Genomic DNA, 57,671 nt, shown 5'->3' on the forward strand with positions numbered 1-57,671 from the left:
CGAACCGGCCTCGTGCCAGTATCGTCACATGACATCGTCATGGCTGTAGGCCTTGCTGCTATCCAGAAAGGCCAATCCGTCCCCGGTTATGCCGCCATCAGCAAGGTGACCGCGCAACAGCGCTTACGAGCGACGAAAGTCGGATGGGCACCAGGCAGCAGATACCCAAAACTCATATCCTGGCGGCGCTCTATCGAACGATACATAAGTACGGCGTGAAGGCCGCGGATTGTGCGGTTTGGGGTGAGTGCGGCCAGTGCGGTGCGGTGGGCGGCGCGTCAGCGGAATCCGGGAAAGCCCGCGGCCAAACCACAGGGCGGTGACACGCGCTCAGCCGCGACCGAGGCCAAGGCAGTGCGGATCTGGGCGCTGTACGAAGCGGCGTTCGATATCACCCTTGCCGAATTGCGCGTGGCGCTGGCCGACGAGGGGATCGCGGTGGCGGTATCGACGCTGTGGCGGTTCTTTGCGCGCCACGGGCATATGCGCAAAAAGAGACCGGCCATGCGCAGGCACAGGATCGCCCCGACGTTCTGAGCGCCCGCGAGGCCTGGTTCGACGGCCAGCTCGACCTTGACCCGGAAAAGCTGGTCTTCGTCGACGAAACCGGTGCCAGCACGAAGATGGCGCGCCGCTACGGACGTGCCCCGCGTGGACAGCGGCTGCGCATGGCCGTGCCGCACGGCCACTGGAAGACAATTACCTTCGTCGGGGGCTTGCGGCTGTCGGGCATGACCGCCCCGCTCGTGATCGATAGCCCGATGACCGGGGCGTGGTTCGCAGCCTGGGTCGCCCAGGTGCTCGTTCCGACGCTGAAAACCCGGCGATGTCGTGATCCTCGACCACCTGCCTGCCCACAAGAGCGCTGCGGCTCGAACGGCGATCGAGGAACGTAGTGCCCGGCTGCTCTTCCTTCCGCCCTATTCGTCCGACTTCAACCCGATCGAAAACGCCTCTGCCAAGCTGAAAGCGCTCCCGTGTAGAGCCTGGCCCATAGTGTATTCTTCCACTCGCTTGCGGATAATGCACCATCAATCGCCGGGACCAAACATCGGGTTGCGCCACGCGAATGCGAGGAACTGGGACTCCTCGGCCTTGCTGAAATTGTCGTCCGCCTCAACAATAAGAGTTCGGCGACCATCCCGTAGTCTCGGCCCCCAGGCCATACCCTCAAGATTGTCGATTTTACGACCCTGATACCGCTCCGGCAGGTCGAGCAGCACCGCGCGGGTCATTGGGACAGCCGGGCAGGATGTCAGTGCTGGACAGGACAGGATATCGGTCGTTCGATCGGCGATGCCCGACAGAACGATCCTGGCCATGACGCCCTTGCGCGCATCAAAGGGAAGGATGCGCTCGATCGACAAAAAATGCCGGTCGTCGATCGCCAGCAACTCGGATACGCTATATCGCCCGCCGGGTACCTCATACAGATATTGATGAAGCGGCTTGCCGCTCTTCGGGTCGAAGCTGGTCAGCCGGTGGCGCATGACCGTGTTGGATTCGCCATCGGCCTGGTCGTCCTGATAGGCGGGTGCCTCGTTAATCGCGTAGACTGTGCCCTGCGGCCCGACCGCCAGTCCTTCGATCACCCCGTTTGACACCGCGCCGAGCGTTCGGTTGTCGTCGTAGAGATACGCAGCCGGCAGCGAAAAGCGGCGCAGGATGCGTCCCGTCGCATCGCTCTCATAGATGGCGGGTTGAACGCGCCGGGCGGGGTCGGCACTCCAAGTCCCCTCCGACGACCAATAGACGTTGTTTCCACGGGCATGACGAATAGCCTCGGGGTCGACCACCGAGCGATCGGTGGGGAATGGCGTGCCATGGGCGTCACGCAGCGACACCTGCCCGTTCAACCGCACCCGCATCCGGTGGCGCACCGGATCGAGCGTGATCGACAGCCGGTAAAAGCGTGGCGGCCGTCCGTCGCCCTTGTCGTCCGAAATGGCAAGATAGTCACCGCCAGGCAGGCGGTCGAGCCCGGACAATCCACCCACCGCGATGCCCTGAAGGCGAGTGTCATGGGGGATCGCCGTCATGCCAATCAGTGTCAGCTCCGGGACCTTGGCCTGCTCCGCCATGGAGGATGCTTGCACGAACCCGGCCGCCAGCATCGCCACCACACCCCGTATCGTCTTGCGCGTCATCATCTGTTCCCCCGCCTCATGACCAAAATCCGGACGCAACGGGGCTTTCGCGCCGTTGCGTCCGGGCCGTTCCGTTTCGAAGACTGTATCAGAACTGGAAATGGACGCTTGCGATCAGCGTGCGCGGATTGCCGAAATTGAAGAAGCCGCCATTGCTCGTGGCCGTGCCCAGATTGGAAAAATAGGCCTTGTTGAGCAGGTTGACGACGTTCAGCTGGATATAGGTCTTTTTCAGGCCGACCCAGTCCATGCCGATCTGGGCATCCAGATCAACCAGCGTATAGCCCGCCGCCTTCACGTCGTTGACATCGGTCACGAAGCGGTCGCCGACATGCTTGGCCGACAGTCCGATCACGCCGAACGGCAGGTTGACCTGCGCCCGGCCGCCATATTGCCAGTTGGGCGTATCGACCAACGACTTGCCCTTCGTCGCAATGGCCACTTTGCCGGTCGCGGCGTTCATGACATCGTCCTTCAGCGTGGCGGTCATGTAAGACGTGAAGCCGTAGAGCGACAGCCATTTGGTCGGACTGATCGACAGCGAGGCATCGATGCCCTTGCTGTCGACCGCGCCGACATTGCGGGCGGTGCTGATCGTCCCGCCGCCCTCTACCGGGGTAGTCACGTTGACGATGCGATTGTCGTAATGGATGTACCAGCCGCCCAGCTGCGCCTGCGCGATCCCCATGGTGTAGCGAAGACCGAGATCATAGGAGTCGGTCCGCTCGGGCCTTGCCTCATCGCCGAGCGGGCGAACGACCTTGTCGTCATAGGCATAGACTTCGGTGCTCGGCGCAGAGAAGCCCTTGGTATAGCTGCTGAACAGGCTGAGCACCGGCGTCATCTGCCAGGTCAGGCCGACATTGGGCAGGAGCGCGCGATATTCCTTGATGCGACCCGTATAGGGCGGCGCGAATTTCGCGGTCCGGCTGTCGGCCTGGACCTGCGCCTGGGTCTGCGACGTACAATAGGCTTCGTTGCTGCTGCCCGGAATAGTGTAGCAGTAATTGTTCATGTTGCGCCGGAACAGTGCGGCGCGCAGGCCAACCGTCAGCGATAGGGAATCGTCGAATGGCTTGCCGCGATATTCGCCCGACAGCTGATGCAGGATCGAATAGGTCAGGCGATGGCGCTTGTTGAGCCCATGACCGGCTGCATCCAGCATCGCATGGGGATTGCTGACATCGCTCGTGCTGAAGGGCAGCCAGGGCGTACCATCGGGGCGCAGATAGCTGGCCTCGCCAGTCTGCAGCGTCCGGGCGCGATCCCAGGTATAGGCCAGGCGCAGAAGGTTGTTCGGATCGATATCATACCGTAGGCCCGCGATCGCGATCAGGCGGTTGGTCAGGGTATTGGACGGGTAATAGGCGCGGACATAGTCCAGCGTATCGCCATCGCCGTTGAGATCGCGGCCTTTGGCAACGCCCGCCCCGATACGCCCGAACTGGTTGCCATTGGCTCCCTTCGCGCCCGCATTGGCATCGCTTTCGGCAAACACCGTCGAGCCGCCGCCATTGGCGCGGGTATAGGTATAGCCGCCATCCAACGAGAAGGTCACGCGGTCCGTCAGGGTGAACAGACTGTTGAATCGGAGATTGCCGGTATCGACCGGGTTCAGGCCGATCTGCCGCGTATTGGTGCAGCTCGATCGGTCGTCCTGTACCGTGCCGTTCGCGGCCTGAAGCTGCGACGGAAGCGCACAGATGGGGCTTTTAAGATAGCTGTTGCTCTGGTCGGCGAACAGCTTGTCGAACTGGGCACGGGTCAGGTCGACCCGAACCGGCCCGTTCGTGGATGCCGGATAGGGATTGCCGAGCACGCTGTTGATGTTGGCGAGCGAGGGCGTGCCATAGCCGTTGTTGCGATGTTGGTACCAGAAGCCGGCAAGGGACAGGAAGTCCTTGCCACCCAGAGGCTGATAGATCCGCGCATTATATTGGCTCTTGCGGACATTGGCGTAGCGATAGAGATCGTAGCTCTGGCTGCTGGCCGAAACCCAGGCGCGCGTTCCGCTGGACGTCAGATCACCCGTGTTGATCAGGCCGAAGACGCGGTTCATGTTGCCGCTGCCATGCGAATAGACCGCCGTCGCGCTCATTGCCTCGGTCGGCAGGATCGTGCGGTAATTGACCGTACCGCCCGCCGCGCTGGCTGTCGGCGAGTCCACATCGGTCGACCCGAAATTGACGTTGACCGATTGGACCAGTTCGGGATCGATCTGCTGGTTGGCATAGATGGCATAATTGCCCGCATCGTTGAGCGGCAGGCCGTCAAAGGTAAAGGCGATGCGGCTGGCGTCGAAGCCGCGCATGCGAATGCCGCCGCCATTGCCGCCATAAGGGTCGCCCGCGACATAGTTGACGCCGGGCACCAGGTTGATCGCGTTGAAGATCGACTGTCCCGGCACGGTGTGCTCGATATAGTCCTGCGTCACGATCGCACGCGCCTTGGGCGAGTTGGGCAGTTCCATGACCACGGACTTGCGCACCCGCTGGGCCGTCACGACGACATCGTCCTTGGCCTGATCTTCGGCGGCGATTGTGCCAGCCGTCTGGGCAAGTGCCATTTGGGGGATCAGGGCGCACAGGCAAACGCCACCGATACCGGCCAAGCCGGTCCAGTTCTTGTTCAACTATTCCTCCATGGGAGATTTGGGAGAAGGTCTCCTTATGACCAAGGTTTTTCACATATGTGACAATGTTCACATGCAAATGTGATCGAGCTGAGGCGTCTGCGCTTTCAGCACGCCTGCGCCATCTGACCTGATGGAATCCGGTCAACCCCAGCAGGCCGCCATCGTCCGAACGAACGCCTGCTCCCGGAAGGTACGAGTGTGAGCGTGAATGATCTTTTCTGGATCATGCCGCAGCGAAAGGGCAGGAAGCCCCCCCGACGACATCAATGTGGCAGAGTGGAGGTGTTACACCGCTGAGGGAGACGTCCCTGTCAGAGGTTGCCACGACCGGTCTGGATATCGTCGAACAAGATTTCTACGCGCATGGTCTTGCGCGTCGCAACTGGCTGCCAACTATCGCGTGATATGCGATCTGATGCTGCGGCTCAGCGCACGTTTCTGTCAGTTTGACGTGTTGGCACCCAACACGTCGCCCGCCACCGGCGGCGTTGTTGTTTACGGCATACGCCACCAGTTGCCGAAACATTCATCCGCAGGCTGAATGAGCCGCAAACTGTTCATCTGAAAGCGGGGAATAATCATATACCCGCTCCGGGCCTTCGCCTTCATTCAGGCAGAACGGCGGTTTCAGGCAGCACGACCCGCCGCCCCGTTTGACAAAGGCTTCCCGGCCCTGGTTATCCAGATGCGACCCTCGCGTCCCAGAAGCAGCGGGATGGACATGGCAATTGCCATGCCCATCCCTCGGGGCGATCCGTGACTTGATAATGCCGGAGGCTGATCGCGTTACGCCTTCAGACCCTTCGCCATGTTCAGATGCGCCGTCACGGTCGGGATCAAATCGCTTGCGAAGCTCTTGAGCGCCGGGGCGTCACCCGTCGCCGCATACCCCTTCAGCGCATCCAGCGTCTGCTGGTGGCCCGATGTCTGGGCCGCGATATAGGCCTGGTCGAAGGCGGTCCCCTTCAGCGACTTCAACTGGTCCAGTGTGGCCTGCTGCTGCGCGTTCAGCGTCGCGTCCGGTGTGAGCGCCGGCGTCATCCCGGCGGACAACGCCTTCAGCTTCGCGGTCGAGCCGGTATGGGCGTCGATCATCTTCTGCGCATAGGACTTCACCGAGGCCGAGGCACCATTGGTCAGCGCGAGCCTGGACGTCTCGATCTCGAAGGCGTCGCTCGCCGCGGCCGTGTTCACGAAGCTCTGCGCCGCGCCCATGGCGGGGGTTTGCGCCGGGGCGGGCGCGGACGCGTCCGCCTGGTTGTACGTATCGGCACTGTTCATCGCGGCGGTCGACGCATTGTCCTGCTTCTGGCCACAGGCGGCCAGCGCAAGCAGGGCAGTGGTGGCGATGAGGGTCGAACGGATAGTCATGGCAAACCCCTGAAAAGACGACACAGATGCTGTCTAAGCGTCTGTCGGGCGATGACGTTCCCGCACCGCCCGTCTCGCCGGGAGAGTGGACCCGCAGCGCGCTTGCGTCGTTGAAGCGGACATCGTCGCATCCGACCAGCGAAGGAACCATCCGATGAGCATTTTCGGCAATATCCTGAACAAGATATTCCACCATGGCAGCAAGGCCGAAGCCGCGCCTGCGCCGTCACCCACTCCGGCCCAGGCGCAACCCGCACCGGCCGCGGCTGCCGAACCGGCTCAGGCTCCCGCCGCCGTCCCGACCCCGGCGGCGCAGAATGTCGATGTCGGCGCGGTCCTGTCGGAAATGGCATCGATGAAGGGCGGCGGGGGCAATTATCAAAGCTCGATCGTCGATCTGCTGAAGCTGCTCGATCTGGATTCGAGCCTGTCGGCGCGCAAGGAACTGGCCAACGAACTGGGCGTGCATGCCGCCGAGGACGGCTCGGCCGAGCAGAATATTGCGCTTCACAAGGCGGTGATGGCCAAGCTGGCCGAAAATGGCGGGATCGTGCCCGACAGTCTGCGCAACTAAAATGACGGACAGAGGGCGGCGGCCCGAGCGACCGCCGCCCCCTTTTCGTCAGTCCCGGAACAGCAGAGGCGCCATCGCCTGAAGGCTGCGCCGCCACGTCTGGAATTCGTGGCCCGTATCGGGTGAGACGTAGAAGACGTTCCTGATCCCCGCCGCCGTCAGTCGGCCGCATTCGCGCGTGGATCGCTGCGCGGGCCACCGGGCGGGCCGCTGCGACCACCCTCCAGTTCACGGCTGCCGAAGCTGACGAAGGTCAATTTCACCTTGTCACGATAGCCCGGCCACGCCTTCACATCGTCGGGCGCCACGGTCCCGCCGCTCAGCAGGCCGATATAGGCGAAACGATCGAGATGCCTGGGGGCGATCAGCTTGGTCTCGAAGCCGCCCATCGACAGCCCGGCCATGGCGCGGTGGCGCTGGTCGGACAGGGTGCGATAATGGCCGTCGACATAGGGGATCAGTTCGTCCAGCAGCACGGTCTGAAACGGGCGGATGTCGAAACTCGCCAATCCGCCGGGCGCACCGGGGCGGATGTCGTTGGTCATGCCATAGGTCATGACGATCAGGAACGGGCGCGTCTTTCCGGCCGCGATCAGATTGTCCATGATGAGGTTGGCATGGCCCTGGTTGGACCAGGCCGTCTCGTCCTCGCCCCAGCCATGCTGGAGATACAGCACCGGAAAACGATCGCGCGTGTTCCGGTCATAGCCGGGCGGTGTGTAGACAAAGGCGCGTCGCTGCGTCCCCGTGCTGGGCGAGGGGAACAGGATCCGTTCGACCCGGCCATGCGGCACATCCTTCAGCGCATAGAAGTCCGCGTCATGCGCCGGGATCTCGATGCCGCTCTCCCAGCGGGTCGAGCCATAGAAGTTCAGCGTCCCGGGATCGTTGAAGGTGCCGCCATCGACCGTCAGGTGGTAATAATGAAATCCTTCGTCGAGTGGTCCCTCCGACGTTCCGGTCCAGCTGCCGTCGGGGCCTTTGCTCAGTATGGTGCCGCCGCGTCCGCCCAGGCCCAGGCTGACCTTTACCGTCCTGGCATCGGGAGCGGTGATGCGGAAACGCGCATAGCCCTGCGAATTGACCTGTGGATAGGACTGGCCCGGCTGGTTGAGCGACGAGGGACGGAAATCCTCGATCACCGCCGATGGGCTGGTCGGCGGCGTGGTCTGAGCAGGGGCCATGGATGTGGCCGTCATCGCCGTTATGGCAGCCGCCAGCAGGATCTTCATCGATCGTCCTCCCTCGTCATCCGTTGGTTCATTTCGACCATGCCGGAGCCGATATGGTGCCGTTTATGACCGGACCAGACAAGGCGCACCGGAAGAAGATGATGAGAAGACAGTGGCTTGTAGATGAAATCCTTTGCGGTGCCGCCAGGCCCGGCGATGGGATGATAGCGCGGACATCCCGGCCCATGGGCCGACCGCCGTCGTCCATGTGGTAGAAGACTACCAACCATTCCCGCAAAAATACCAGGAACGGCTTAATCTATCATAAGTTGTACCCGGCCAGATCGGTCGCATCCTTGCCGCCGGTCGCATGGGAGCAACCGGATGGCCAAGATCCTCGCAAGCATCGGCATCGCGCTCGTCGCGGTGGCATGCACCCCGCCTTCGACGCGGATCGCCACCGGGCTGGAGCGCTATGGCCTCGACAGCCAGCGTTCCACCTGTGTCGGCCAGCGGCTGGAGCGCAACCTGTCGCTGGGGCAGCTGCAACAGCTGGGCAATGCCGCTGCGGCCTATCGCCGTGACGATCCCAATCCCGGCCAGTTGACCGCAGGGGATCTGATCCGGGTCGCGGGCGAGATCAAGGACCCCAAGATCGCGCTGGAAGTCGGCAAGGCGGCCGCCACCTGCGGCGTGGCTCCCTGACACCCTTTCCCTTTCATTTTCGGAGACGAACGATGAACAAGCATGAACTGCACGGCAATGCGCGCCATTTCGGTGGCAAGGTGGAAAAGGCGATCGGCGATGCGGTCGACAGCCGCGACTGGAAGGTGGCGGGCGTCACCGATCAGGTCGCGGGCAGCGCCGAGCATCTGTTCGGTCGTGCCCAGTCGGTCGCGGGCGAGGTCGCCGACGCGACGCCCAGCCTGATCGAGGACGCGCGCGAGCGGATCGGCGACGCCACCGATCGCTCGGTCGCGGCCGCGCGTCGCGGCTCGGAAAAGGCCGTGGATGCGGTGCGCGCCAATAACGGCAATAACGGCGTGGTCTGGGCCATCGCCGCGGCGCTGGGCGGCTATGCGCTCGCCGCGCTGATCCACGGACGCCGGGACTAAGGGCTGGCGCCTTGGCCCCCTCGCTCGCCACCCTGCGGGACACCGTCGACCTCCGGCACCTGCGACAGATCGTCGCGGGGCTGGACGAGGGGGTGATCCTGGTCGATCCCGACCAGAGCCTGCTCTGGGCGAACGATGCCGCGCTGGCGATGCACGGGGTCGAGCGCCTGGAGCAGCTGGGCCGCACGGTGGACGAGTATCGCAGCCGCTTCCGCCTGCGCTACCGCAACAACCACCGGCTGGAGGCCGACGACTATCCGGTCGAGCGGGTCGCGGCGGGCGAGTCCTTTTCCGAGGTCGTGGTCGAGGTCGCGGTCGAGGGCGAGAAGGACCCGCGCTGGGTCCATCAGGTGCGCAGCCTGGTCCTGAACGATCGCGATGACGGCGAGCCGACCTGCGTCGTCCTGGTCATTCAGGACGTCACCGCCCGCTATGAGGCGGAGGACCGGTTCGAACAGTCGTTCAATGCCAACCCGGCGCCTGCGATCATCTGTCGCCTGGCCGATCTGCGCTTCGTCAAGGTCAACCAGGGCTTTGTAGAGATGACAGGCTATGCCCGCGATCAGATATTGTGCCGCACCGTCTATGACATCGACGTGCTGCGCGGGGCCGAGCGGCAGGAACTGGCGAAGGAGCGTCTGGCCGAGGGGCGGACGATTCCGCAGATGGAGGCGGAACTGGCGCTGCCGGGCGGCGGGACCAAGCTGGTCATCGTGGCGGGCCAGCCGATCGACATGGGCGACGAGCCCTGCATGTTGTTCACCTTCGCCGATCTGGAGCCGCGCCGAAAGGCCGAGTCGGCGCTGCGCCATAGCGAGGAGCGGTTCACCCGCACCTTCCAGATGGCGCCGGTGCCGATGGCGATCGGCGCGCGCGACGGCCATGTGCTGTGCGAGGTCAATGCCAGCTTCGCCGAACTGACCGGATATGGCACGACCGAGATCATCGGGCGCTCGCTGGCGGATGTCGGGCTGTGGGCGAACGACGCGGCCCAGGTCGAGATCGAAGCGGCGATCGACGATGGCCGCGACCTGCGCGGGGTCGAGGCGCGGATCGTCGCCAAGGACGGCGGGTGCAGCGACTGTCTGGTGTCGACCGAGCTGATCACGCTGGGCGGCGATACCTGCGTCCTCTGGGCATTTCAGGACATCACCCAGCGCAAGGCGACCGAGCTGGAGCTGGTCGAGGCGATCGACGCGGTGATGAAGGATACCAGCTGGTTCAGCCGGTCGATCATGGACAAGCTGGCCCGGTTGCGCGCGCCGCAGGACGAACTGGGCGGCGCGAGCCTGGACGACCTGACCGCACGCGAGCGCGAGGTGCTGGGCCTGATCTGCCGGGGCATGGACGACAAGAGCATCGCGCGGGCGTTGGGCGTGTCGGGCAATACCGTGCGCAACCATGTCGCGCGCATCTACGCCAAGATCAGCGTGAACCGCCGTACCGCCGCCGCCGCCTGGGCGCATGCCCGCGGCTTCGATGGCGAGGGTGTGCTGGGGCGACGGGAGATGCCGTCATGACGGACAAGACTTTCAAGGATCCGGTCGATCGCGTGCGTCACGCCAAGGGTGCGGCACGCGAGACGATCGGGAAGCTGATCGGCGACGACACCGCCATCAGTCAGGGGCGCAAGGAACAGGAGGCGGCGGCCCGGCCCAAAACGGCCGGTCCCGCCCAAGAACCGAAAGAACAGGAGTGAATATGGCTACGCATGTAACGCCCGGCTATGCGCCGGTGGAAGAGGGGGCGATCGTCCGCGGGACCCGTCGCATTTCGTGGGGCGCGATCTTTGCCGGTGTGGTGATCGCCGTCGCGGTCCAGCTGGTGATGGGCATTCTTGGCACCGGCATCGGCCTGTCGATGGTCGATCCGGTCCAGGGTTCGACGCCTGGCGCGGCGGGCTTCGGCATCGGCGCGGGAATCTACTGGCTGATCACCACGATCGTCGCGCTGGGCGCGGGCGGCTATGCCGCGGCGCGCATGTCGGGCGTGACCGAGAAGTTCGACGCGCTGGTCCATGGGCTGGTCGTGTGGGGCGTCACGCTGATCCTGACTCTGTATCTGCTGACCTCGGCGGTCGGCGGGATCATCGGTGGTGCGTTCCGTACCCTGGGTTCGGTCGCGGGGGCCGCCGGTTCGACCGTGGGCGCCGCTGCTCCCAAGGTGGCGCAGGTTGCCGGTGTCGATGAAACCGACGTGCGTGCCGAGGCCGCCAAGTATCTGACCGACACGCCCGCCGATCCGGCGCAGATGACCCCGGAACAGGCGCAGAAGGAAATCGCCAAGCAACTGCCCGCCATGGCGCGTGGTGGTGCGGATGGCGCACGGGCCGAATCGCGCGTGGTCGACATCGTCGCCGCGCAGCGCAAGATCAGCCGTGACCAGGCCCAGGCCCAGGTGAATCAGGCCAAGGCCGATTTCGTCCAGACCAAGAACGAAGCCGTCGCCCAGGCCAAGCAGGCCGCCGATGCCGCCGCCGGGGCCGGTGCGAAGACCTCGTTCATCCTGGTGCTTGCGCTGCTGATCGGTGCCGGTGCCTCCGCCTTTGGTGCAACGGCGGCCAGCCGCCGTCGTCTGCGCTGAGTGCCCGCGGCGGGCCAGCGTATCAGGCCCGCCGCCCCCCCTTTTTTGGAAGAGGAGATCGTCATGACCAGGAAGATCGCTCTGGGTGCTACCCTGTTCGCCGTGCTGACCCTGTCGGCCTGCAACACCGTGAACGGCGCGGGCCGCGACCTGCGCTCGGCCGGTGCGGCCGTGTCCGACGCCTCGGGCCAGGACAAGCCGAAGAAGTAACGGGACCGGGCAGGGGCGTGAGTCCCTGCCAATCCTCCCCGGAACGGGGAGGGGGACCATGCGAAGCATGGTGGAGGGGGCGTGCCGCGAGGTGCGCCCTTTACCGCATCCCCCCTCCACCACCGCTGCGCGGCGGTCCCCCTCCCCGTACCGGGGAGGATTTTCTTTGCCCCTCCGGCGCCTCATCCGCCTCGACCAGTTCGACCACCTCGAACCGATACCCCACCCAACCCCGCTGCCGCACCGCCTGTGCCATGGCGGCATCGTTTGCCATCGCCGCCTTGCGCGACTTGGCGTGGCCCCAGAACACTTCGGTCTTGCCGCCGCCCAGATCGGCGACGATCCGCCAATAGTGGGTAAAGGGCTGCGATGTCGGGCCGATCGTCTTCACATAGCCATCGGGCATCGTCGCGATCAGATAACGGTTCCTGCGTGCCATGCCGCCGCCATAGCGCAAGGACGCCGCGACCTCATCCCGCTTGACGCCCGCTTCGACCTCGGCTTAGCGATACGACGCCGGAATGATCCGGCGATATGATCGCGCCGGTTCTCCCGACAAGGGAGATTAAAAGGGAACACGGTGAGGGGGCTTGGCTCCCCAAATCCGCGGCTGTCCCTGCAACTGTAAGCGGTGAGCGGTGATGCACGGATCGGCCTTTTCGGGCGATCCAGCCACTGGGGCAACCTGGGAAGGCGCATTCGTCCGCGATGACCCGTGAGCCAGGAGACCTGCCGGCGTCAGGTCGCTCATGCCCGGTCCAGGGGATGGTCGAGGCTAGGTCTGTTCCGACGAGCGACGCCATAAGTGGCGGAGGCGCATGGGTGGCCCTGTGGAATGCGGAAAACGGCGTGCCGCACGCTGGGCACCCGGCCGTTCGGCAACGATCGGAAGGCCTCGGCTTGTTCGCGACAAGGCGCTATGAGTAATAAAATGATATATCATAACAGATTCGGACAGGTTCCTCTGGTCCTGTGGGGTGGCGTGGCGCTTCTGCTGGGGGCGACCGAGGCAAGGGCGCAAAAGGCCGAGGAGCAGGGGGGCAATGCCACCGTGCTGGTGATCGGCACGCGGGGGAAACAGGCGCTCGACACGCCCAATGCCACCGGCAGTCGCCTGGGCCTGACACCGCTGGAGACGCCTGCGAGCATCGCTTCGCTCGATGGCGGGACGATCCGTGCGCGCGGCGACTTGTCGATCGTCGAGGCGGAGACGCGCGCGCCCGGCCTGTCTAGCGTCGCCGATCCGGGCAATGGCGGCACCGCGCTCGCCGCGCGGGGCTTTTCGGGGCAGGGATCGGTGCTGCAACTGGTCGATGGCGTGCGGCTGTTCCCGGCGGCGGGGACGATCACCTTTCCGACCGACCCCTGGATGGTCGAGCGGATCGACGTGCTGGGCGGTCCCGCCTCAGTCCTCTACGGGCAGGGCGCGCTGGGCGGCGCGGTGAATGTCGTGATGCGCGCGCCGACCGCCCAGACCCATGGCCAGGCCGAGATCGGCTATGGCGCACAGGATAGCTTTCGTGCCGCCGCCGGGCTGGGCGGGCCGCTGACCCCGACGCTCGGCTACCGTGTGGATGCCAGCTATCGCCGGTCGGACGGTTATGTCGACCGGGGCCGGTCGGAGAGTGTCGCGCTGTCGGGCACGCTGCGCTGGACGCCGACCTCGACGCTGGCGGTAACGGTTCGCGGCGATCATGGCGATCAGCGGCCCATGGCCTATTTCGGCACCCCGCTGATCGACGGGCGGCTCGATCTACGGGTGCGGGATCGCAACTATAATGTCGGCGATGGGCGGATGCGGTTCCGCGACGACCGCGCCTCGATCCGGGTGGACTGGATGCCGAGCGCCTCGGTCAGTCTGTCCAACATTGCCTATCTGCTGACCAGCGACCGTTTCTGGCGCAATCTGGAAAGCTATTGCTGGGTGGGTGCGAGTGGCGCGTGCGCGGACGGATCGACCGGCACGCCGGGGACGATCCGGCGGAGCAGCAATTACGGCATCCGTCATGACCTGACCCAATGGGGCGATCAGGCCAGCGCGACGTGGCGCACCGGGATCGCACCCGGCGTTGCCAATGCGCTGGTCGTCGGGGTGGATGCCAATCTGGTCCGCTTCACCCATGAGAACGACTTCGACTCGGTCGGACAGGTCGATGCGGTCGATCCCTTCGCCTTCGACCCCGGCCGTTTCCTGGATACGCAAGGGATCGCCCCGCGCTACCGCACCCGCACCACCGCGCTGGCGGTGTTTGCCGAGGACCGGGTGACGCTCGGCCCGAAATGGTCGGTGGTCGGCGGCGTGCGCTATGAGGTGGATAATGTCCGTCGCTGGACCGTCGCCACGCCCGACCGCTTCGTGCTGGAAAAGACCTTCCGCAACGCGACGTGGCGTGCGGGGCTGGTCTATCAGCCGGTGCCGACCCTGTCGTTCTATGCCCAATATGCCACCGGCGTCGATCCGCTGGGCACCCTGACCACCGTGTCGACCGGGCAGGTGCAGTTCAGCAATGCGCGCGGCCATCAGGTCGAGGCGGGGGCGAAATGGCTTTTCGCGAACGGCCACGGCACCGCGACGCTGGCGGCGTACCGCATCGTCAAGACGGGGCTGCTCGCCCAACGTACGCTGTCGAGCCCGGTCGAGCAGGTCGGCCAGCGCTCCTCCCAAGGCGTGGAGGCTGCGGTGACGTTCGATCTGCCGCAGGGCTTCGGGATCGATGCCAACGGCACGCTGCTGGATGCGCGGTTCGACGATTTCCGCTCCGGCGGCGTCGATTATACCGGCCGGACTCCGCCCAACGTGCCCGAGGCGCTGGCCAATCTCTGGCTGCGCTGGGATGCCTCGGCGAAGGTGCAGGCGCGCGCCGGGCTGCGTTATGTCGGGCGACGCTTCTCCGACAATGGAGAGGCATTCCGCATTCCCGGTTATGCGACGGTGGACACGAGCCTGTCCTATGCCCTGACGCCACATCTGGCGGTCGATGTGCGCGTCTATAACCTGTTCGACAAGGCCTATGCCGTCACCGCATACGGCGACCAGCAATGGATATTGGGCCGCCCGCGTGCGCTGGACATCGGCGTTCGTGCCGGGTTCTGATCGGCCTTGGGGGAAGGCGGCCCTGCGGCTTGCCTTCCTCACCCATCGCTGGGTCGGGATCGTCACCTGCCTGTTCTTCGCCATGTGGTTCGGAAGCGGGCTGGTGATGCTCTATGTTCCCTATCCCTCGCTCACACCGGCAGAGATTTGGCAGGGCGCGCAGCCGATCGACTGGGTACGCGTCGGGCAGCCTCCGATGGTGCCGGATGCCCGGCGGATCACGCTGGAAATGCGCGACGCGGCGCCGGTCTGGCGGATCGAGAGCCCTGACGGCGACACCCGCATCCTGTCGGCGGAGGGCGGCGCGGTCGCCCCTGTCGATGCGACGCTGGCCGCACGCGTCGCGACCCGCTTCGCCGGACCGGTTCGCCAGGTCGAGCGGATCGCCGACGATCAATGGACGGTGGCGGGCGGATTCGACCGGCATCGCCCCTTGTGGAAGGTTGCGCTGGCCGATGCGGCCGGGACCGAACTCTATATCTCCAGCCTGACCGGGCAGCCGGTGCAGCGGACGACGCGGGTGCAGCGCCTGTGGAACTGGCTGGGCTCGGTGCCGCACTGGATCTACCCGACCATCCTGCGTCGCGACCGCGAGGCTTGGCGGCAGGCGGTGATGTGGATCGCCGGACCCTGCATCGCGGTCGCGCTGACCGGCCTGTGGATCGGCATATGGCGGCTGCGCGCCGGGCGGCGGCGCTATCGGGGCGGGCGGATGACGCCCTATCGCGGCTGGATGCTGTGGCATCACGTCAGCGGGCTGGCAGGTGGCGTGATGCTGACCACCTGGATCGTCAGCGGCTGGCTGTCGGTCGATCCGGGCCACGCCTTTGCCGGGGGTGAGGCGCCTGCGGCGGTGATGGGGACCTATGCCGGGCGGGCCGGGGAGCTGCACGACCTTGCCCGGCTGGCCCGGATCGTGCCGGATGCGCGCACCGTCGAGTGGAGCGGGGACGCCGGGTTCGCGCGGATCGCGATCGACCGCGCCTCGCCGCATCCGCGCTGGCTGGAGCAGGCGACGCTGGCCCCCGCCCGGGCGGGTGATGCGTCGCGCGCCGCCATGCTGGTGCCCGGTGGACGGCGGGTGGCGCGCGAATGGCTGGCGCGGCCCGACTTCTACTGGACCGACGCGACGCGATTGCCGGTCTGGCGGTTGCGGTTCGACGATGCGGCGGCGACCTGGCTCTATATCGATCCGATGAGCGGTGCGCTGGTCGAGCGGCAGGATCGCACGCGGCGCGCCTATCGCTGGGTTTATACGCTGCTCCACACCTGGGACTGGCCGTGGCTGACCGCGCATTATTGGGTCTGGACCGGCTGGATGTGGCTCTGGTCGCTGGCCGGGCTGGTCCTTTCGATCAGCGGTGTCGTGCTTGGGCAGCGGCGGTTGCGCCGCCCCGCGCGCGGGAAAGGGTGAAAAGCGCGCCATCGGGGTTGGCGTCTTGCGTCCGGCCCGCTTAAGTGGACGGCATGTGGCAACTCTACCAATTTCCGCTCTGTCCCTTTTCGCGCAAGGTCCGGCTGCTGCTGGGCGAGAAGGGCGTCGGATACGAATTGGTCCGCGAATCGCCGTGGCAGCGGCGCGACGAGTTCCTCGACATGAATCCCGCCGGGCAGACCCCGGTGATGGTCGATGAGGAGCGCGGCGTGTTGCTGGTCGACTCGATGGCGATCTCGGAATATTTCGAGGAGACGGTCGAGAAGTCGGCGATGATCAACGGCACCGCCGTCGGCCGCGCCGAGATCCGGCGGCTGGTGACGTGGTTCGATACGCATTTCTATCAGGACGTGACCGGCCCGCTGCTCCACGAACGCATGGTCAAGCGCGTCGCGCGCACCGGCAGCCCGGACGCCAAGGGGCTGCGCGAGGCGATGAAGGCCGCCGTCGGCCATCTCGACTATACCGATTATCTGCTCGACCATCGCAACTGGCTGGGCGGCGCGACGATGAGCCTGGCCGATCTGGCGGCGGCGGCGCAGATTTCGGTCGCCGATTATCTGGGCGGCATCGACTGGAAGGGGCATGAGCAGACCGCGCGCTGGTATCGGGGGCTGAAGAGCCGCCCCTCCTTCCGCCCGCTGCTGTCCGAGCGGATGGAGATGGTCACGCCGCCGTCGCATTACGACAATGTCGACTTCTGACGCGCCTGCCGAGCGGATCGGGATCGAGGATTTCCTGGCGGTCGACATCCGCGTCGGCACCGTCATTGCCGCCGAGCCTTTCCCGGAGGCGCGCAAGCCCGCGATCAAGCTGACCATCGACTTCGGCGAGGGGATCGGTGTGAAGCGGTCCTCGGCGCAGATCACCCGGCATTATACGCCGGAAACGCTGGTCGGGCGGCAGGTGGCGGCGGTGGTCAACTTTCCGCCGCGCCAGATCGGGCCGATGATGTCCGAGGTTTTGACGCTGGGCTTTCCCGATGCGCAAGGGGAGGTGGTGTTGATCGCGCCGGATTTGGCGGTGCCCAATGGGGGGCGGTTGTTCTGAGGGTTTCCCTTGGCCTTCGACTTCGCTCAGGCGGAACGGCGCTAGGTACAAAACCCCGTTCAGCCTGAGCGAAGTCGAAGCCCACGCACCATCCCCTGTTAGCCTTAACATTACCCCTTGCACCCCAAGCCCCAAGGCGTACCATCCCCGTCCAACCGTAGGGACATAACCCACGGAGGACAGGAGGGGATATGACATCCAAACGCTGGGCCAGCCATGCACTGGCCGCTTTGCTAACGCTCTCGGTAGCGTCACCCGCCATGGCGCAGGCCGACAAGATGGCTCCGATCGCCATACCCGCGCAGCCGACCGCCATCCCGCTGAACACCGGGCCGCTGCCGGGTGCCAAGAACAAGGAAAGCTGGCACAGCCAGTATAACAGCGTCTTCGCCCGCAACGTGACCGAGGCGACGCTCACCCCCTTCCTGCCCGATCCCGCCAAGGCGACCGGCGCCGCCGTCATCGTCGCGCCCGGCGGCGGTTTCCGTACCCTTTCGATGCAGAATGAAGGCTGGGACGTGGCCAAGGCACTGGCCGATCGCGGCATCGCCGCCTTCGTCCTGAAATACCGGCTGAACCAGACGCCCGCCGACATGGCCGCGTTCGAAAAGTCGATGGCGGCGATGTTCTCCAGCGTGGCGCGCCCCGCCGCACGGCCGAACCCCGAGGACGCGTTGAAGGGCCTCGCGCCCCAGATCGCTGATTCCCGCGCCGCCTTCGCCCTGGTCCGCCAGCGTGCGGGCGAGTGGAAGGTCGATCCGACCCGCGTCGGCATGGTCGGCTTTTCGGCGGGCGCGATGCTGACGGTCGCCACGGTGCTCGACGGTCAGGCCAAGCCCGCCTTTATCGGCGACATCTATGGCCCGCTCCAGCCGATGACGGTGCCCGCCGACGCGCCGCCGATGTTCGCCGCGATCGCCGCCGACGATCCACTGTTCGCAGGGAAAGGCTTCGGCCTGATCGACCAGTGGATAGCCGCGAAGAAGCCGGTCGAGTTCCACCTTTATGGTCGGGGCGGGCACGGCTTCGGCATGTATCCGAAGAAGACGACCAGCACCGGCTGGTTTGACGCCTTTTACAAGTGGATCGTGATGGAAGGGTTTTTGAAGGCCAAATAATCCTCCCCGGTACGGGGAGGGGGACCGCCCGCAGGGCGGTGGAGGGGGTTTTCCACATAGGACGTACCTTGTGGCGATCCCCCTCCACCATGCTTCGCATGGTCCCCCTCCCCTTGCAGGGGAGGAATTTTCTTAATCCAGGCTCTTCGAGGCCTGCTCGAACAGGTCCTTCGACAGGCCCGGCGTCTCGACGATCCGCACCAGTTCGGCGCGCATCAGTGCGGAGCGCCTGGCGTCGAAGCGACGCCAGCGGCCGAGCGGCGGCAACAGCTTGGCGGCGGTCTGCGGGTTGAGCCGGTCGAGCGCGATCAGCTGATCCGCCAGGAAGCGATAGCCCGAGCCGTCGGCGGCGTTGAACGCACGCTGGTTCACCCCGAACGCCCCCAGCACCGCGCGCGCCCGATTGGGATTGGCGAGCGTGAAGTCGGGATGCCGGACCAGCCGCTCGACCACCGCGCCGGTGTCGCTGCGCGACGACAGCGCCTGGGTCTGGAACCATTTGTCGAGGACCAGCCCGTTACCGGCATAACGCGCATGGAAACACGCCAGCGCTTCCTCGCGCTCGGGCGCGTCGGAATGGACCAGCGTCGTCAGCGCTGCCTGCCGGTCGGTCATGTTGTCCGCCGTCTCGAACTGCGCGAAGGCCAGCGCGGCGGCGTCTTCCGCACCGCTGGCCGCGATATAGCCGAGCGCGACGTTGCGCAGGCGCCGCCGCCCCTTGGCCTCGGGCGAATAGACGTAAGGCCCCTGCGCCAGTTCGGCATAAAGCCGCCGCCAGGTCGGCAGCAGCGCCTGGCCCAGTTGCGTGCGCAGCGCCTCGCGCGCGGCATGGATCGCGTCCGGGTCGACCGTGGCGAGCTGGTCGCCGATGAAATTCTCCGACGGCAACAGCACGGCCTCGGCGAGGAAGGCCAGCTCCAGCCCCTCGGCCTCCAGCGTGCGGGTGACGGCGTCGATCACCGCCCGCCCCTTCATCTCGCCATGGATCGTGCCCGCGACCAGCGTGTCGAGCATCAGCTGCTGCATCGCCTCATAGCGGGCAAAGGGGTCGTCGTCATGCGCGGACAGGAAGGCGAGGTCTTCGGCCGTGCGATCGCTCTCGACCACGATGGGGGCGGAAAAGCCGCGATTGATCGACAGGATGGGACGTTCGGTGATGGCCTCGAACACGATCGTCTCGGCCGCCTGGTCGAGCAGGATCAGCGTCTCGTCGGTCAGCGGGCGGCCGGTCTCCGCACCGAACAGCCGGACCTTGAGCGGCAGCAGCATCGGCTGCTTCACGCTCTGCCCCGGCGTGGCGGGGACATGCTGGGCCAGGCGCAGCTCGGCGCGGCCGCCGCCGGGCTCGTGGGACAGGCCTGCCGAGACGCGCGGCGTCCCCGCCTGGGAATACCAGAGGCGGAATTGCGACAGGTCGACGCCGCCCGCTTCCTCCATGCAGGCGACGAAATCCTCGCAGGTCGCGGCCGTGCCGTCGAAGCGGCTGAAATACAGGTCGGTCGCGGCGCGGAACTTCACCGGGCCGAGCATGGTGGCCATCATGCGGATCAGCTCGGCGCCCTTGTTGTAGATGGTCGCCGTGTAGAAATTGCTGATCTCGATATAGCTTTCCGGGCGCACCGGATGGGCGAGCGGGCCGGAATCCTCGGGGAACTGGCTGGCGCGAAGCCCGCGCACATCCTCGATCCGCTTGACCGCCGCCGATCCCTGGTCGGCGGAGAAACACTGGTCGCGATAGACGGTGAAGCCTTCCTTGAGGCTCAGCTGGAACCAGTCGCGGCAGGTGATCCGGTTGCCCGACCAGTTGTGGAAATATTCATGCGCGACGACGGCGGCGATCGCGTCGTAATCGTAATCGGTCGCGGTGTCGGGGTCGGCCAGGATGTAGCGGCTGTTGAAGATGTTCAGCCCCTTATTCTCCATCGCGCCGAAGTTGAAATCGTCCACCGCGACGATGTTGAACACGTCCAGATCATATTCCCGGCCATAGACCCGCTCGTCCCACGCCATGGAGAGCTTCAGCGCATGGAGCGCATGGTCGGTCTTGGGCAGGTCGGCGGCGCGGACCCAGATGCCCAGTTGCACCTCGCGCCCGCCCATCGTGGTGAAGGTCGACGCATTGACCGCCAAGTCGCCCGCGACCAGCGCGAACAGATAGGATGGCTTGGGGAAGGGGTCGTGCCACTCGGCCCAATGCGTGCCGTCGTCATTCTCGCCATTCGCCACCGGATCGCCATTGGCGAGCAGCACCGGGTAGCGCAGCCGGTCCGCCGTCATCCGCACCCGGTAGACGCTCAGCACATCGGGCCGGTCGGGGAACCAGGTGATGCGGCGAAACCCTTCCGCCTCGCACTGGGTGCAGAGGTTTCCCCCCGAGGCATAAAGGCCCATGAGCTGGGTGTTGCTCTCGGGCGCGATCGACACCTCGGTCTCGACGACATGGCTATCGCCGGTCAGCGGCACGACCAGCTGTTCGCCCTCGATCCGCCAGTCGTTGACGGCGACGCCGTCGACCTTGACCGACAGCGGCGTCTGGCCAGCGCCGTCGAGCCGCAGGGGTTCGTCATGCGCGCCGCTGCGCGTGACGGTCAGCGCGGCGCGGACACGGGTGTCGGCGGGGTCGAGCGCGAAGTCCAGCGTGATCTGCGGCACCTCCCAGGCGGGGGGGCTGTAATCCTCGCGCCGGATGGCGGCGGGGGTGGTGCTGGGCTGGGCGGCGCTGCGCTGAATGTCCATCACGCGAATATAGCCGGGCGGGACCGCCGCGACCACCGGGCTGGTCAGGAAAAACCGGACCGCGTGTCCTGGGCGGGATCGACAATCAGATATGCCCATCTTCCCCTCTCCCCTCATCGAGGGGAGAGGGTTGCGCAGACTTGGCCTTTGCGAAAGCAAAGGCTTAGTCGGAGCTGGGTGAGGGGTGCAGCGCTCGCTTGCCGAGCGCGCGAGCCAAAGGCTCGCTCAACCCCTCACCCAAGCTGCGCTAGCCAGCAAGGCTGGCAAGCTCCGCTAACCCTCTCCCCTATCCAGGGGAGAGGGAAAATGGGGGCAGCCTAGATGGCACTCCGCCCTAAGCGGGGTTGATCGGCCAAGATGGCGTGATACGCCTATGCCACACCATTTCCCCGAAAGGTCCTGCATGTCGCGTATGACGGCTCTGCTGCCGCTGCTTCTCTTGTCCACCGCCGCGATCGCGCATGATCACGATCACCTGCCTTATCAAACCACTGGCACCGCGCCGGTCGAGGCGAAGGCGACGCGCAGCCCGGCCGAACGCAACGCCGTCATCACAGCGCCTCTCCCCGAGGATCAGGCCGCGATGAAGGCGCATGTCATGTTCCTGGCGTCGGACGCGATGGCCGGACGCGAGGCGGGGACCCGCGACTATGACATCGCCGCGCAATATGTCGCCGCGCAATTCTATGCGGCGGGCTTGCGGCCCGGCGGTGACCAGGGCGGCTATCTGCAGAAGGTGCCGCTGGTCGCGTACAATGTCGCCGACAAGGGCAGCGCCTTGTGGACCCCGGCGGGGGGCCAGGCACAGGAACTGGTCTTCGGCGAGGACTTCGTGCCATCGCCCGTGCCCAACGCGAAGGAAACCAGCCTGTCGGCGCCGGTCGTCTTTGTCGGTTACGGCATCGATGCCGCGCAATATGGCCTGATCGATTACAAGGGCGTCGATGTGCGCGGCAAGATCGTCGCCTTCGTCCCCGGTACGCCGGCAGGGCTGGGCGGCGAGGAGCGCGCCTTTTTCGGGTCGGCGGCGAACAAGGCCTCGCTGGCGGCGGCGCGCGGCGCGGTCGGTGCGATCCAGGTCGACATGCCCCGCGCCGGAGGACGGCAGCGGCCCTTCGCCTCGCTGGCCCGCTATTACAATGCGCCGCGCGTGACCTGGGCGAACCCGGACGGCACCGCGCATGCCATGACGCCGACGACCCCGGTGCTCGGCACCCTGTCGCAGGCGGGCGCGGCCAAGCTGTTCGGCAAGGGCTGGGACGCGGAGATGAAGGCCGCCGCCGCGCCGAAGCCGCGCTACACCCCGCTGGTCGCCAAGGGCACGCTGACCGTCGCCACCAAGACCAGCTTCAAGCCGATGGACAGCAGCAATATCGTCGGCCTGATCCCCGGCAGCGACCCCAAGTTGAAGAACGAGGTCGTCGTCCTGTCCGCGCATCTCGACCATATCGGCACCAACGAAGGGGGCGAGGGCGACCGGATCAACAACGGCGCGCTCGACAATGCGATCGGCATCGCCAGCCTGATCGAGGAGGCCAAGCGCTTCAAGGCCGCCACCCCGCCCAAGCGCACCGTCCTGTTCCTGGCGGTGACGGCGGAGGAGAAGGGGCTGGTCGGCTCCGACTATTTCGCCAACCACCCGACCGTGCCGTTGAAATCGATCGTCGCCGACGTCAATCTCGACATGCCGATCCTGACCTACAAGTTCGAGGATATGGTGGTGTTCGGCGCGGACCGCTCGACCCTGGGGCCGATCGTGCGCAAGGCGGTGGCGGCGATGGACCTGCCCGTCTCACCCGATCCGATGCCCGAGGAAGGCATTTTCGTCCGCTCCGACCATTTCCGCTTCGTGCAGAAGGGCATTCCCTCGGTCTTCCTGTGGCCGGGCCAGAAGGGACCGGGCAAGGCCGCGGTCGAGGATTTCATGAGCCACCGCTATCACCGGGTCGGCGACGAGATCGACCAGGGCATCGACTGGAGCCAGGGGCCGCGCTTCGTCAGCGTGAACTACGCCATCGCGCGCGAGATCGCCGACGCGCCCGAGCGGCCGGTGTGGAACAAGGGCGATTATTTCGGCACGCTCTACAAGGGACCGATGGCGGGCAAGTGAACAAGCCTCGGGCTTGGCACCAAATCCCCCAACCCCCGCTCGGGATAGACTTCGGCGCATAGCGCCGAAGTCGGAGGCCATGCGGGACCGCTGGTACATGTGCTTCGACTGCGCTCAGCACGAACGGAGATTGAGGCGATAGGCGGTTCATCATGGACGGAGACCAAAATCCCCTCCATCCGTTCAGCCTGAGCGAAGTCGAAGGCCACGCGGAAACGCTGGTATGTGCACTTCGACTTCGCTCAGTGCGAACGGAGGTTGGGTTGGTGGTCATGATGACGGCAGGCAGTTTCGAGGTATGAGCCGTTTGTTCGTCTTCGGCATGGGCTATGCCGCGGGTCATCTGGCGGCGTTGCTGGAAGGGCGTGGCTGGTCTGTGGCGGGGACGACCCGTGACGGGCGCGGCGGCACGCTTCGCTTCGACGATCGGGAACGGGTGGAGGCGGAGATCGCCGCCGCCACGCATATCCTGTCCTCCGTCCCGCCTGAGGGCGAGGTCGATCCGGTTCTCGTCACCTATGGCGTACAACTGGCCAAGTCGGACGCGTGGCTCGGCTATCTGTCCTCGACCGGCGTTTATGGTGACGCGAAGGGCGCATGGGTGGACGAAACCGCGCCTATCGGCTCGGGACGGCGCGCGGCGCGGGCGGCGGCGGATGCGGATTGGCAGGCCTTGGGCGCGCGGGTGTTCCGGCTGCCCGGCATCTATGGCCCCGGCCGCTCGCCGATCGACCGGGTTCGTGCCGGTCGCGCGCACCGGGTCGGCCTGCCCGGACAGGTGTTCAGCCGGGTGCATATCGCCGACATCGTCTCGGGCGTGATCGCCGGGTTCGACGGTCCGGCGGGCGCGTACAACCTCTCCGACGATTTCCCGTGCGATCAGGACGCGGTGGTGTCCTACGCCGCCACGCTCGCCGGACTGCCGCCGCCACCGCTGGTGCCGCTGGAGAGCCTGTCGGCGGCGGCGCGTGGTTTCTATGCCGAGAACCGGCGGGTGGCGAACGGCAAAGCCAAGCGGGTGCTGAACTGGCGTCCGCGCTATCCCGATTACCGGTTGGGCCTGCGCGCCTTGAGCGCGATGACCAGCCCGGCCGCCGTCACCGCCGCCCCCGCGCCCGCCAGCAGCGACCAGCGATAACCCTCGAACACCGTCGACAGGCTCATCGCGATGACCGGCACGATGACGCTGGAATAGGCCGCCTTGGCCGGGCCGATCGCGCGCAGCACCCGGTAATAGAGCGGGAAGGCCAGCGCCGAGGCGAACAGGCCGAGATAGAGGATGCCCAGCACATAGCCGGTGCGCATCTCGAACACCGGCGGCCCGTTCAGGCTATAGGCGATGACCGCATCCAGTGCCGAGCCGATCAGCATCGCGACGCTGAGGGTCGCGTGCATCGGGAAGCGCTTGGCGGTCCTGGTCGCCTGCATGACGTTCGCCGTGGAGGCGGACAGGATCGCCACGATGGTCAGCGCGATGCCGGTCAGCGCGCGGGCTGGCCCCGCCGGATCGACCCGCGCCTCGTGAACGAACAGCAGTGCTGCCCCCGCCATCGCGATGGCCGAGCCGACCAGCAGCTGCCGCCCCATGCGCTGCCCCAGGAACAGGCGCGCGAACCCGGCATTGGGGATCAGCAGCATCGCAAACACGACCGCGACCAGCCCGGAGGTGATGTAGCCCTCCGCATGATAGACGAAGTTGAAATTCAGGACGAACTGGAACAGCCCGATTCCGGCGGCGAACAGGAGGCCGGTGGTGCCCAGCCGGAAACTCTCCCGCTTGGCCAGCGCGAAGGCGCCCATGGCGAGGCCACCGACCAGGAAGCGATAGCTGACCGACCAGGTGGCGGGCACGACCGAAATCTGGTCGCGGATGACCAGCCAGGTCGATCCCCAGATCAGCGTGACGATCGCAAAGGGGATCAGGACGGCGGCGCGGGTCGAGCGGGGGGCGGTGTCGAACTCGCTCACAGTTTGGAGATCGCGTCGGCGAGACGGGCGACATGGTGCGCGTTGGTGTCCCAGGCGGTGACGAGCCGGATTTCACCCTCCGCCCAGTCATAGAAATCGAAGCCCTGTGCGCGGAGCGTCGCCGCTTCCTCCGGCGTGGCGCGCAGGAAGACCTCGTTCGCCTCTACGGCATGGACCAGACGCTCACCCGCCGCCTCGGCCAGTCGCTCGGCACAGGCATTGGCGAGCGCGCCGTTGGCGATCCACAGGTCGTTCTCGACCATCGCCAGCACCTGTGCCGCCAGATAGCGTCCCTTGGACATCAACAGCCCGGCGCGCTTGCGGCGGCGGCGGGTGGCGTCGGCGAGGCCGGGCTTGAAGAAGACCAAAGCCTCGGCACTCATCGCGCCATTCTTGACGAAGCCGAAGGACAGCGCGTCGACGCCCGACTGCCAGGTCAGCGCGGCGGGCGTGCAGCCCAGCCGCGCCACCGCATTGGCGAAGCGCGCGCCGTCCATGTGGAAGCTCAGGCCCCGCTCCTTCGCCAGTGCGCCGATCGCGGCGACCTCCTCGGGGTTGTAGACCCGACCATATTCGGTGGCGTTGGTGATCGACACGGCGTGCGGCTGGACCCGGTGGACGTCGTTGGCGATGGCGTCGATCAGGATGCGGATCGTGCCGGGGGTCAGCTTGGCCCCCTCGCCATCGGCCAGCATCAGCTTGGCGCCGTGCGTGTAGAATTCGGGTGCGCCGCCCTCGTCATTCTGGATATGCGAGTCGCGGTGGCAGACCACGCCGCCATAGGGCGGGCAGAGCGCGGCCAGCGCCAGGCAGTTGGCGGCGGTGCCGGTGGGCACCCACAACACCTCCACCTCGGTGCCGAACAGCTCGGACAGGCGCCCGTCCAGTGCCCTGGACCAGCGGTCGCCGTCATAGGCGGTGTCCATCTGGTCGGCACCGGCGATGGCCTCCATCACCCTGGGATGGATACGGGCGGCATTGTCCGAGAAAAAGCGCATGGCCCATGCGTTTGGGGGAGGCGGCAGAACAGGTCAACACCGCTCCCCCATATGGTGCGTCAGTGTGGCGCAAGGCCCAGTTCGACGCCGGTCTTGTCGTGCAGTGCGAAGCGGTCGACCAGGTCGGCGCTCGCCTGGTTATAGCCGATCACCTCGACGCTGGCGCCGTCGCGGCGCAGTCGCGCGACGATCTTGTCGAGCGCACCCACGCCCGAAATGTCCCAGAAATGCGCCGCCGACACGTCGATCACGACATCGCGGCCCGGCTCGGCCTGGAAAGCGCGGGTGAAGCGGTCGACCGAGGCGAAGAAGATTTGCCCCGTGACCCGGTAGCGGATCGTGCCCGCATCCTCGGTCCGTTCGACCGCGAACAGGCGGCGGACCTTTCCGGCAAAGAAGATGCCCGACAGTAGCACGCCCGCAGCCACGCCCTTCGCCAGATCATGGGTCAGGACGACCACCGCCACCGTGACCAGCATGACCACCGAGGAGGTCGGCGGATGGCGGCGCAGGTTCGGGATTGAGTTCCAGCTGAACGTGCCGATCGACACCATCACCATGACGGCGACCAGCGCGGGCATCGGAATACGCCCCACAAAGGGGCCAAGCCCGGCGAGCAGGATCAGCAGCACGACACCGGCGGTCAGAGTCGACAGCCGCTTGCGCCCGCCGGAGGTGACGTTGATGACCGACTGGCCGATCATCGCGCAGCCGCCCATGCCACCGACCAAAGCGGCGGCGATGTTGGCGCCGCCCTGTCCCATGCATTCGCGACGCTTGTCGCTGTCGCTGTCGGTCATGTCGTCGACGATCTGCGCGGTCAGCAGCGATTCGAGCAGGCCGACGGCGGCCATGGTCAGCGAATAGGGCAGGATGATGCGCAGCGTTTCCCATGTCAGGGGCACGTTGGGCAGGACCAGGCTGGGCAGCCCTTCGGGCAGGCGGCCCATGTCGCCGACCGTGCGCACCGGCAGGCCCATGGCGATGCTGACCGCCGCCAGCACCAGGATCACGACCAGCGGCGAGGGGACGGCCTTGGTCACGCGCGGCAAGAGGTAGATGATGGCGAGCCCCCCTGCGACCATCGCATAGCTGTGCCATGTCACCCCGGTCAGCTGCGGCAGCTGCGCCATGAAGATCAGGATGGCGAGCGCATTGACGAAGCCGGTGATGACCGAGCGCGACACGAACTGCATCACGAGGTCGAGGCGCAGCAGTCCCGCGCCGATCTGGATGACGCCCATCAGGATCGTTGCGGCGAACAGATACTCGACACCATGCTCGCGGACCAGCGGCACGACGACGACCGCCACTGCGGCGGTCGCGGCGGAGATCATCGCAGGCCGCCCGCCGGTGAAGGAAATGACGATCGCGATCGCGACCGACGCATAGAGCCCGACGCGCGGATCGACGCCCGAGATGATCGAAAAGCCGATCGCCTCGGGGATCAGCGCGAGGGCGACGACCAGTCCGGCGAGCACGTCGCGGCCAGCTTCGCCCGGGCTCGTGAACCATTGGGTTCGATAGGTTTGAACAGTCATGGAATACCAGAATTTCGCGCATGGCGACGCGCTCCCTGAAGACAGGAGCGGGGATAGGGCCATGCATTCTGTTGTCCGGCGGATCGGCGGCCGGAATAGCCACCCGGAATTTCACCGGGTCCTTGCGAATGACCGCGCGTTTAACGGGGAAGGGGTGGGCAGGGCAAGCCCCTTCCGGCTCACCGTTTTTGTTCGCACAGAGGCGCGGAGGACGCGAGAGAGCGATCGACATTCCTCCCCTGCAAGGGGAGGTGGCAGGCCGAAGGCCTGACGGAGGGGTGTAGCCGTTGGTCAGGTGGGACTGCACTCACCCCTGCCGACACCCCTCCACCATCCTGCGGATGGTCCCCCTCCCCTTACAGGGGAGGAATTGAGCAGATCGCTTCTCTGCGTCCTCCGCGCTTCTGCGCGAACCCGATCATCTTCGCGTCATCGCGGCTTCGCGCGAAGAAGGATGGATCCCGCGAAGTCGCGACGGCGCGAAGAGAGATAAGACGCCTCCCGTCCGAAAGCGTACCCTATTCCTCTTCGTCGCGCTCGTCGGGCGGGCGGCGATCCTCCGGGGGCGGACCGGCACGGTCGGGGCGGCGGCGGCCGGGGCCGACGGTGATCGAGCCATCGTCGCCGGTGCGTACGTCCAGGCCCAGGCCCTGGATGATCTCACCGACCGGATCGCTTTCGGTCGGGATCATCTCCTCGTCCATGCCATTGGAGATGGCGTCGGGATCGACCTCTTCCTGCACCACGGGTGCGGCGACCGGCGGGATGTCGAGCGCGGACTGCATGAAGGCGCGCCAGATGCGCGCGGGGACGCCGCCGCCCGACAGGCCGGGATTGGGTGTGTTGTCATCATTGCCGACCCACACGCCGACCACCAGATCGCGCGCGAAGCCGACGAACAGCGCGTCGCGCGAATCCTGCGTCGTCCCCGTCTTGCCATAGGCATCTACGGTCAGCAGCGCCTGCCGCCCCGTGCCCGTCTTGATCGAGGAGGACAGCAGGTCGAGCATCCCGTCATGCACCGCCGAGGAGAAGCCGGTCTTGCGCTCGGTCAGCGACTGGTACCAGCCCTTGTCCTTGACGTCGTTCAGCCCGCGCGCGGCGACCGGATAGCTTTCATTGGCGACCGCGGCATAAGCGGCGGTCAGCTCCAGCAGGCTGACGGTCGAGGTGCCGAGGCCGATGGTCGCCTCGTTCGGGATCGGCGTGGTGATGCCCAGGTCGCGCGCCGCCTTGATAACTGACTTCACGCCGACCGCCTGGGTCAGCCGCGCCGCCGCCACGTTGGACGAGCGGGCGAACGCCTGGCGCAGCGTGATCTTGCCCAGATAGCGGCCATCGCTGTTGCGCGGCTTCCACCCGGCGATATCGACCGGCTCGTCCTCGATGGTCGAGTCCGGCGTCATGCCCGAGCGCAAGGCGGCGAGATAGACGAACAGTTTGAAGGCCGAACCCGGCTGGCGCCGCGCCTGGGTCGCGCGGTTGAACGGACTCTTGGAATAATCCTTGCCGCCGACCATCGCGACGACGCGGCCGTCGGGGCGCATCGCGACCAGTGCGACCTGCGCCTGGTTCAGCCCGGCGCTGCGCACCGTACGCTCGGCGATCCGCTGGAGCCGGGGGTTGAGGGTCGTCTGGACGGTCGCCTCGGTCTTGATCTCGCCCGCCTGGTCGCGCGCCTCGGGGAGCACCCAGTCGGCGAAATAGGTGCCGCTGGGCAGGGTCTCGGGCCGCGAGGCGAGGACGCGCTGCGGCTGGACGGCATCGGCCTCCGCCTTGGTCAGGAAGCCCGCATCCTCCATCGCCGCGACGACGACCGCCTGCCGGGCGCGGGCGCCCTTCAAATTGGTGGTGGGCGCGAGGCGCGAGGGGGCCTTGACCAGCCCGGCCAGCATCGCGGCCTGGCCGATGTTCAGCTTGTCCGGCGTCCGGCCGAAATAATGTTTCGACGCGGCGGTGATGCCGTACACATTGTCGCCGAAATAGACGTTGGACAGATAGCGCGACAGGATCTCGTCCTTGGTCAGCCACGCCTCCAGCCAGAAGGCGATCATCGCCTCGCGGATCTTGCGGCCTGCGGTGCGGTCGGAATCGAGGAACGCGTTCTTCGCCAGCTGCTGGGTGATGGTCGATCCGCCCTCGCGCACCCCGCCCGAGCCGATATTGTGCCAGGCGGCGCGCAGGATACCGCGCGGGTCGATGCCCCAGTGCGAGTAGAAGCGCCGGTCCTCGATCGCCATGAACGCCTCGCGCACATGGGCGGGCAGCTTGGCGGCATCGACCGGCGCGCCGATGATCGCCCCGCGCCGCGCGATCGGCGTGCCGTCATCGGCGGTCAGCGTGATCGAGGGCGGCGTCGGCGGCTGGAGCGAGCGCGACAAAGGCGCGGTGACGGCCAGCCAGGCGATGGCGATGACCAGCAGGATGATGCCCGCCCCCATGCCCCGCGCGATCCACCGGCCCCAGCGGATATTCCGACGCGGCCGCTCGGGCGGCGCATCGTCCTCGTCGGGGCCGAAGGTCCAGCTCTGCGTCTCCGCATCATAGAGCGGATAATGGGGGCCGACCGGCTCGTAAGGCCGGTCCAGCGGGGTACGGTCGGGATTAAATGGGTCGGGGCGCATCTGGGGTTCCGGCGATCGGCCTCGCGTGTATTACTTTACCAGAACACCGCGCGCAAGCTCATGCACGTGTTTACCCTGTTTGCGGCACCTCCGGCAAGCGCTCCGCCGGGGGCGTGTCGATGATGAGGCCCGCCCGGTGCGCGACGATGGTCGGGACCAGCGCCTGCCCCGCCACGTTGATCGCGGTCCGTCCCATGTCGAGGATTGGATCGATGGCCAGCAGCAGCCCCGCACCCTCCAACGGCAGGCCCAATGTGGACAGCGTCAGCGTCAGCATGACGACCGCGCCGGTCAGCCCGGCGGTCGCCGCCGAGCCCAGCACCGATACCAGCACGATCAGCACATAATCGCCGACATGCAGCGGCAGGCCATAATATTGCGCGACGAACAGCGCCGAGATGGCGGGATAGATGGCGGCGCACCCGTCCATCTTGGTGGTCGCGGCAAAGGGGACCGCAAAGGCCGAATAGGCGCGCGGCACGCCCAGCCGCCGCTCCACCGCGTCTTCGGTCACGGGCAGGGTGGCGATCGACGAGCGCGAGACGAAGCCCAGCTGGATGGCGGGCCAGGCGGCGGCATAGAACCGCTTCGGGGACATGCCGTTGGCGAGCAGCAAGAGTGGATAGACCACGAAGAGGACAAGGCCGAGGCCGATATAGACCGCCAGCGCAAAGCTGCCGAGCGCGGACAGCGACTGCCAGCCATAACGCACGATCGCATTGCCCAGCAGTGCGCCCGACCCGAGCGGGGTCAGCCGGATCACCCAGGACAGGATGCGCCGGAAGATGGCGAGCGCCGAGGCGTTGAACGACAGGAAGCCCTCGCCCTTGTCGCCGACCCGCACGGCCGCGACACCGATCGCAACCGCCATGACGATGATCTGCAGGATGTTGAACGACAAGCCGGTCTTCAGCGCGCCATTGTCGCCCGCGCTCGTCGAGGCGGACAGGCCCAGGATGTTGGACGGGATCAGCCCGCGCAGGAAGTCCAGCCAGGAGCCCGCCGTATCGGGCCGCACCGCGCTGCCCGGCGCGACGCCCGCATGCAGACCGGGTTGCAGCACGGTGCCCAGCGTCAGCCCGATGGTAACGGCGATCAGCGCGGTGATCGCGAACCAGATGAAGGTGGCCGCGACCAGCCGGGCGGCATTGTTCAGGTCGCGCAGCGCCGCGATCGACGCGACGATGGCGGTGAACACCAGCGGGACGACCAGCACCTTGAGCAGCTGGACGAAGCTCTCACCGACGATGCGCAGGCCCTCGGCCAATCCGGCCAGGCCCTGCGACCGGGCGAGCAGGCCGAGCAGCAGGCCCACGGCCATGCCGACGAACACCTGCGCGCCGAAAGAAAAACGGAATCTCATCCGACCATAGCTAGCAAGCCGGCGAAACGATCCCAATCAAGTTTTGCGTGGGGGTAAGAAAGCTCCCCATTGCGGCCTTTTGAGAAGGCTGGGGGAGAATGGTGCTGCCGGTGAGGATTGAACTCACGACCTCAGCCTTACCAAGGATGCGCTCTACCACTGAGCTACGGCAGCACTCGCGTTTCACCGCGGGAAGCGCGCCTAGAGACGATTGGGCGGGCATTGTCAAGCGCCCTTTGTGCGGATTATGCGAAATGCCATGGCAAAAGACGAACGGGCGGAGCGGCTGGCGGCGGCGCTCCGGGAAAATCTGAAACGGCGAAAGGCCCAGGCGCGAGAGCAGGGCGAAGGGCCTGCGCCCGATCCCGCCCCGCGCGACGAACCCGCCTGAACGTTCAGCGGGAGGCGATCAGCCCCAGGACCAGGGTCAGGCCGCCCAGCCCCAGCGACAAGGCCCAGCGCAACCTGGCCCAGCCCGCGACGGCCCGCATCGCGTCGCCGATCCGAAGGTCGGCGAGCGGCGTGATCATGATGACGAGGCCCAGCAGGATCAACGCGACCCGGATCGAGCCGCCCGCCAGCAATGGCGGCAGCAACAACGCCCATCCGATCAGGCTGGGCAGCACCGCGACCAGATAGGGCCAGCCCCGCGCGTCGCGGCGCAGCAGCGCCTCCATCCACCACATGCCGCCCAGGAAGGACAGGATCAGCGCGCCGTAGAGCCCGCCGCCGATCGTCGCGGGCAGGGTCAGCGCCGGGTCGACCAGCGCCAGCGTGACGCAGAGCAGGGGCGGCAGGACTCCGGCCACGCCCAGGATCAGCGGTGGTCGTGGCAGATGGTCGTGATTCATCGCGGCATTCCCGGAACGTGACGTTGCGGAGTGGCTACGCAGGGGCCGTGCGATGGTTCATTCGGGGCAAACACGATCCCCCCAGTGGCGGGGAGGACGCCATATGAATCCACCCCTCCCCTTCAGGGGAGGGGCCGGGGGTGGGGCGCTTCCGCAAGCGCGGCGTTCGTGGAAAGGCCCCACCCCAACCCCTCCCCTGAAGGAGAGGGGCTTGCGTCGATTCAACGCAATGTCGTCCCGCTCTATATCTCCAGCCGCAGCGAGGCGCGGACCGTCCTTGGCGCGCCGGGATAGATCCACAAGCGGCTGTACGAACTCGCGGCATAGCGTGCATCGAACAGGTTGTCGGCCTCCAGCCGGAAGCGCAGCTGGTCGGTGACGGGCATTTCGACCGCCGCCTTGACCTTTACATAGGAGGGCAGGACCAGCGGCCGTGCATCGAGCGAGCCTGCGCGGTCGCCGACATAGGCGACGCCGCCGCTCAACTGCCAGTCGCGCCCGGCGATGGGCAGTTGGTGGACGACCAGCACCGTCCCCGAATGCGCGGGCACACCCAGCACCGCCGGGGTGGCGAAGCTCTTGTCGTCGTTGCGGGCATGGACCCAGGCATAGTTGGCGATCACCTGCCACCGGCGGGCCAGGCGCAGCGAGGCGTCGGCCTCGATCCCCCGGCTGTTCATCCGGCCGACCGGCGCGTTGAAACCGGGATCGACCGGATCGGTGGTCAGGATGTTGCTCTTGGCGATGTCGAACCAGGTCATGCCCAGGTCGAGCCCGGCCCAGCGGCCCGCAACGCCGACTTCATAGCCACGCGCTTCCTCCGGTTGGAAACCCTCGCCGGTGCGGCCCGTGCCGGAATTGAGCAGGAAGGATTCGCCCCAATTGGCATGGACCGACACATGATCGTCCACCGCATAGCGCGCGCCCGCACGGAACTTGACCGGCTCGTCAACGATCTGTCCGACCCCGCCGGTGCGGTTGTTGACGATCTTCTGCCGATAGGGATCGACCCGCGCGCCGCCGACCAGGGTCAGCCGGTCGGTCACCGCCCACATATCCTGGACGTACAGCGTGCCCGCCCAGCGATTCTCGTCATTGTTGGTGAAGGGCAGGAGCGGCGCGGCCGTGCCGCCATAGGTCGATGCCGGATCATAGAGATCGACCGCATAGGGCGCCGCCGCCGACGGATTGCGCCGCATCCAGCGCTCGCCATAGGTCATGCGATAACCCTTGATGCCGACGCTCAACTGGTGCCGCCCGACCGTTCCCGCCAATTCCAGCCGCGCGGCCAGATCGTCGATCACGAAATCGCGCGAACGGCGCTGGCGCCAGACCTGGGTGCCGACGATGCGCGACTGGTCCGCCGAAAAGCCCTTGAGCGAGCCGGTCCGCCAGACCACGCCGCCGTTCAGCGTCCAGCCGCCGCCCAGTTGCGCCAGCCCGGTCAGCTGGTGCCGCTCGTTGCGGAAGCGGGTGAGGCCGTTGGACGGCTCGCCATAATAATTCGAGCGGGGCAGGGCATTGGCATCGTCGCCGACCGCCGGGATGCCGCGATCGAACGGCGTGTCGAACTGCATGAACTCGGCCAGATAGGTCAGGCGCAGCGCATCGCTCGGCGCCCAGGTCAGCGAGGGGGAGACCACCCGCCGCTTGAGCGACACCGTGTCGCGCCAGCCATCGCTGTCCTCGGCCGCGACGATGATTCGCGCGGCGAAGGTGTCGGAGAGCGGCCCCGTGGCATCCGCCTCGACCCGGCGGGTGTCGAACGAGCCATAGGTCGCGGTCAGCCGGGCCGAGGAGGTGAAGCGCGGCATCTTGGAGACGATGTTGACCCGGCCGCCCGGATCGACATCGCCGAAGATCGCACCCGCCGGACCTTTCAGCACCTCGATCCGCTCGACCGTGGCGGGGTCGCGGGGCGGCACCATGCCGCGATTGGCGATGAAGCCGTCGACATAGAATTCCGCGCCGCCGTCCGGCGTGCCGAGAAAGCCGCGAATCGCGAAATTGTCGAGCACGCCGCCGCGGTTGTTCTGCTGGCTGAACCCGCTGACCAGTTCCAGCGCGTCGTTCAGGCGGTACGTGCCCGCCGCCTGCAACACGTCCTGCTCCAGCGAGCGGCTGGACTGCGACATGCGCGCGGTCGCGGGATCGGAGGACAGGGTGCGGTCGACCGAGCGGCGGGTGCCCAGGACCACGATGTCCGAACGATCCTCGGCCTGTTCGCGCGTATCGGCTTCCTGCGCATTGGCGCACAGCGGCATGGCGCATGAGGCCATGGCAAGGGACAGGACGGCAAGACGGGAACGACGAAGTAAGGAGTCGGTGACGGCCATGGATGATCCGGTGATATGGTATGTTGCAACGTCTCATAGGGCGACGATTCGGCAAGGCAACACTTCGGCCCGGCTATTCTGAAAAAAACGTCATGCCGTCCTTCATCGTCCGGACTGGATGACGCGCGGCTTTCGGGCTAGTCCATCCGCCCGTGAGGATCGCGATCATCGACACCAGCACGACGCGCGCGGCGATCATTGCCGAGGGCCTGCGCGAGGCCGGATTGGACGATCAGGTGCTGATCGACCCCGCCGGGCCGATCGTCCGCCAGATCGAGGCGTGCGCGCCCGAGGTGGTGCTCATCAATCTGGAAAATCCCGGCCGTGACCTGCTGGAGGATTTTTTCGCCATGTCGCGCGCGGTGGACCGCCCGATCGCGATGTTCGTTGACCAGTCGGACGCCGAAAGCGCGCTGGCGGCGGTCGATGCGGGGGTGTCGGCCTATGTCGTCGACGGTCTGGCGAAGCAGCGGATCAAGCCGGTGCTCGACGTCGCGATCCGCCGCTTCCAGGCCTTTTCGCGGCTCCAGGCCGAACTGGCCGAGGCCAGGACCGCACTGGCCGACCGCCAGACGATCGATCGGGCCAAGGCGATCCTGATGCGGCGTCGCGGCATCGACGAGCCGGCCGCCTATGCGCTGCTGCGCGGCCATGCGATGCAGTCCAACCGGCGCATCGCCGAGGTGGCCGAGGCGATCGTGACCAGCGAGGCGCTGATGGGAGATTTGCCGTGAGTCTCGACCGGTTCCGCATCGGCTTCGTGCCGCTGGTCGACGCTGCGCTGCCGATATTGGCGCATGAGCTGGGTTTTGCCGAGGAACAGGGGGTGGCGGTCGATCTGGTGCGCGACGTCACCTGGGCGGCGGTGCGCGACCGGCTGCTCTATGGGCATACCGACGCCGCGCACATGGTCGCGCCGCTCGCCATCGCAACCGCGCTGGGGCGGGATCGTCCGGCGGTGCCGATGGCGGTGCCCTTCGTACTGGGGTTGAACGGCAACGCCATCACCTTCTCGACCGCACTGGGCGAGGCGTGCGGGCTGGGCGAGGGGCTGGGCGATCCGATCGCGGTGGGGGCGGCCCTGCGCGAGGTGGCGGCGCGGCAGCGTCTGCGCTTCGGGGTGGTGCATCGCCATTCCAGCCATAACTACATGCTGCGCTACTGGCTGGCCGGGGTCGGCATCCGGCCGGACATGGATGTCGATATCGTCGTGACCAGCCCGCCCTTCGCCGCCGATGCGCTGGCGGCGGGCGAGGTGGACGGTATCTGTGTCGGCGAGCCGTGGAACTCGATCGCGGTCGATCGCGGCGTCGGGCGGATCGCGCTGGCCACCGCGCAAATCTGGCGGCGCGGCGTCGAAAAGGTGCTGGCGATGCGCAGCGACCAGGCCGAGGAGCGGCGCGACGCAGTATTGCGGCTGATCCGCGCGCTCCACGCGGCGGCGGCGCATTTCATCGATCCCGAGACGGTCGAACAGAGCGCCGAAATCCTGTCGCGCACCGCTTATCTCGACGCGCCGGTGGGCGCGATCCTGCGCGCGATCACCGACCGCATCCGCGTGGTGCCGGGCGGCGAGCCGGTCCATTATCCCGATTTCATGTTCCAATATCGCGAGGCGGCGAACTTCCCATGGCGCAGCCAGGCGGGCTGGCTCTATGCGCAGATGGTGCGGTGGGAGGGGCTGTCCTTCTCGAACGCGGACGCCGCCACCGCGCAGGGCGTGTTCCGGCCGGACCTGTACCGCGCCGCGCTGGCGGGGTCGGGCGCACCGTTGCCGGGGGCAAGCTCCAAGCTGGAGGGCGCGCTGGTCGAGCCGATCGGGGCGGGGTCGACGCAAGGGCGGCTGGTGCTGGGCAGCGATCCGTTTTTCGACGGGCGGGCGTTCGACCCGGATGATATCCCGGGGTATTTGAAGGAGTTGCCGTAACGATCCTCCCCGGAACGGGGAGGGGGACCGCCGCGAAGAGGTGGTGGAGGGGGATCTCCACAAAGGGTGAACTATGTGGAAGCCCCCCTCCGTCAGCGCTTCGCGCTGCCACCTCCCCGTTCCGGGGAGGATGTTTTTGCTGCGATTGCGAAAGGGTCTTGCGCGCCGCTGGCGAATCAGGCAGTTTTCGAGTCGTCCGGCAATGGCGTCGGACACGAGATAACGGCGATCGCCGCTCCAACGACGGGGTGGCGCGCTGGCGGAAGCGGGGCTGTCCCACTTTCCGCTTGGAGGCAACGAAGCCGCCAGGATGCGACCCGCAAGGGTCCCGCGTCCTGGCGGCTTTTTTCGTTTCGGGTCCCGGCGACCCCACGGAGGCGGCACGATGGCGACGGCATTCTGGGATGACGACAAGGCGGCGAAAGCGGCGGACGATGGCGGCTTCTGGGCTAGCGGTCATACGCCGACGCTGATCGCGGCGTTTCTGTATTTCGATCTGGCCTTCATGGTCTGGGTCCTGCTCGGCCCATTGGCGCCGCAGATTTCGGCCAGCCTGTCCCTGACCCCGGCGGAAAAGGGCGTGATGGTCGCGGTGCCGACGCTGGCGGGGGCGGTGCTGCGCGTCGTCAATGGCCTGCTGGTCGACCGGATCGGGCCGAAGCGGGCGGGTGCGATCAGCCAGTTGATCGTGATCGGCGGCCTCTTCTCGGCCTGGGTGCTGGGGGTGAACAGCTTTGGCGGCACGCTGGCGCTGGGTGTCATCCTGGGCTTTGCGGGGGCGAGCTTCGCCATCGCGCTGCCCCTCGCCAGCCGCTGGTATCCGCCCGAGCATCAGGGCAAGGCGATGGGCCTGGCGGGCATGGGCAATTCGGGCACGGTGCTGGCCGCCTTGTTCGCGCCCGCGCTCGCCAAGCTGTTCGGCTGGAACGCGGTGCTGGGTCTGGCCTGCCTGCCGCTGACCCTCGTCTTCTTCGCCTATATGGTCATGGCCAAGGATGCGCCGGGCGCACCGCCGCCGCGCCGTCTGGTCGAGTATCTGGCGCCGTTGAAACAGGCCGATGCCTGGTGGCTGATGGGCTTCTACGCCGTCACCTTCGGCGGGTTCGTCGGGCTTGCCGCCAGCCTGCCCATCTATTTCACCGACCGCTTCGGTCTGACCCCGGTGCAGGCCGGTTATGCCACGGCGGCCTGTGTCTTCGCCGGGTCGCTGGTCCGGCCGATGGGCGGCGCGCTGGCCGATGCGATCGGGGGCGTGAAGGCGCTGCTCGGCGTGTTCGCCGCCGCCGCCGTCACCCTGACCGGCGTGGCGATGGTCGACGGGTTCGCCGCCTCGCTCGCACTGTTCGTCCTGTCGATGCTGGCGCTGGGGGTCGGCAATGGTTCGGTGTTCCAGCTGGTGCCGCAGCGTTTCGCCGCCGAGATCGGCGTGATGACCGGCCTGGTCGGCATGGCGGGCGGGATCGGCGGCTTCTACCTCGCCTCGTCGCTGGGCTTCGCCAAGCAGTGGACGGGCAGCTTTTCCGGCGGCTTCCTGATCTTCGCCGCGCTGGCCCTGATCGCGCTGGCGGGCCTGATGCTGGTCAAGACCCGCTGGCGCCGCAGCTGGGGCGCGGCCGAGGGCGTGCGGATCTGATGCTTTTCCTCTTCCACGGATCGAACCGATGAAACACGAAGTCCTGAGCGTCGCCAAGGTCGACACCCGCGAGCATTTGATCGTCGTCGGCAACGGCATGGCCGGATGCCGCGCGGTCGAGGAATTGCTGGCCCGCGATCCCGCGCGCTATCGCATCACCATCTTCGGCGCCGAGCCGCTGGTGAACTATAACCGGATCATGCTGTCGCCGGTGCTGGCGGGCGAGAAGACGTTCGACGAGATCGTCATCAACGGCCTCGACTGGTATGAAGATAACGGCATCACCCTGGTCAGCGGCGATCCCGTCACCGCGATCGACCGGGACGCGCGCACCGTCACCGCGCAGAGCGGCATGGTGCTGGACTATGACCGGCTGCTGATCGCGACCGGCTCCGATCCCTTCATCATCCCGGTGCCCGGTCACGACCTGCCCGGCGTCATCAGCTTTCGCGACATGAAGGATGTCGAGCATATGCTCGCCGCCGCCGAGCGGGGTGGCAGCGCGGTAGTGATCGGCGGCGGCCTGCTGGGGCTGGAGGCGGCGCATGGCCTGTCCTTGCGCGGCATGACCGTCACCGTCCTCCACCTGATGCCGACGCTGATGGAGCGGCAGCTGGACGAGGCGGCGGGCTGGCTGCTCAAACAGGCGCTGGAGGCGCGCGGCCAGACCGTGCTGACCGGTGCGGACACCGCCGCGATCCTGGGCGATGGCAAGGTGGAGGCGATCCGCCTGAAGGACGGGCGCGAAATCCCCGCCGATCTGGTCGTCATGGCGGTCGGCATCCGCCCCTCGGTCGCGCTGGCCCGCGCGGCGGGACTGGAGGTCGGGCGCGGGATCAAGGTGGACGACCATATGGTCACCTCCGATCCCCGCATCCTGGCGGTCGGCGAGTGCGTCGAGCATGACGGGCAGGTCTACGGCCTGGTCGCGCCGCTCTGGGACATGTGCCGCAGCCTGGCCGATGCGTTGACCGGCGCACCCTCGGGCTATCGCCCCACCGCCACCGCGACGAAGCTGAAGGTCGCCGGGCTCGACGTCTTCTCGGCGGGCGATTTCGGCGGCGGCGACGGCGCGGAGGACATCGTGCTGCGCGATGCCGCCCGCGGGATCTACAAGCGCGTCGTGGTCAAGGACGACCGGATCGTCGGCGCGGTGCTCTACGGCGACACCGCCGACGGCAACTGGTATTTCGACCTGCTCAAAAAGGGCGAGAGCGTCGGCGACATTCGCGACGCGCTGATCTTCGGCCAGGCCTTCGCCTCGGGAGGGGGGCAGGCGGACCCTAAGGCGGCCGTTGCGGCGCTCTCCGACACGGCGGAGATTTGCGGCTGCAACGGCGTCACCAAGGGGCAGGTCGTGTCGTGCATCGCCAAGGGTGCGCACAGCCTGGATGCGGTCCGCGCCACCTGCAAGGCGTCGGCGAGCTGCGGTTCGTGCACCGGGCTGGTCGAGAGCCTGCTCGCGCTCACCCTGGGCGACGAGGTGGAGGCCGGGCCGAAGACCATGTGCAAATGCACCAGCTTCGGCCATGACGATGTGCGCCGCGAGATCGTCGCGCAGGGCATGAAGTCGATCCCCGAAGTCATGCAGAAGCTGCACTGGTCGACCCCGGACGGTTGTTCGTCCTGCCGCCCCGCGCTCAATTACTATCTGCTCTGCGCGCTGCCGGGCAAATATGTCGACGACCAGCAGAGCCGCTTCGTCAACGAACGCATGCACGCCAATATCCAGAAGGACGGCACCTATTCGGTCGTCCCGCGCATGTGGGGTGGCATCACCAGTCCGAAGGAACTGCGCGCGATCGCGGACGTGGTCGAGAAGTTCAACGCGCCGATGGTCAAGGTGACGGGCGGCCAGCGGCTGGACATCTTCGGCATCAAAAAGGAGGACCTGCCCGCCGTTTGGGCCGATCTGAACGCCGCTGGGATGGTCTCGGGCCATGCCTATGGCAAGTCGCTTCGCACGGTGAAGACCTGTGTCGGCTCCGAATGGTGCCGTTTCGGCACGCAGGATTCGACCGGGCTGGGCGTCAAGCTGGAGCGGGCGACCTGGGGATCGTGGATGCCGCACAAGTTCAAGATCGCGGTGTCGGGCTGTCCGCGCAACTGTGCCGAGGCGACGATCAAGGACTTCGGGGTAGTCTGCGTCGATTCGGGCTACGAACTCCATGTCGGCGGCAATGGCGGGATCAAGGTCCGCGCCACCGACCTGCTCTGCAAGGTCGCGACCGAGGCAGAGGCGATGGAAATGTGCGCCGCTTTCGTCCAGCTCTATCGCGAGGAGGCGCGCTATCTGGAGCGGACCGCGCCGTGGATCGAGCGGGTTGGCCTTGCCTATATCCAGTCGCGCCTGCTGCCCGATGAAGAGGCGCGCGCCGAACTCGCCCGTCGCTTCTTCCATTCGCAGAGCTTCTCGCAGGATGACCCCTGGGCCGCGCGCGTCGCGGGCGAGGAACGCGAAATCCATGCGCCGATGGCGCGCTTCCAACCTGTTGGAGAGATGGCATGACCTCTGGTTCCTTGGCGGGCGAATGGCTCGATATCGGCTGGGTCAATGAAATCCCGGTGCGCGGCAGCCGCACGGTGCAGGTCGAGGGCGGGAACGACATCGCCGTCTTCCGCACCGGCGAGAACAAGGTCTTCGCGCTGCTCGACCGCTGCCCGCACAAACATGGGCGGCTGAGCCAGGGGATCGTCCATGGCGGTGCGGTGGCGTGCCCGCTGCACAATTGGCGGATTTCGCTGAGCACCGGCGAGGCGCTGGGTGAGGACAAGGGCTGCACGCCCGTGGTGCCGGTGAAGATTAGCGGCGGTCGCGTGCTGATCTGCCGCGCCAGCACCCTGAAGGCGGCGGCGTGAGGAGCGGGCACTTTTCTCCCCTCCCCTTCAGGGGAGGGGCTGGGGGTGGGGCCTCGCCACAAGCGTTGTGCCTGCCGAACTGCCCCACCCCAACCCCTCCCCTGAAGGGGAGGGGCGACGCATGAACGCGATCCGCACCACCTGCGCCTATTGCGGCGTCGGCTGCGGCATCCGCGCGACCGTGACCGGCGAGCGTAGCGTCCGCATCGAGGGTGACCCCGACCACCCCGCCAATCGCGGCAGGCTCTGCTCCAAGGGCACGCATTTGGGCGAGACGGTCGGCCTCGAAGGCCGCCTGCTCACCCCCATGATCGGCAAGCGTCGCGCCAGCTGGGACAAGGCGCTCGACCTCGTAGCGAAACGCTTCCGCGACACCATCGCCCAGCACGGCCCCGACAGCGTCGCCTTCTACGTCTCCGGCCAGTTGCTGACCGAGGACTATTATGTCGCCAACAAGCTGATGAAGGGCTTTATCGGCTCGGCCAATATCGACACCAATTCGCGCCTGTGCATGTCGAGCGCGGTCGCGGGTCACACCCGCGCGTTCGGCGAGGACGTGGTGCCCGCATCCTACGAAGACATCGACGCCGCCGACCTGATCGTGCTGGTCGGCAGCAACACCGCCTGGTGCCACCCCATCGTCTATCAGCGTATCCGCGCCCGGTGCGATGCGGGCGCCAAGCTGGTGGTGATCGACCCGCGCCGGACCGAGACGGCGGAAGAAGCCGACCTCCATCTGCCGCTGCGCCCCGGCAGCGACGTGGCGCTGATGAACGGCCTGCTCGCCTGGTGCCGTGAAGCGGACGCGCTCGACGCCGCTTTCCTCGCCGATCACCTGTCGGTTCCGGCCGATTTCTGGGAAGCGTCGGGCGAGGGCAGCGATCTTTGGTCGGTCGCCAGGACCTGCGACCTGTCGCCCGCCGACCTGCGGCGCTTCTACGAGCTGTTCGCCGCCACCCCGCGCACCGTCACGCTGTTCAGCCAGGGCGTGAACCAGTCGCTGACCGGCACCGATCAGGTCAATGCGATCCTGAACGTCCACCTCGCGACGGGGCGCATCGGCAAGCCCGGCGCGCAGCCCTTTTCGATCACCGGCCAGCCCAATGCGATGGGCGGGCGCGAGGTGGGCGGGTTGGCCTCGACGCTGGCCGCGCATATGGACTTCGCCCCCGACAACCGCGCCCGTGTCCAGCGTTTCTGGGCCGCGCCGACCATCGCCGAAAAGCCCGGTCTCAAGGCCGTCGACCTCTTCCGCGCGCTGGGCGAGGGGCGGATCAAGGCGCTGTGGGTGATGGCGACCAATCCCGCCGTGTCGATGCCCGATGCGGGCCGCGTGCGCGAGGCATTGGCCGCCTGTCCCTTCGTAGTGGTCAGCGACGTGATCGCCGACACCGATACCTCGGCTTATGCCCATGTCCGCCTGCCCGCCGCCGCCTGGGGTGAGAAGGACGGGACCGTCACCAATAGCGACCGCACGATCAGCCGCCAGCGCGCGCTATTCCCGCTGCCGGGCGAGGCCAGGCCCGACTGGTGGATCGTCAAGGAGGTCGGTCGCCGCATGGGGTGGAAGACCGCGTTCGCCTATGATCGCCCCGCCGAAATCTGGCGCGAGCATTGTCGGTTGTCGGCTTACGAGAATGACGGCGCGCGCCTGTTCGCGCTGCCCGGCCGGTCGAGCGCGGGCAATGGCGACTATGACGCGATGACGCCGTTCCGCTGGGGCGGCACGCCGTTCGCCGATGGCCGTTTCCCGACCGCCGATGGCCGCGCGCGACTGGTGACGGTCACGCAAAAGGCGATTTCCGGCCCGCTCGTCGCCTGGCCGCTGACGCTCAACACCGGGCGCTACCGCGACCAGTGGCACAGCATGACCCGCACCGGCCTGGCGCCCAAGCTCGCCCGTCACCGCGAGGAGCCTTTGGTGGAGGTGCATCCTGACGATGCCGCCGGGCTGGGCGTCACCGATGGCGGGCTGGCGCGAGTGGCGACGCCGCAGGGCGACAGCCTCTACCGCGTGCGCGTGACGCCTGCGCAGCGAAAGGGCGAAATCTTCACCCCGATCCACTGGACCGACCGCACGTCGAGCGGCGGTCGCACCGGCCTGCTGCCGCGTCCGCTGGTCGATCCCGTCTCGGGCCAGCCGGGCTTCAAGGAAACCCCGGCGCGACTGGCGGCGGTCGCGACGCGCTGGCGCGGTTTCCTGATCGTCGCGGGCGAGCCGGTGCGTACTCCCAAATGCCTCTGGGCGACGCGCGTCGCGGTTCCGGCGGGCAGCCTGTGGGAGCTGGCGGGCGATGGCGATCCGGTGAAGCTGGAGGCGAGCCTGCCCGCTGGCGAGCGGATCGAGGCGATCGACGCCGCGCGCGGCACGAGGCGGATCGCGATCCTGTCGGGTGGTCGGCTGGTCGCCGCGCTGTTCGTGACCGAGAGCGGCGAATTGCCGAGCCGCGACTGGCTGATCGGGCAACTGGCCGAGCCGGAGGCCGCGCCGACCCTGCTCGCCGGACGCGCGCCTGGGGTGCAGGCGGATCGCGGCGCGATCGTCTGCGCCTGTTTCGATATCGGGATGCGCACCATCGTCGCGGCGATCCGCGACCAGCGGCTGGCCGATGTCGCCGCGATCGGAGCCGCTTTGGGCGCGGGCACCAATTGCGGATCGTGCCGCCCCGCGCTCGCCCGCCTGCTCGCCGAGGAAACCAACCATGCCGCATGACGATTTTCCCGCCGGTTCGGTCTGGCTGGTCGGCGCAGGGCCGGGCGATCCCGACCTGCTGACCCGCAAGGCCGAGCGGTTGATCGCGGCGGCGGATGTGGTCTTCTACGACGCACTGGTCGGCCCCGCCATCCTCGACCTGATCGGCGCCCATGCCGAGCGGATCAGCGTCGGCAAGCGATCGGGCCGCCATTCCAAGGACCAGCGGACGATCGACGCGCTGATCGTCGCGGCGGCGCTGGCGGGAAAGCGTGTCGTCCGGCTGAAGGGCGGCGACCCGGCGATCTTCGGGCGCACGGCGGAGGAAGTCACCGCCTGCCGCGCGGCGGGCGTGCCGGTACGCATCTGTCCGGGCATCACCGCTGCCAGCGCGGCGGTCGCCTCGGCGGGGACCAGCCTGACCCTGCGCGGCGTGGCGCGCCGCCTGACCCTGGTGACGGCCCATGCGCAGGCGGGGGCGACGCTCGATCTCGACTGGACGGCACTGGCCGCATCCGATGCGACGCTCGCCATCTATATGGGCCGCGCCGCCGCCGCGACCGTCGCCCAGCAACTGGTCGCCGCTGGCCGTAGCCCCGACACGCCGGTGCTGGTCGTGGTCAACGCCTCGCTGCCCAATGAACGAATCATCCGGGGGCGGCTGTCCTCGCTGGCCTTTCTGGTCGAGGCGATCAGCGCGCACGATCCCGCCATGCTGATTGTCGGCGAAGCGGTCGAAGCCGACCCGGCCTTCGCACGCGCACAATGTACCCCGATACGGGCAGGAGTGACCGTCGCCTGACGAATAAAGAAAGGCTTGTCGGCTTTGTAAGGAAAGAAACGGGCACGCCTCGGCGCCCATGGCGGCGGGAGAGGCCAAGACTTCATCATCGCGCTGTCGCACGGTGATGTTGGTAGAAAGTCTTGGTTTTCCGCCACTCCCGAGGCTCGTAAGCCTGGGGAAAAATGGTGCCCAGAAGAGGACTCGAACCTCCACGACCTTGCGATCGCCAGCACCTGAAGCTGGTGCGTCTACCAATTCCGCCATCTGGGCACGGGGTAGGCCTGCGCCTTTAGGGTAGGGTTCGAATCCTTGTCAACGGCTTTTTTGCGAGGCAAAGGGGCGATGCACAAAAAATCTGGCGAATAGGGACGGTCATGACGAACAAGCTGGTGACGCTGATCGGCGGCGGGGGCTTTCTGGGCCGCTATGTCGCACGCGAACTGATGCGGGACGGTACGCGCGTCCGGGTGGCGCAGCGCGATCCGCGCCAGGCCTATTTCCTGCGCACGCAAGGAGGGCTGGGCCAGACGCAGTTCTTGGCCGTCGACATTGCCCGCCCCGAAACGGTCGCGCGTGCGGTCGAGGGCGCGGATGCGGTCGTCAATCTGGTCGGCGTGATGGGCCGCAATATGCAGGCCATCCATGTGGACGGTGCGCGGGCCGTGGCGGAAGCCGCTCGCAAGGCCGGGGCCGAAGCGCTGGTCCATGTCTCGGCGATCGGCGCGGACGCCAATGGCGCGGCGGCCTATGCCCGGTCCAAGGGGCAGGGCGAAGAGGCGGTGCGCGCGGCTTTCCCGAACGCCACCATCCTGCGCCCCTCGATCGTGTTCGGGCGCGAGGACCAGTTCGTGAATCGCTTCGCGGGCATGATGGCCTCACCGATCGTCCCGGTCCTGCGCGCGGGCGTGAAGTTCCAGCCGGTCTTTGCGGGCGATGTCGGTCAGGCGGTCGCCAACGCGCTGCGCGATCCCGAAGCGCATGGGGGCAAGACCTATGAGCTGGGCGGGCCGGACGTGCTGTCGATGGGCGAGTTGCTGCGCTGGATCGCGCAGGCGCTGGGTCGCAAGCCGAACTTCGTGGACGTGCCCGACTTTGCCGGGGCGCTGCTGGCCCGCCTGCCGGGCTCGCCGATCAGCTGGGACCAGTGGCTGATGCTGCAAAAGGATAATGTCGTCGCGGCCGGTGCGCCGGGCCTGGCCGCGCTGGGCGTCGAGGCCGCGCCGCTGGCGACCGTCGCGCCCGAATATCTGATCCGTTTCCGCAAGGCGGGTCGCTTCGGGCGCCGGGCGGAGACGCTGGCGGCCTGAACCGTCCCAACCTGACAGTCTTTATCATTTCGCTGACAGCCTCGTCGCCCTATGGCGGCGGGGCTGTTCTAGCATTTGGGGACTCGCGTGAACGATCTGATTGCCGCCATCATCCTCGGGATCGTCGAGGGTGTCACCGAATTCCTGCCGGTATCCTCCACCGGCCACCTGATCCTGGCGGGCGCGCTGCTCGGCTATGACGATGCGCGCTGGCAGATGTTCAACATCGTCATCCAGCTGGGGGCGATCCTGGCGGTGGTCGTCCTGTACTGGCGGACCTTCTGGACGGTCATGGTGGGGCTCGCCAAGCGTGATCCCGGCTCGATCCGTTTCGTGCGCAACCTGCTGATCGCCTTCATGCCCGCCGCCGTCATCGGCGTGCTGGCCAAGAAGCATATCGAGGCGCTGCTGCTCCAGCCCAAGGTCGTCGCGGTCGCGCTGATCGTCGGCGGCGTCGCGATCCTGGTGATCGAGCGGGTGGTGAAGCCCGGCACGACGCGCGGCATCGCGGCGGTCCCCGCCAAGACCGCGCTGGGCGTCGGCTTTCTCCAGTGCCTGGCGATGATCCCCGGCGTCAGCCGGTCGGGCGCGACGATCCTGGGCGCGCTGACCCTGGGTGTCGAGCGGCGCACGGCGGCCGAGTTCAGCTTCTTCCTCGCCATCCCCACCATGTTGGGTGCCAGCGTGGTCGAGACTGCGGGGCATCTGGACGCCATGCGCGCCGGGAACAGCGTCGGGCCGCTGGAGATCGCGATCGGCTTCGTCGTCGCCTTCATCGTCGCGCTGCTGGTGGTGCGCTGGTTCGTCGGCATTGTCGGCCGTCACGGCTTCGGTCCCTTTGCCTGGTATCGGATCGTCGCGGGCAGCATCGCGCTGGCGCTGCTGACCATGCATTGATGCCGGATCGGACCTTATTTATTGCGCATCGGTCGCAACAACCGGGTTGGATGCCATAAATCCCATTTTAGTTAGACAGCCATGCTGACCTATATGTCGATTTCGAGGTGACATAGGGTCGTTCGCGCAATATCCGCATCTTCGGAGGCGCATATGGCGAACGATTCTATGCTGAAGTTTGTAGGCCGCGATCAGGCCTATCCGGCCAAGCGGGCCGCAGAGGCCCGCGCGGAGGATTTCCGCGAAATCGCCGAACGCTATGCGCCCCCGGCGGCCGAGGACCAGGCCGGGCGCTGCTCGCAATGCGGCGTGCCCTATTGCTCGGTGCATTGCCCGCTGCACAATCATATTCCCGACTGGCTGCGCCTGACCGCGGAAGGTCGCCTGCGCGAAGCCTATGAGTTGTCGAACAGCACCTCGACCATGCCCGAGATCTGCGGCCGCATCTGCCCGCAGGACCGGCTGTGCGAGGGCAATTGCGTCATCGAGTTTTCGGGCCACGGCGCGGTCACGATCGGCTCGGTCGAAAAGTTCATCACGGACACCGCGTGGGAAGAGGGCTGGGTCGAGCCGCTGGTCCCCGGACCGGCGCGGGGCCAATCGGTCGCGGTGATCGGCGCGGGGCCTGCGGGCCTGACGGCGGCCGAATATCTGCGCGTGTCGGGCTATGACGTCCATGTCTATGACCGGCACGACCGGGCGGGGGGCTTGCTGACCTATGGCATTCCCGGCTTCAAGCTGGAAAAGCCCGTCGTCATGCGCCGGGTCGAGCGGCTGAAGGCGGGCGGCATCGTCTTCCACGAAGGCTTTGCGGTCGGCGAGGACGCCACGCTGGAGGACCTGCGCCGCCGCCATGATGCGGTGCTGATCGCGACCGGCGTGTACAAGGCGCGCAATGTCGAGGTGGAAGGCGCGGGTGCCAATGGCGTGATCGCCGCGCTCGACTATCTGACCGCCTCCAACCGCAAGAGCTTCGGCGACACGGTCGAGGCGTTCGAGAACGGGTCGCTGAACGCCGAGGGCAAGAATGTCGTCGTGATCGGCGGCGGCGATACCGCGATGGACTGCGTGCGCACCGCGATCCGCCAGGGCGCCAAGTCGGTGAAGTGCCTTTATCGCCGCGACCGGGCGAACATGCCGGGGTCGCAGCGCGAAGTGGCGAATGCCGAGGAGGAGGGCGCCGAGTTCGTCTGGCTCTCCGCGCCTTTGGGCTTCGAGGGCGGCGACACGGTGACGGGCGTGCGCGCCGCCAAGATGCGGCTGGGTGCGCCCGACGCCAGCGGACGGCGTGCGCCGGAGGCGGAGCCGGGTGCCGACCATCTGCTGGAGGCGGACATGGTCATCAAGGCGCTGGGCTTCGATGCGGAAGACCTGCCGAGCCTGTTCGGCACCGCCGAGCTGGGCGTCAGCCGCTGGGGCACGGTGCTGGTCGATGGCCGCACGCTGATGACCAGCCTGGACGGCGTGTTCGCCGCCGGGGACATCGTGCGCGGCGCGTCGCTGGTGGTGTGGGCGATCCGTGACGGGCGCGACGTGGCCAAGGCGATGCACCAGTGGTTGAAGGCGCGGGCCAAGACCGGCGCGCGTGAGAAGGTGGCCGCGTGATCCGCATGCTCGCCCCGCTGGCCCTGCTGCTGGCGGCGCCCGCCGTGGCGCAGACCGCGCCCGCCGCCGATGCGGGCGGGCGGATCGAGACGGCGCGGGCGCTGGTCGCCAAGCTCGACCTCGATCGGACGCTGGACTTCCAGTTTTCGGGGCTGATGCCGCTGGTGTCGGCCCAGATCGTGACCGCGATGCAGGCCGCGCCCGACATTCCCCAGGCCGTCAAGAACCGGCTGGCCACGCCGGAAGGGCGGCAGCAGGTCGGCGCGATCGCGACCGAGGAAATGCTGGCGGCCTTCCGCGCGCGCTATCCGGGCATCGCCGAAGTGGCGGCCGAGGAATATCGTCGGAACTTCTCCGAAGATGAGCTGAAGGCGATCATCGCCTTTTACGATTCGCCCACCGGCAAGCGTTTGCTGACCCTGCAACCGCAGTTGCAGCAGCGCCTGGCCGAGGCGGGCAAGGCGATGGGACGAGAGGCCGGCATGGCCGCCTTCCCCAAGATCCGCGCACGGGTCGAGGCGTTGGACGCGGGCAAGGCCAAGAAGTGATGCTGGCGGGCGGCCTCGGGGCGATGGCCTTGATGCTGGGCGGCACGGTGCAGACCGCGTCGGTGGCGCAGGCCGCCCCGCGCCCGGCGGCGCTGATGCTGGCGCGGCTGCTTTATCCCGAGACGCTGATCGTCAACGCGGCCCGCACCGATGTGATGGTGGCGCAGCTGCTGGCGAGCGATCCGGCGATGCAGGCCCGCGAGGACCGTCATCCCGGCATCGTCCACGCCATTGCCGAGGCGGTGCAGCCGCTGCGCGTCCGTTCGATGCGCGAGCGGATGCCGGTCCTCTGGCAGCGTCAGGCGGCAATTTACGGTGCGGCATTTACTGATGCCGAATTGGCGACGCTGAATCGCTTCTACGCCACGCCCGCCGGGCAGGCGCTGGTCGCGACGATGCAGAGCGGCACGGTGCCGCCGACGATGACGAACGAGTCCAGGCTGGTCGACAAGGTGCGGGTGCTGCGGCCCCGGACCGAGGAGACGGTCCTGACCTGGATCACGCAGGAACAGCCCTGGGAATGGGGCGAAACGAAAAAGGCCGTGGCGGGGGTGATGACCCGGTTCGGCGTGAGTGGAGAATGACGATGGACCAGCGCGAATATCTCGCCGAGCATGGCATGTACCGTCCCGAGTTCGAGGGCGATGCGTGCGGCGTCGGCATGGTCGCGGCCACCGATGGCCAGCCCTCGCGCCGGGTCGTCCAGTCGGCGATCGACGCGCTGAAGGCGGTGTGGCACCGCGGCGCGGTGGACGCCGACGGCAAGACCGGCGACGGCGCGGGGCTGCATGTCGACCTGCCGCACCGTTTCTTCGACGACGCCATCGCCGCGTCGGGGCACAAGGTTCTCCCCAACCGGCTCGCGGTCGGCATGATCTTCATGCCGCGCACCGACCTGGGCGCGCAGGAAACCTGCCGCACCATCGTCGAGAGCGTCATCATCGAGGCGGGCTACACCATCTATGGCTGGCGCCAGGTGCCGGTCGACGTGTCGGTCATCGGCATGAAGGCGCAGGCGACGCGGCCCGAGATCGAGCAGATCATGATCGCCGGGCCGATGCCCGACGAGGTGGATGCCGCCGAGTTCGAAAAGAACCTGTATCTGATCCGCCGCCGCATCGAAAAGCGGGTGATCGCGGCGCAGATCAGCGGCTTCTATATCTGTTCGCTGTCCTGCCGCTCGATCATCTACAAGGGGCTGTTCCTCGCCGAGAGCCTGTCGGTCTTCTATCCCGACCTGCAGGACCACCGGTTCGAGAGCCGCGTGGCGATCTTCCACCAGCGTTATTCGACCAACACCTTCCCGCAATGGTGGCTGGCGCAGCCCTTCCGCTGCCTGGCGCATAACGGCGAGATCAACACGATCCGCGGCAACAAGAACTGGATGCTCAGCCACGAGATCCGCATGGCCTCGATCGCGTTCGGCGACAATTCGGAGGATATCAAGCCGGTGATCCCGGCGGGTGCGTCCGATACCGCCGCGCTCGACGCGGTGTTCGAGGCGATCTGCCGCTCCGGCCGCGACGCGCCGACCGCCAAGCTGATGCTGGTGCCCGAGGCGTGGCAGAAGGACCTCGACGCGCCCAAGGCCCATGCCGACATGTACCAGTATCTCGCCTCGGTGATGGAGCCGTGGGACGGTCCCGCCGCCCTTGCGATGACCGACGGCCGCTGGGCGGTGGCGGGCATGGACCGCAATGCGCTGCGCCCGCTTCGCTATACGCTGACCGCCGATGGCCTGCTGATCGTCGGGTCGGAAAGCGGCATGGTCGTGGTGCCCGAAGCCACCGTGACCGCCAAGGGCCGCCTGGGGCCGGGTCAGATGATCGCCGTCGACCTTGCCGAGGGCAAGCTGTACGACGACCGCGCGATCAAGGACCAGATTTCGGGCGAGCAGGACTATGCCGCGATGATCGGCGAGTTCCTGACGATGGACCAGTTGCCCCAGCCTTCGGAGGAAGAGGCGCTGGTGCGGATGCCGCGCGGCGAAATGCTGCGCCGTCAGGTCGCGGCGGGCCAGACCATGGAGGATATGGAGCTGATCCTGTCGCCCATGGCCGAGGGTGGCAAGGAAGCCATCGGTTCGATGGGGGACGACACGCCGTTGGCGGTCATCTCCGACAAGCCGCGCCTGATCAGCCAGTTCTTCCGCCAGAATTTCAGCCAGGTGACCAACCCGCCGATCGACTCGCTTCGCGAACGCTATGTGATGTCGCTCAAGACGCGGTTCGGCAATCTCGCCAACATCCTCGACACCGAGGATCGGCGCGAGCGCGTGCTGGTCCTGCCGTCCCCGGTCCTGACCGGCGCGGACTGGCACCGACTGAAGGCGCATTTCGGTCGCTCGGCGGCCGAGATCGACTGCACCTTCGAGGCAGACGGCGGTCCCGACCGGCTGCGCGCCGCGATCCAGCGTATCCGCAACCAGGCCGAACAGGCAGTGCGTGAAGGCCGCTCCGAGCTGTTCCTGACCGACGAGCATGTCTCCGAGGGCCGGGTCGCGATCGCGGGCGTGCTGGCGGCGGCGGCGGTGCATACGCATCTCGTCCGCCGGGGCCTGCGCAGCTATGCGTCGATCAACGTGCGCTCGGCCGAATGCCTCGACACCCATTATTATGCGGTGCTGATCGGCGTCGGTGCGACCACGGTGAACGCCTATCTGGCCGAAGCCGCGATCGTCGACCGTCATGGCCGTGGCCTGTTCGGCGACCTGACCATCGAACAATGCCTGACCAACCACCGCACCGCGATCGAGGACGGGCTGCTCAAGATCATGGCCAAGATGGGGATCGCGGTGATCTCCAGCTATCGCGGCGGCTATAATTTCGAGGCGGTGGGCCTTAGCCGTGCGCTGGTCAACGACCTGTTCCCCGGCATGCCCGCCAAGATTTCGGGCGAGGGCTATAACTCGCTCCATTACTCGGCGATGGTCCGTCACGAAGCGGCCTGGGACCAGCATGTCGCGACGCTGCCGATCGGCGGCTTTTATCGCCAGCGCGACGGCGGCGAGACCCATGCCTATTCGGCGCAGCTGATGCACCTGTTGCAGACGGCGGTCGCGACCGACAGTTACTCGACGTACCTGCAATTCGCGCGTGGCGTCGGCGACCTGCCGCCGGTCTATTTGCGCGACCTGCTCCAGTTCAACTTCCCGAACGAGGGTGTGCCGGTCGATCAGGTCGAGGCGATCACCGAAATCCGCAAGCGCTTCGTCACACCGGGCATGTCGCTGGGGGCTCTCTCGCCCGAAGCGCATGAGACGCTGGCGATCGCGATGAACCGGATCGGCGCGAAGGCCGTGTCGGGCGAGGGCGGCGAGGACAAGCTGCGCTATCAGCCCTATGACAATGGCGACAACGCCAACTCGACGATCAAGCAGATCGCGAGCGGCCGCTTCGGCGTGACGGCGGAATATCTGAACGCCTGCGACGAGATCGAGATCAAGGTGGCGCAGGGTGCCAAGCCCGGCGAGGGCGGGCAGCTGCCCGGTTTCAAGGTGACCGAGTTCATCGCCAAGCTGCGTCATGCGACGCCCGGCGTGACGCTGATCTCGCCGCCGCCGCACCACGACATCTACTCGATCGAGGATCTCGCGCAGCTCATCTATGACTGCAAGCAGATCAACCCGCGGGCGCGCGTCTGCGTGAAGCTGGTGTCGTCCGCTGGCATCGGCACCGTCGCGGCGGGCGTGGCCAAGGCGCATGCCGACGTCATCCTGGTGTCGGGCCATGTCGGCGGCACGGGCGCGTCGCCCCAGACCTCGATCAAGTACGCCGGGACCCCGTGGGAAATGGGCCTGTCGGAGGTCAACCAGACGCTGACCCTGAACGGCCTGCGCGGGCGTATCCGCCTGCGTGCCGATGGTGGCCTGAAGACCGGGCGCGACATCGTGATCGCGGCGATCCTGGGGGCCGAAGAGTTCGGCATCGGCACGTTGTCGCTGGTCGCGATGGGCTGCATCATGGTGCGCCAGTGCCATAGCAACACCTGCCCGGTCGGCGTCTGCGTGCAGGATGAGCGGCTTCGCGCCAAGTTCACCGGCACACCGGAAAAGGTCATCAACCTGATGACATTCATCGCCGAGGAAGTCCGCGACATCCTGGCGCGGCTGGGTGTCCGCTCGCTGGACGAGGTGATCGGGCGGACCGAGCTGCTCCGCCAGGTTAGCCGCGGGGCCGAGCATCTCGACGATCTCGACCTCAACCCGGTGCTGGCCAAGGTCGATGCGAGTGATGCCGAGCGGCGGTTCAGCCTGTCGACCTTCCGCAACGAAGTGCCCGACAGCCTGGATGCGCAGATCATCAAGGACGCCGCCGCTGTCTTCTCGCGCGGCGAGAAGATGCAGCTGACCTATTCGGTGCGCAACACGCACCGCGCGGTCGGCACCCGCCTGTCGAGCGAGATCACGCGCAAGTTCGGCATGAGCAAGCTGGCCGACGGGCATGTCACCGTGCGTCTGCGAGGGAGCGCGGGCCAGTCGCTCGGCGCGTTCCTGTGCAAGGGCATCACGCTGGAAGTGTTCGGCGACGCCAACGACTATGTCGGCAAGGGTCTGTCGGGCGGCACCATCATCGTGCGGCCCGCGGTCAGCTCGCCGCTGGCCAGCCAGAAGAACACGATCATCGGCAACACCGTGCTGTATGGCGCGACCTCGGGCCGTCTGTTCGCGGCGGGCCAGGCGGGCGAGCGTTTCGCGGTCCGCAACTCGGGCGCGGTCGTGGTGGTCGAGGGCTGCGGCGCGAATGGCTGCGAATATATGACCGGCGGCATCGCGGTGGTGCTGGGCGAGGTCGGCGCGAATTTCGGTGCTGGCATGACCGGCGGCATGGCCTTCATCTACGACCCCGAAGAGCGCTTCGCGCGCCGCGCCAACCCCGAGAATATCGTGTGGCAGCGCCTCGCCTCGGCGCATTGGGAAGGCGTGTTGCATGGCCTGGTCGAGGAACATGCGGCACGCACCGACAGCAAATGGTCGAAGGGCCTGCTGGAGGACTGGGACCGGGTGGCCGGGCATTTCTGGCAGGTGTGTCCGAAGGAAATGCTGACCCGACTGGCGCATCCGCTCGACGACAGCGTCGAGGCGGTCGCGGCGGAGTAAGATGGCGGAGGGGTGTCATCGCGGGCGGTGATACCCCTCCGTCAGCCCTTCGGGCTGCCACCTCCCCTTGCAGGGGAGGAATGACATTATTTCCACCACCCGTTCAGCCTGAGCGAAGTCGAAGGCCACGTCCGAACCTTTCCCAGGATTCCGGGACATGGCTCCCCTTGGCCTTCGACTTCGCTCAGGCTGAACGGGGCGGGGTCTTCCCAACCATGACATCCTCGGCTCCCCCGTTAACCCAGATTACGGAACCGTTGCGTCGCCGTGACGGTTACGCCGCGATGAAAAAGGGGACAGCAGCATGACCATCGATCGCCACAAGATCGAACGCGGGGGATTCATCCTGTTCCTCGCGCTGATCACCATCGGCCTGATCGCGGTCATCTCGGGCTTTCTGGCGGCGCTGCTCTGGGCGGCGCTGGCCGCGATCCTGTTCCGGTCGCTGTTCCAGTGGCTGCTGACCAAGACCGGCGGTCGGCGCAACCTGGCCGCCGGGCTGACCATGCTCATCATCACCTTTGCGGTGGTGGTGCCGACCTTGCTGATCGGCAGCATGGTCGTCGATCAGGCCTCGGGCGTGTATCTGAAGGTGCGCAACGGCCAGATCGATTTCGCGCAATATTTCCAGCAGGTGCGCGACGCCTTGCCCCTGCGTTTGCGGCAGGCGATGGACAATTGGGGCATCGGCAGTGTCGAGGGGCTGCAACAGCGTATCTCACGCACGCTGAGCAGCAGCGTCAGCCAGATCGCGTCCCAGGCGCTGTCGATCGGACGCAACGCCTTTGCCTTCGCGCTGGCCTTTGGCGTGGGGCTGTATGTCGCCTTCTTCCTGATCCGCGACGGCGAGCGGCTGGGGCCGGGCTTCGTCCGTGCGCTACCGCTCGACCAGGGCGTGGCGAAGCGGCTGGTCGATACCTTCGTCGCGGTGGTTCGCGCGACGATCAAGGGCTCGGTCATCGTCGGGCTTGTGCAGGGCGCGCTGGGGGCGGTCACCTTCTGGATCGTCGGGGTGCCCGCCGCGCTGTTGTGGGGTGTGCTGATGGCGATCGCGGCGCTGCTGCCCGCCATCGGCCCTGCGATCATCTGGGGACCTGTCGCGATCTATCTGCTCGCGACCGGCGCGATCTGGCAGGGGGCGGTGGTCGTCGCCTCGGGCGTGCTGGTCATTGGCCTTGCCGACAATATCCTGCGGCCCATCCTGGTCGGGCGCGACACGGGGCTGCCCGACTGGATCGTGTTGCTGACGACGCTGGGCGGCATCGACCTGCTGGGGCTGAGCGGCATCGTCGTCGGTCCGGTCGTCGCCGCGCTCTTCCTGGCGGGCTGGCGCATCCTGAGCGAGGAACGCGGCGTCGCCCCGCCCGAGGGCCAAGCCGCGTAGGGATGCTGGCCCATATCGGCCCGACCCCGACCCAAAGCCGATTTGCGCTGCACCATCGCGCTGCCTATGGTCCGTGGCCAAGGGCTGACCGGCCGGGGGGACCGGCCGGATGATGGGGTAGCGTGATGCGACTGCGATTGGGGGCCTGGAACATGACGGCCGGGTTCGCCTGCGCGTTGGCCGGGTGCAGCGGCGGCGGCGATGTTGCGCGCCAGGCCGGGGCCAGCGGCGCCTCGATCGAAATGCCGGTCCCTGCGCCCTCGCCCGGAAAGACGACGGCCCAGCCCGATACTCTGCCCGGCGCGGTTGCGGAGAGAGGCCGTGTGACGACCATCGGCTTTCCGCAGGGGGGGCGGGCCTGGCCAGCGATGCGAAGGCGACGCTCGACCGGCTGGCGGCCGATCCGGCGGTGCGCAGCGGCAATCTGATCCTGCGCGGCCATTCGGACAGCGAGGGCGATGACGAGGCCAATCGCATCATGTCGCGCAAACGGGCCGAGGCGGTGCGCGATTATCTGGTGCGCAAGGGCCTGGATCGGAGCCGGATGCGGGTGATCGCACTGGGCGAAACCCGCCCCGTCGCCCCCAACGCCAAACCCGACGGCAGCGACGACAGCGAGGGCCGCGCGCGCAACCGCCGGGTCGAGATCGAACTCGAGCACGGCGGCTGATCGCCGCAGTGCCGACGATTGCCGACCCGACGGTCGGATCGTAAGGCCGGGTCATGGCCAAGGGTGATCGACTGGCGCGACTCGACGCGCATCGCGAAGATAGGGAAGGCGAGTATCGCGAGGCGCTGGTCGCCGCGCTGCGGACCACGGCAGCGGGCAAATGGGGGCTGTTCGACCATCGCAAGGACCGGGTGGCGCGCGCGGCGGTGGCACCGGTCGTGGCGCATCTGACCGAGATGGGCGGGGAGATCGACAAAGCCCGGGAGCAGCTGGGCCTGCCGCCCTTCGCGCTTCATGCGGCGTTTCTGGCCTCGCGCGGTCCAGTCGGGCCGGAGGCGGTAGGGGAGCCCAAACAGGCCCAGGCGTGGCTCGATCGCCTGGCGGCGGAGGGGTAAATGTCGTTCCTCCCCGGTACGCGGAGGGGGACCATCCGAAGGATGGTGGAGGGGAAGTGCCACCTAGAGTCGAAAGCGATCAGCATTGCACGGTTTTAGCCCCTCCCCTGAAGGGGAGGGGTGAGCAGAGTTAATCGTTTTCGACTCTAGGGCTGATCAACATTCATTTGTTTCCTCCCCTGGAAGGGGAGGTGGCAGGCCGCAGGCCTGACGGAGGGGCGTCCCGGTCTGAGAGATCGGTCAGACATCGCAAGCGTTGATACCCCTCCACCATGCTGCGTATGGTCCCCCTCCCCTTGCAGGGGAGGAATTGAGGGGGGACCGAATGTCGATCCGGCCTAGGTCGACCTGTGTGGAAGCCCCCCTCCGTCAGGGCTTCGCCCTGCCACCTCCCCGTACCGGGGAGGAATAGGCTTTACGCCGCCTGCAATGCCTCCATCGCTACCGCCGCGATGTCGTCGCCAAGCTGATCGACCCGCGCGGGATCGGCGTCCCAGGCGAACATGAACCGCGCGCCGCCGCCGATGAAGGTGTAGAAACGCCATCCCCGCGCGCGCAAGGCGTCGAGCACCGCGGGCGGGGCGCTGAGGAAGACGGCGTTCGCCTCGACCGGGAACATCGGCGCGATGCCGGGCAGCCCCGCGACCCGCGCCGCCAGCCTTTGCGCGCAGGCATTGGCATGCGCGGCATTGGTCAGCCATGCGCCGGTATCGAGCATCCCGATCCAGGGCGCGGCGAGGTAGCGCATCTTTGACGCCAGCTGCCCCGCCTGTTTGCAGCGATAGTCGAAATCCTCGGCCAGCACGGGGTCGAAGAACAGGATCGCCTCGCCGACCGCCAT

At 67.0% G+C, this 57,671-nt stretch carries 46 protein-coding genes, 2 tRNA genes, 1 pseudogene, 1 riboswitch and 1 other annotated feature (1 of these 51 running past the window's edge); of the genes and pseudogenes, 32 read left to right on the forward strand and 17 right to left on the reverse strand.

The features are described 5' to 3' along the window. Window positions 1-234: 234 nt before the first annotated feature. Window positions 235-975: pseudogene (locus BSZ14_RS20015) on the forward strand (IS630 family transposase); the annotation flags it as partial. A 56-nt stretch (window positions 976-1,031) separates the two neighbouring features. On the opposite strand, the gene BSZ14_RS06115 reads toward BSZ14_RS20015, so the two are convergent. From BSZ14_RS06115 to BSZ14_RS06125, 3 genes are all read right to left on the reverse strand, one after another. After that, on the reverse strand, window positions 1,032-2,114 hold the full coding sequence (locus BSZ14_RS06115; protein WP_089413595.1) for an esterase-like activity of phytase family protein: 1,083 nt from the start codon (window positions 2,112-2,114) through the stop codon (window positions 1,032-1,034). A 121-nt stretch (window positions 2,115-2,235) separates the two neighbouring features. Beyond that, window positions 2,236-4,779, reverse strand: coding sequence for a TonB-dependent receptor (locus BSZ14_RS06120; RefSeq protein WP_076710254.1), 2,544 nt, complete (start codon window positions 4,777-4,779; stop codon window positions 2,236-2,238). Between the two features lie 789 nt (window positions 4,780-5,568). Next, the gene (locus tag BSZ14_RS06125) at window positions 5,569-6,153 is read right to left on the reverse strand and encodes a DUF4142 domain-containing protein (RefSeq protein ID WP_042487625.1); all 585 of its coding nucleotides are present in this window, start codon (window positions 6,151-6,153) and stop codon (window positions 5,569-5,571) included. Window positions 6,154-6,307: 154 nt separating this feature from the next. On the opposite strand from BSZ14_RS06125, the gene BSZ14_RS06130 reads away from it, so the two are divergent. Further along, window positions 6,308-6,727: a DUF3597 family protein gene (locus BSZ14_RS06130; protein WP_076710255.1), complete on the forward strand. Its 420-nt coding sequence runs from the start codon at window positions 6,308-6,310 to the stop codon at window positions 6,725-6,727. Window positions 6,728-6,885: 158 nt separating this feature from the next. On the opposite strand, the gene BSZ14_RS06135 is transcribed toward BSZ14_RS06130, so the two are convergent. Continuing rightward, window positions 6,886-7,959: an alpha/beta hydrolase-fold protein gene (locus tag BSZ14_RS06135; RefSeq protein WP_198930460.1), complete on the reverse strand. Its 1,074-nt coding sequence runs from the start codon at window positions 7,957-7,959 to the stop codon at window positions 6,886-6,888. Between the two features lie 324 nt (window positions 7,960-8,283). On the opposite strand from BSZ14_RS06135, the gene BSZ14_RS06140 reads away from it, so the two are divergent. The 6 genes from BSZ14_RS06140 to BSZ14_RS06165 all read left to right on the forward strand — a co-directional run bounded on the left by BSZ14_RS06140 (window position 8,284) and on the right by BSZ14_RS06165 (window position 11,807). Then, window positions 8,284-8,604, forward strand: a complete 321-nt coding sequence (locus BSZ14_RS06140; protein ID WP_042487616.1) for a hypothetical protein — start codon at window positions 8,284-8,286, stop codon at window positions 8,602-8,604. A 32-nt stretch (window positions 8,605-8,636) separates the two neighbouring features. Continuing rightward, window positions 8,637-9,014 carry a CsbD family protein gene (locus BSZ14_RS06145; protein WP_076710256.1) on the forward strand — a complete coding sequence of 126 codons (378 nt, stop codon included), beginning with the start codon at window positions 8,637-8,639 and terminating at the stop codon, window positions 9,012-9,014. Between the two features lie 11 nt (window positions 9,015-9,025). After that, complete coding sequence (locus BSZ14_RS06150; RefSeq protein ID WP_076710257.1) at window positions 9,026-10,534, forward strand: PAS domain S-box protein; 1,509 nt, start codon at window positions 9,026-9,028, stop codon at window positions 10,532-10,534. After that, on the forward strand, window positions 10,531-10,713 hold the full coding sequence (locus BSZ14_RS06155; RefSeq protein WP_042487607.1) for a hypothetical protein: 183 nt from the start codon (window positions 10,531-10,533) through the stop codon (window positions 10,711-10,713). Before BSZ14_RS06150 ends, BSZ14_RS06155 begins: the two co-directional genes overlap by 4 nt. A gap of 2 nt (window positions 10,714-10,715) precedes the next feature. After that, window positions 10,716-11,597 carry a hypothetical protein gene (locus BSZ14_RS06160; protein ID WP_076710258.1) on the forward strand — a complete coding sequence of 294 codons (882 nt, stop codon included), beginning with the start codon at window positions 10,716-10,718 and terminating at the stop codon, window positions 11,595-11,597. Window positions 11,598-11,660: 63 nt separating this feature from the next. Then, a complete protein-coding gene (locus BSZ14_RS06165) occupies window positions 11,661-11,807 on the forward strand; it encodes an entericidin A/B family lipoprotein (protein WP_076710308.1) in 147 nt (48 codons plus the stop codon). Between the two features lie 100 nt (window positions 11,808-11,907). Here BSZ14_RS06165 and BSZ14_RS06170 read toward each other — a convergent pair whose 3' ends face one another. Next, window positions 11,908-12,246 (reverse strand): hypothetical protein, encoded by a 339-nt coding sequence (locus BSZ14_RS06170; RefSeq protein ID WP_241823662.1) that lies wholly within the window; start codon window positions 12,244-12,246, stop codon window positions 11,908-11,910. Window positions 12,247-12,334: 88 nt separating this feature from the next. Then, window positions 12,335-12,558, forward strand: a riboswitch (cobalamin riboswitch). 231 nt (window positions 12,559-12,789) lie between these two features. On the opposite strand from BSZ14_RS06170, the gene BSZ14_RS06175 reads away from it, so the two are divergent. The 5 genes from BSZ14_RS06175 (at window position 12,790) to BSZ14_RS06195 (ending at window position 18,504) form a co-directional block, all read left to right on the forward strand. Further along, on the forward strand, window positions 12,790-14,901 hold the full coding sequence (locus BSZ14_RS06175) for a TonB-dependent receptor (RefSeq protein ID WP_241823663.1): 2,112 nt from the start codon (window positions 12,790-12,792) through the stop codon (window positions 14,899-14,901). After that, complete coding sequence (locus BSZ14_RS06180) at window positions 14,888-16,315, forward strand: hypothetical protein (protein WP_076710260.1); 1,428 nt, start codon at window positions 14,888-14,890, stop codon at window positions 16,313-16,315. The genes BSZ14_RS06175 and BSZ14_RS06180 overlap by 14 nt, the downstream gene beginning before the upstream one ends. Window positions 16,316-16,368: 53 nt before the next feature. Further along, window positions 16,369-17,040, forward strand: coding sequence for a glutathione S-transferase family protein (locus BSZ14_RS06185; RefSeq protein WP_042487586.1), 672 nt, complete (start codon window positions 16,369-16,371; stop codon window positions 17,038-17,040). Then, window positions 17,027-17,386, forward strand: coding sequence for a tRNA-binding protein (locus tag BSZ14_RS06190; RefSeq protein ID WP_042487583.1), 360 nt, complete (start codon window positions 17,027-17,029; stop codon window positions 17,384-17,386). The genes BSZ14_RS06185 and BSZ14_RS06190 overlap by 14 nt, the downstream gene beginning before the upstream one ends. Before the next feature lie 191 nt (window positions 17,387-17,577). Beyond that, window positions 17,578-18,504, forward strand: a complete 927-nt coding sequence (locus BSZ14_RS06195; RefSeq protein ID WP_076710261.1) for an alpha/beta hydrolase — start codon at window positions 17,578-17,580, stop codon at window positions 18,502-18,504. Window positions 18,505-18,636: 132 nt separating this feature from the next. Here BSZ14_RS06195 and pepN read toward each other — a convergent pair whose 3' ends face one another. Then, complete coding sequence (gene pepN / locus BSZ14_RS06200) at window positions 18,637-21,240, reverse strand: aminopeptidase N (protein ID WP_198930461.1); 2,604 nt, start codon at window positions 21,238-21,240, stop codon at window positions 18,637-18,639. Between the two features lie 403 nt (window positions 21,241-21,643). Here pepN and BSZ14_RS06205 point away from each other — a divergent pair, with 403 nt between their 5' ends. Further along, window positions 21,644-23,350 carry a M28 family metallopeptidase gene (locus BSZ14_RS06205; protein WP_076710262.1) on the forward strand — a complete coding sequence of 569 codons (1,707 nt, stop codon included), beginning with the start codon at window positions 21,644-21,646 and terminating at the stop codon, window positions 23,348-23,350. 298 nt (window positions 23,351-23,648) lie between these two features. Next, complete coding sequence (locus BSZ14_RS06210) at window positions 23,649-24,488, forward strand: NAD(P)-dependent oxidoreductase (RefSeq protein WP_076710263.1); 840 nt, start codon at window positions 23,649-23,651, stop codon at window positions 24,486-24,488. On the opposite strand, the gene BSZ14_RS06215 is transcribed toward BSZ14_RS06210, so the two are convergent. The 6 genes from BSZ14_RS06215 to BSZ14_RS06240 form a co-directional block, all read right to left on the reverse strand. Next, window positions 24,398-25,318, reverse strand: a complete 921-nt coding sequence (locus tag BSZ14_RS06215) for a DMT family transporter (protein WP_042487575.1) — start codon at window positions 25,316-25,318, stop codon at window positions 24,398-24,400. The two genes, BSZ14_RS06210 and BSZ14_RS06215, sit on opposite strands and share 91 nt — an antisense overlap. Then, complete coding sequence (locus tag BSZ14_RS06220) at window positions 25,315-26,316, reverse strand: threonine aldolase family protein (RefSeq protein WP_076710264.1); 1,002 nt, start codon at window positions 26,314-26,316, stop codon at window positions 25,315-25,317. Before BSZ14_RS06220 ends, BSZ14_RS06215 begins: the two co-directional genes overlap by 4 nt. A 59-nt stretch (window positions 26,317-26,375) precedes the next feature. Next, window positions 26,376-27,857 (reverse strand): SulP family inorganic anion transporter, encoded by a 1,482-nt coding sequence (locus BSZ14_RS06225; RefSeq protein ID WP_076710265.1) that lies wholly within the window; start codon window positions 27,855-27,857, stop codon window positions 26,376-26,378. A 69-nt stretch (window positions 27,858-27,926) separates the two neighbouring features. Then, window positions 27,927-27,982, reverse strand: a sequence feature (sul1 is cis-regulatory element that is thought to sense ions involved in sulfur or methionine metabolism; They are found in Alphaproteobacteria). 393 nt (window positions 27,983-28,375) lie between these two features. After that, window positions 28,376-30,481, reverse strand: a complete 2,106-nt coding sequence (locus BSZ14_RS06230; protein WP_042487594.1) for a transglycosylase domain-containing protein — start codon at window positions 30,479-30,481, stop codon at window positions 28,376-28,378. A gap of 70 nt (window positions 30,482-30,551) precedes the next feature. Beyond that, window positions 30,552-31,844 (reverse strand): dicarboxylate/amino acid:cation symporter, encoded by a 1,293-nt coding sequence (locus tag BSZ14_RS06235; protein ID WP_076710266.1) that lies wholly within the window; start codon window positions 31,842-31,844, stop codon window positions 30,552-30,554. 99 nt (window positions 31,845-31,943) lie between these two features. Next, window positions 31,944-32,018 (reverse strand) — tRNA-Thr (locus BSZ14_RS06240). Window positions 32,019-32,103: 85 nt separating this feature from the next. Here BSZ14_RS06240 and BSZ14_RS20165 point away from each other — a divergent pair. Beyond that, window positions 32,104-32,235, forward strand: a complete 132-nt coding sequence (locus BSZ14_RS20165) for a hypothetical protein (protein WP_274533643.1) — start codon at window positions 32,104-32,106, stop codon at window positions 32,233-32,235. A gap of 4 nt (window positions 32,236-32,239) precedes the next feature. Here BSZ14_RS20165 and BSZ14_RS06245 read toward each other — a convergent pair whose 3' ends face one another. Together BSZ14_RS06245 and BSZ14_RS06250 are read right to left on the reverse strand one after the other, a co-directional pair. Next, window positions 32,240-32,695, reverse strand: a complete 456-nt coding sequence (locus BSZ14_RS06245; protein ID WP_076710267.1) for a DUF3429 domain-containing protein — start codon at window positions 32,693-32,695, stop codon at window positions 32,240-32,242. A gap of 242 nt (window positions 32,696-32,937) precedes the next feature. Continuing rightward, complete coding sequence (locus BSZ14_RS06250; RefSeq protein ID WP_076710268.1) at window positions 32,938-35,031, reverse strand: TonB-dependent receptor; 2,094 nt, start codon at window positions 35,029-35,031, stop codon at window positions 32,938-32,940. A 152-nt stretch (window positions 35,032-35,183) separates the two neighbouring features. Between BSZ14_RS06250 and BSZ14_RS06255 the strand changes: the two genes are divergently transcribed. The 7 genes from BSZ14_RS06255 to cobA all read left to right on the forward strand — a co-directional run bounded on the left by BSZ14_RS06255 (window position 35,184) and on the right by cobA (window position 44,944). Next, a complete protein-coding gene (locus BSZ14_RS06255; RefSeq protein WP_076710269.1) occupies window positions 35,184-35,765 on the forward strand; it encodes an ANTAR domain-containing response regulator in 582 nt (193 codons plus the stop codon). After that, window positions 35,762-36,958 carry an ABC transporter substrate-binding protein gene (locus tag BSZ14_RS06260; RefSeq protein ID WP_076710270.1) on the forward strand — a complete coding sequence of 399 codons (1,197 nt, stop codon included), beginning with the start codon at window positions 35,762-35,764 and terminating at the stop codon, window positions 36,956-36,958. The genes BSZ14_RS06255 and BSZ14_RS06260 overlap by 4 nt, the downstream gene beginning before the upstream one ends. A 385-nt stretch (window positions 36,959-37,343) precedes the next feature. After that, on the forward strand, window positions 37,344-38,591 hold the full coding sequence (locus BSZ14_RS06265) for a nitrate/nitrite transporter (protein WP_042487554.1): 1,248 nt from the start codon (window positions 37,344-37,346) through the stop codon (window positions 38,589-38,591). A 28-nt stretch (window positions 38,592-38,619) separates the two neighbouring features. Then, a complete protein-coding gene (nirB, locus tag BSZ14_RS06270) occupies window positions 38,620-41,100 on the forward strand; it encodes a nitrite reductase large subunit NirB (protein WP_076710271.1) in 2,481 nt (826 codons plus the stop codon). After that, a complete protein-coding gene (nirD, locus tag BSZ14_RS06275) occupies window positions 41,097-41,450 on the forward strand; it encodes a nitrite reductase small subunit NirD (protein WP_076710272.1) in 354 nt (117 codons plus the stop codon). Before nirB ends, nirD begins: the two co-directional genes overlap by 4 nt. A gap of 121 nt (window positions 41,451-41,571) precedes the next feature. After that, the gene (locus BSZ14_RS06280) at window positions 41,572-44,163 is read left to right on the forward strand and encodes a nitrate reductase (RefSeq protein ID WP_076710273.1); all 2,592 of its coding nucleotides are present in this window, start codon (window positions 41,572-41,574) and stop codon (window positions 44,161-44,163) included. Beyond that, a complete protein-coding gene (gene cobA, locus BSZ14_RS06285; protein WP_076710274.1) occupies window positions 44,153-44,944 on the forward strand; it encodes a uroporphyrinogen-III C-methyltransferase in 792 nt (263 codons plus the stop codon). The genes BSZ14_RS06280 and cobA overlap by 11 nt, the downstream gene beginning before the upstream one ends. A 165-nt stretch (window positions 44,945-45,109) precedes the next feature. Here the strand turns inward: cobA and BSZ14_RS06290 are convergent. Continuing rightward, window positions 45,110-45,196 (reverse strand) — tRNA-Leu (locus tag BSZ14_RS06290). A gap of 104 nt (window positions 45,197-45,300) precedes the next feature. Between BSZ14_RS06290 and BSZ14_RS06295 the strand changes: the two genes are divergently transcribed. From BSZ14_RS06295 to BSZ14_RS06325, 7 genes are all read left to right on the forward strand, one after another. Further along, window positions 45,301-46,233, forward strand: a complete 933-nt coding sequence (locus BSZ14_RS06295) for a complex I NDUFA9 subunit family protein (RefSeq protein WP_076710275.1) — start codon at window positions 45,301-45,303, stop codon at window positions 46,231-46,233. An 87-nt stretch (window positions 46,234-46,320) separates the two neighbouring features. Continuing rightward, entirely contained in the window at window positions 46,321-47,130 is an 810-nt protein-coding gene (locus tag BSZ14_RS06300; protein ID WP_076710276.1) for an undecaprenyl-diphosphate phosphatase, read from the forward strand. Window positions 47,131-47,283: 153 nt separating this feature from the next. Then, window positions 47,284-48,735, forward strand: coding sequence for an NAD(P)-dependent oxidoreductase (locus BSZ14_RS06305; protein WP_076710277.1), 1,452 nt, complete (start codon window positions 47,284-47,286; stop codon window positions 48,733-48,735). A gap of 5 nt (window positions 48,736-48,740) precedes the next feature. Then, the gene (locus BSZ14_RS06310; RefSeq protein ID WP_076710278.1) at window positions 48,741-49,283 is read left to right on the forward strand and encodes a DUF2059 domain-containing protein; all 543 of its coding nucleotides are present in this window, start codon (window positions 48,741-48,743) and stop codon (window positions 49,281-49,283) included. After that, a complete protein-coding gene (locus BSZ14_RS06315) occupies window positions 49,283-49,867 on the forward strand; it encodes a DUF2059 domain-containing protein (RefSeq protein WP_076710279.1) in 585 nt (194 codons plus the stop codon). The genes BSZ14_RS06310 and BSZ14_RS06315 overlap by 1 nt, the downstream gene beginning before the upstream one ends. Further along, a complete protein-coding gene (gene gltB, locus BSZ14_RS06320) occupies window positions 49,864-54,381 on the forward strand; it encodes a glutamate synthase large subunit (protein WP_089413593.1) in 4,518 nt (1,505 codons plus the stop codon). Before BSZ14_RS06315 ends, gltB begins: the two co-directional genes overlap by 4 nt. 304 nt (window positions 54,382-54,685) lie before the next feature. Beyond that, window positions 54,686-55,765: an AI-2E family transporter gene (locus BSZ14_RS06325; protein WP_076710281.1), complete on the forward strand. Its 1,080-nt coding sequence runs from the start codon at window positions 54,686-54,688 to the stop codon at window positions 55,763-55,765. Between the two features lie 64 nt (window positions 55,766-55,829). On the opposite strand, the gene BSZ14_RS20020 is transcribed toward BSZ14_RS06325, so the two are convergent. After that, entirely contained in the window at window positions 55,830-56,207 is a 378-nt protein-coding gene (locus tag BSZ14_RS20020) for a hypothetical protein (protein ID WP_241823664.1), read from the reverse strand. On the opposite strand from BSZ14_RS20020, the gene BSZ14_RS20025 reads away from it, so the two are divergent. Continuing rightward, complete coding sequence (locus BSZ14_RS20025; RefSeq protein WP_241823665.1) at window positions 56,175-56,435, forward strand: OmpA family protein; 261 nt, start codon at window positions 56,175-56,177, stop codon at window positions 56,433-56,435. The two genes, BSZ14_RS20020 and BSZ14_RS20025, sit on opposite strands and share 33 nt — an antisense overlap. Before the next feature lie 53 nt (window positions 56,436-56,488). Further along, on the forward strand, window positions 56,489-56,830 hold the full coding sequence (locus BSZ14_RS06335; RefSeq protein WP_076710283.1) for a hypothetical protein: 342 nt from the start codon (window positions 56,489-56,491) through the stop codon (window positions 56,828-56,830). A 415-nt stretch (window positions 56,831-57,245) separates the two neighbouring features. On the opposite strand, the gene BSZ14_RS06340 is transcribed toward BSZ14_RS06335, so the two are convergent. Further along, window positions 57,246-57,671, reverse strand: partial view of a threonine aldolase family protein gene (locus BSZ14_RS06340; protein WP_076710284.1) — the 3' portion only. It continues 645 nt past the right edge of the window; only the last 426 of its 1,071 coding nucleotides appear in the window; its start codon lies off the right edge, out of view; it ends in the stop codon at window positions 57,246-57,248.

It is taken from the genome of Sphingomonas sp. Sph1(2015), from assembly GCF_001970915.1.
Lineage (GTDB): Bacteria > Pseudomonadota > Alphaproteobacteria > Sphingomonadales > Sphingomonadaceae > Sphingomonas > Sphingomonas parapaucimobilis.

Excerpts from the sequence above, each read along its gene's own strand:
- BSZ14_RS06115 (WP_089413595.1), bottom strand. The coding sequence starts at position 2,114 with ATGCTGGCGGCCGGGTTCGTGCAAGCATCCTCCATGGCGGAGCAGGCC.
- pepN (WP_198930461.1), bottom strand. The coding sequence starts at position 21,240 with ATGGACATTCAGCGCAGCGCCGCCCAGCCCAGCACCACCCCCGCCGCC.
- BSZ14_RS06125 (WP_042487625.1), bottom strand. The coding sequence starts at position 6,153 with ATGACTATCCGTTCGACCCTCATCGCCACCACTGCCCTGCTTGCGCTG.
- BSZ14_RS06195 (WP_076710261.1), top strand. The coding sequence starts at position 17,578 with ATGACATCCAAACGCTGGGCCAGCCATGCACTGGCCGCTTTGCTAACG.
- BSZ14_RS06190 (WP_042487583.1), top strand. The coding sequence starts at position 17,027 with ATGTCGACTTCTGACGCGCCTGCCGAGCGGATCGGGATCGAGGATTTC.
- BSZ14_RS06250 (WP_076710268.1), bottom strand. The coding sequence starts at position 35,031 with ATGGCCGTCACCGACTCCTTACTTCGTCGTTCCCGTCTTGCCGTCCTG.
- BSZ14_RS06305 (WP_076710277.1), top strand. The coding sequence starts at position 47,284 with ATGGCGAACGATTCTATGCTGAAGTTTGTAGGCCGCGATCAGGCCTAT.
- BSZ14_RS06280 (WP_076710273.1), top strand. The coding sequence starts at position 41,572 with ATGAACGCGATCCGCACCACCTGCGCCTATTGCGGCGTCGGCTGCGGC.
- BSZ14_RS06155 (WP_042487607.1), top strand. The coding sequence starts at position 10,531 with ATGACGGACAAGACTTTCAAGGATCCGGTCGATCGCGTGCGTCACGCC.
- BSZ14_RS06140 (WP_042487616.1), top strand. The coding sequence starts at position 8,284 with ATGGCCAAGATCCTCGCAAGCATCGGCATCGCGCTCGTCGCGGTGGCA.
- BSZ14_RS06130 (WP_076710255.1), top strand. The coding sequence starts at position 6,308 with ATGAGCATTTTCGGCAATATCCTGAACAAGATATTCCACCATGGCAGC.
- BSZ14_RS06205 (WP_076710262.1), top strand. The coding sequence starts at position 21,644 with ATGTCGCGTATGACGGCTCTGCTGCCGCTGCTTCTCTTGTCCACCGCC.
- BSZ14_RS06145 (WP_076710256.1), top strand. The coding sequence starts at position 8,637 with ATGAACAAGCATGAACTGCACGGCAATGCGCGCCATTTCGGTGGCAAG.
- BSZ14_RS06235 (WP_076710266.1), bottom strand. The coding sequence starts at position 31,844 with ATGAGATTCCGTTTTTCTTTCGGCGCGCAGGTGTTCGTCGGCATGGCC.
- BSZ14_RS06245 (WP_076710267.1), bottom strand. The coding sequence starts at position 32,695 with ATGAATCACGACCATCTGCCACGACCACCGCTGATCCTGGGCGTGGCC.
- BSZ14_RS06160 (WP_076710258.1), top strand. The coding sequence starts at position 10,716 with ATGGCTACGCATGTAACGCCCGGCTATGCGCCGGTGGAAGAGGGGGCG.
- BSZ14_RS20165 (WP_274533643.1), top strand. The coding sequence starts at position 32,104 with ATGGCAAAAGACGAACGGGCGGAGCGGCTGGCGGCGGCGCTCCGGGAA.
- BSZ14_RS06230 (WP_042487594.1), bottom strand. The coding sequence starts at position 30,481 with ATGCGCCCCGACCCATTTAATCCCGACCGTACCCCGCTGGACCGGCCT.
- BSZ14_RS20020 (WP_241823664.1), bottom strand. The coding sequence starts at position 56,207 with ATGGCCGCGCAGGATCAGATTGCCGCTGCGCACCGCCGGATCGGCCGC.
- BSZ14_RS06135 (WP_198930460.1), bottom strand. The coding sequence starts at position 7,959 with ATGAAGATCCTGCTGGCGGCTGCCATAACGGCGATGACGGCCACATCC.
- BSZ14_RS06210 (WP_076710263.1), top strand. The coding sequence starts at position 23,649 with ATGAGCCGTTTGTTCGTCTTCGGCATGGGCTATGCCGCGGGTCATCTG.
- BSZ14_RS06325 (WP_076710281.1), top strand. The coding sequence starts at position 54,686 with ATGACCATCGATCGCCACAAGATCGAACGCGGGGGATTCATCCTGTTC.
- BSZ14_RS06225 (WP_076710265.1), bottom strand. The coding sequence starts at position 27,857 with ATGACTGTTCAAACCTATCGAACCCAATGGTTCACGAGCCCGGGCGAA.
- BSZ14_RS06335 (WP_076710283.1), top strand. The coding sequence starts at position 56,489 with ATGGCCAAGGGTGATCGACTGGCGCGACTCGACGCGCATCGCGAAGAT.
- nirB (WP_076710271.1), top strand. The coding sequence starts at position 38,620 with ATGAAACACGAAGTCCTGAGCGTCGCCAAGGTCGACACCCGCGAGCAT.
- BSZ14_RS06295 (WP_076710275.1), top strand. The coding sequence starts at position 45,301 with ATGACGAACAAGCTGGTGACGCTGATCGGCGGCGGGGGCTTTCTGGGC.
- BSZ14_RS06185 (WP_042487586.1), top strand. The coding sequence starts at position 16,369 with ATGTGGCAACTCTACCAATTTCCGCTCTGTCCCTTTTCGCGCAAGGTC.
- gltB (WP_089413593.1), top strand. The coding sequence starts at position 49,864 with ATGACGATGGACCAGCGCGAATATCTCGCCGAGCATGGCATGTACCGT.
- BSZ14_RS06170 (WP_241823662.1), bottom strand. The coding sequence starts at position 12,246 with ATGGCACGCAGGAACCGTTATCTGATCGCGACGATGCCCGATGGCTAT.
- nirD (WP_076710272.1), top strand. The coding sequence starts at position 41,097 with ATGACCTCTGGTTCCTTGGCGGGCGAATGGCTCGATATCGGCTGGGTC.
- BSZ14_RS06310 (WP_076710278.1), top strand. The coding sequence starts at position 48,741 with ATGCTCGCCCCGCTGGCCCTGCTGCTGGCGGCGCCCGCCGTGGCGCAG.
- BSZ14_RS06165 (WP_076710308.1), top strand. The coding sequence starts at position 11,661 with ATGACCAGGAAGATCGCTCTGGGTGCTACCCTGTTCGCCGTGCTGACC.
- BSZ14_RS06265 (WP_042487554.1), top strand. The coding sequence starts at position 37,344 with ATGGCGACGGCATTCTGGGATGACGACAAGGCGGCGAAAGCGGCGGAC.
- BSZ14_RS06220 (WP_076710264.1), bottom strand. The coding sequence starts at position 26,316 with ATGCGCTTTTTCTCGGACAATGCCGCCCGTATCCATCCCAGGGTGATG.
- cobA (WP_076710274.1), top strand. The coding sequence starts at position 44,153 with ATGCCGCATGACGATTTTCCCGCCGGTTCGGTCTGGCTGGTCGGCGCA.
- BSZ14_RS06315 (WP_076710279.1), top strand. The coding sequence starts at position 49,283 with ATGCTGGCGGGCGGCCTCGGGGCGATGGCCTTGATGCTGGGCGGCACG.